This window comes from Novosphingobium sp. ES2-1, assembly GCF_015169775.1.
Classification (GTDB): domain Bacteria; phylum Pseudomonadota; class Alphaproteobacteria; order Sphingomonadales; family Sphingomonadaceae; genus Novosphingobium; species Novosphingobium subterraneum.
In genome coordinates this window covers 396,380-451,626 of the sequence record NZ_CP063445.1, presented here as the reverse complement: position 1 = coordinate 451,626, position 55,247 = coordinate 396,380, and the positions used below count along the sequence as shown (strand labels likewise).

The following is a 55,247-nucleotide window of genomic DNA, read 5'->3' as shown; positions in this document are numbered from 1 at the left end:
GCGACCAGTACCACGAGCCTGCTCGCGGACCGTTCCCTCCCAACGCCAGACAACACTGCCCCTTCGCCGGTCCGCCACGAAGCCCGCATTGAACGCGTCGATTTCGCCGCGCTGGTCGACAATCTGGCCCGCGCTCGCGAGGAAGCCTCACCGCGTGCCGTGACCGCGTCGATCAACCACGCCGAGTTCGGCCGGGTCACCCTGCGCTTCGACCAGGGCGAGGATCGCGGCATGTCGGTGGCGATGACCAGCGCCGATCCCGGCTTTGCGCGCGCGGTCAGCGCCACTGCCGAAGCAGCGCGCACCTCCGGCGAAAGCGCCGGCCAGAACCATCAGCCGCAAGCCGATCCGCGCACGCAGGGCGGCCAGGGCGAAAGCCAGCGCCAGCAGCCGCGCCAGGCCGAGCAGGCTCCGACCCGCCCATTCTCCGGCAATGGCACTTCGTCCCGCGAGGAAGAAGCGCCCCGCCGCCGCAGCGACGATCGCGGCATCTACGCCTGATCCTGATCCCCATTTCCTGAGAGAACCCCGATGAGCGACAAGAGCGACAAGGAAGACAAGCCCAAGAAGAAGAAGGGCGGTGGCATGATCATCAAGATCGTCGGCGCTGTCGCACTGCTGGGCGTCGGCGCGGGCGGCGTGTTCGGACTGGTTGCTGCCGGCATCATCGGCGGCGGCACGCATGAAGTCGTCAAGGTGGACAACAATCCCAAGCTGGTGCGCAAGGGAGAGGAAGACCCCTATGCGCCGGTCGCCAAGGAAGGTGAAGGCGAAGGCGGGGCAGGCGAAACCGATGGTGAAGGCGGCAGCGAATTCCGCACTGTCTATTACAACTTCGCCGAAGACTTCACCTCGAACCTCAAGAATACCGATGCGCTGCTGCAGGTGAACATCTCGGCCTCCACTCGCCGCGACTATCGCGTGGTGCTGTGGATGAAGAAGCACGAGCTGGCAATCCGCTCGGCGCTGCTCATCGCCATTGCCGATACGCCCGAGGAAGAGGTCATCAGCCCGGAAGGCAAGGCACGCCTGCAGAAGCGCCTGACTGCCGCGATCAACAAGGTCCTCACCGAGAACGAAGGCTTTGGCGGCGTCGACAACGTCTACTTCAAGACCTTCATCGTTCAGTAATTCTGGCATCGTCCAGCAAGCCGGAAAGCTCCAGCGCCCCATGAAACCAGAACGCGCCTTCATCGCCGAACGTGCCATTGCCCGGCACGATCCGGCCCTGCTGCGCCCCGGTCCCAGTGCCGCGGAACTGATCCCGGCGCTCACCCGGATGAGCGAACGCCTGGCCAAGGCGGTGCGCGGGGCGCTCGTCCCCCTTCTCGGCGGAGCCGAACCGCAGATCAATCCGATGAAGCCGATGGACACGGACTTTGCCGATTTCTGCTCGGAAATCCCGCGACTTGCCGCCAACAGCCTGATGCACATCGGCAGCGCCCCCTTCATGGTCACCGTCGAAGGCGAAAACGTGCTGCGCCTGGTCGACCGCGCTTTTGGCGGTCCCGGCGATACCCCTTCGTCGCTGCCGAAGGAATTCCCGCTTTCTGCCGAGCTGATGATCGGCCGGATCGAACAGCTCGTCGCCTCTGCGCTCACCGTCGCATTGGGCGGCAGTGGCGGTCCAATCCGTGCGGTGCGGCGCGATGCCAGCCTTGCCCAGCTTCAGGCGATGCCCGATGCGACCAGGGTTGCCGGACTGACGCTGAACGTCGTCGAGCAGGGACGGATGCCCTGGGCCATCTCGATTGCCTTCCCGCACGATACGCTTGGCCTGATGTTCGCCCACGGCGATGCCAAGCGCCCCACCAAGCCCCGGCGCGGTCCGGCGCAGCCGACCGACGCCCCCTTTGCCGACCTGCCGGTCGAGCTTGCGGCGGTGCTGGTCGACATGCGGCTCCCGCTCGCGGTCGTCTCGGGCCTGCGCATCGGACAGGTCCTGCCCGTGCCGATCGCACGCAACGTGCCGGTCAAGGTCGGCGACAAGACTTACGCCACCGGCACAATCGGCGCGCTCGAAGATCGCGTCGCCATCCAGCTCAACCAGCTTTCCTGATTACCCGAAGAGGCCCTGACCCCATGACCTTCCAGCCCCGCGGTTTCGATTTCCTCAAGGACGTGGACGTTCGCCTGACCGTCGAACTCGGTCGCACATCGATGAAGCTGAAGGACGTGCTCGGCCTCACCGAGGAGTCCGTGGTCATGCTCGACCGCCTGACCGACGAGCTGCTTGATGTCATGGTCAACGGCAAGCTCATCGCGCGCGGCGAAGTGGTTGCACAAGGCGACCGCTTCGGCCTCAGGATCGTCGAGCTTGCCGGCAGCGAGCCCGAGGAAACCCCTGCGGCCCCGGCGAAGAAAGCCGCCAAGGGGGATGTCGCCTGATGTTCTGGTACGTCCTCAAGCTCCTGGTGCTGCTGCCGCTGATCGGCGGCCTCGCCTGGGCCAGTCTCAAGTTCGCCAAGCGCATGGAAGGCCGCTTCATGGCGGGCAGCGCGCCCAAGTCGGTGCGCATCGTCGAGACGCAGATGCTCAGCCCCACCCTGCGGCTTGCCGTGATCGAGTTTCACGGCCGCGAGATTCTCGTTTCTGCCGGCAAGAACGGCCTCGTCCGCCTTGCCGAATCCCCGGCGCGGCCGAGGGTGGAAGCGGAGGACGCACAGTGAAGCGCCTTTTCGCGATCCTTGTCACGACGCTGACACTGCTGCCGCATTACGCGATGGCACAGGCTGCCGGCCCCGCCCCGGCCCAGCAACCGGCCGCAATCTCAGGCGCGCTTGACCGCGCCTTCGGGCAAATGGCAGGCGCACAGAGCGGCGGCTCGCTGTCGCTGTCGTTGCAGCTGCTGCTCATCATGGGCCTGCTGACGATCCTGCCGTCACTGATCCTGATGATGACCAGCTTCACCCGCGTGCTGGTTGTCCTGTCGATCCTGCGCCAGGCCATGGGCCTGCAGCAATCGCCGCCCAATCAGGTGCTGATCGGCCTGTCGCTGTTCCTCTCGCTGTTCATCATGGGCCCGACGCTCGACAAGGTGAACGCCAACGCCATCCAGCCCTATTCCGCCGGGCAAATCGGTGCCGAACAGGCCTTCGTTGCCGGCGGGCGCGAATTTCACGCCTTCATGATCCGCCAGACCCGCGAAACCGACCTGCGCATGTTCTCGGAAATGGCACGGGCGCCCAAGTTCGCGACTCCGGCCGACGTGCCCTATTCGATCCTGCTCCCGGCCTACGTGACGAGCGAACTCAAGACAGCCTTCCAGATCGGGTTCATGCTGTTCCTGCCCTTCCTTGTGATCGACCTCGTCGTCTCCTCGGTGCTGATGAGCCTGGGCATGATGATGATGAGCCCGACGATCGTCTCGCTCCCGTTCAAGCTGCTGCTGTTCGTCCTCGTCGATGGCTGGGCGCTGCTGATGGGCAGCCTTGCGGCCAGCTTCGGGTAAGGGCGATGGAAGACACTGCCTCCCTCCTCGCGCTGGCTGACCGGATGCTGTGGATCACCGCACTGGTGGCCGCGCCGATCCTCATTGCTTCGCTCGCCGTCGGCCTCGTCGTCGGCGTGATTCAGGCGGCAACTTCGGTCAACGAACAGACGCTGACATTTGTACCCAAGCTTGCCGTCACCGCACTCGTGCTTGTGCTGTTCGGTTCGGCCATGCTCGGCCTCATCGGGGATTTCACCAAGGAAATCTTTGACCAGATCGCCATGACCGGAAAAGGCTGATCCTGTGCTGCAGCTGAACTTCGGCTTTGGCGCGCTGGAGGCGGACTTCTGGCGCTGGCTGTTCGTGATGACACGCATTGCCGCCGCCATGTTTGCAGCGCCGCTGTTCGGAACCGGCACCGTGCCTTACCAGATCCGCATCGTCGCCTCGGGCGCGATCGCGATGCTGGTGTGCGGCTGGACCCCGGTTGAAGCGCCGACCGCGCTGCTTTCGATCAATGGCCTGGTCAGCGCGGCCAACGAAGTCCTGATCGGTCTTGCCATGGGTTTTGCCCTGCAGCTTTCCTTTGCCGCGCCGACTCTCGCCGCCGAAGTGATCGGCGGCGGCATGGGCATGTCCATTGCCACCACGGCCGACCCGGTCAGCGGCGCGCACTCCCCGGCGATGGGCCAGTACTTCGCCGTCGTTCTCACCGTGATCTTCCTCGGCACCGGCGCGCACCTCAACTGGATCGCACTGCTGGTCGACAGCTACCGCACCTTCCCACCCGGCACGTCGTGGCTGGCGGCCAACCGCATCGACCTGATCGGCCAGTTCGCCACGCAGATGTTCGTAACCGCGATCCTCATCGCCTTGCCCGTCACGTTGATCCTGCTGCTGGTTCAGGTGACCACCGGCATCATCAGCCGCTCGGCCCCTAGCCTGAACCTGTTCTCGCTCGGCCTGCCCGCAGGCGTGCTTGCCGGCCTTGCCGCCATGATCGCCGCCGCCCCGATGCTGACCGACGTTATGGTCGACATCTCCGCCACCGCCGTCGCCAATGCCGGCGCGCTGGTCCTGAAGTAGGAGGCGGGGATGGCCGAGCAGGAAGGCGAAAAGACCTTTGCCCCGACAGAGAAGCGCAAGAAGGACGCCGCCAGGAATGGCGATGTCTTGCGCTCGAAGGACCTGGCAACCGCCGTCGGCGTGCTGGTAGGCGCGGTTTGGTTGAAGTTCGCGGGGCCGTGGATGATGGACGCCCTGCAGGACACGCTGCGCGCCTCGTTTACGCTCGATCGCGCGGCTATCGAGGACTTCGCCCCGGCAAAGCTGCTGACGGGCGCAATGGTTGCCGTCCTGCCGCCGGTTTTCCTGCTCGGCCTGATGGTGCTGGCCGCTTCGGTCTTTTCACAGATCGGCCTGTCCGACGGGCGCTGGATCCCTGCCAATCTCGCGCCCAAGGCTTCGCGCATCAATCCGCTGTCGGGCCTGAAGCGCATGTTCGGCCCGCAAGGCTGGATCGAACTGGCCAAGGGCCTCGCCAAGCTCGTACTGCTTGGCTCGATTGCATACTTCTGGGCGTCAGGACGCATCGCGGCGATCGTCGGCCTCGGCCAAGGCAGCATCCACGGCCAGCTTGTCACCGCGTGGGATACGATCACCTCGCTTGCCTTCGCGCTTGCGTCCGGGCTGATCGTGATCGCCCTGATCGACTTCCCGATCCAATGGGTCCGCCGCTTCCTGCGTCTTCGCATGACACTGCAGGAAGTGAAGGACGAGCACAAGGAAGCCGAAGGCTCGCCCGAGAAGAAGGCCGCCATCCGCAACAAGCAGCGTCAGCTGGCGATGGGGGCGATGCAGCAGGCGATGCAGAAGGCGCAGTTCGTCATCACCAACCCGACGCACTTCTCGGTCGCCATGGTCTACGACCCTGAACTTGCCCCCGCGCCAGTCTTGCTGGCCAAGGGACGTGGCGAAAAGGCGCTGGCCATGCGCGAGCTGGCAGCAGAACTCGGCGTTCCGACGCTCGAACTGCCGCCGCTTGCCCGTTCCGTCTACTTCACCACGCGCGAAAACCAGATGATCCGCGAGGATCTTTATGCCGCCGTCGCGTCGGTCCTGGCCTTCGTGCTCTCGCTCAAGCGGGGCGATCAGGTGCAACTGCCCGCCATCGACTTGCCGATCCACATGCGGTTCGACGCAGATGGCCGCCCCGAAGCGGTGATCGACCTTAAGACCGCATCAAGGCAGCCGTCCTAACAACCATGGCAACGACCACATCCTCCACGGCATCCACGTCCGCCACGGCGCAGATCGTCTCGGCGCTGGGCGCGGGTAGTGGCATCAACACCGCACAGCTTGCCGAACAGCTGGCGGCTGCGCAGTTCGCAACACGGATCGATCAGCTCTCGGCAAAGACCGAGAAGCTCGAAGCCCAGATCTCCAGCGCGTCGAACCTCAAGTCCCTTATCAGCACGCTATCGTCATCGATCGGCACGCTGATCCGAACCGGCGATCTGGCGGTGAAGCCCTCGATCTCGAACAGCAGCGTGGCGACCGTGAGCAAGGGCACGTTGAGCGGCAGCGGCACCTACAGCCTGGAAGTGACTTCGCTTGCCAATGCGCAAAAGCTGGTGATGCCGGCCTACGCCTCGTCGACCTCGACGGTGGGCGAAGGCACGTTGACACTACGCTTCGGCACCGTTTCGGGCGGTGCATTCACTGCGGATGCCGCGCAGGACGCCGTTGACATCAACGTCCCGGCCGGAGCGACGCTTGCCGATGTAGCCACTGCCATCAACGCTTCGGGCGCGGGCGTATCGGCCTATGTCGCCAACGGTTCTGCCGGCGCGCAACTGGTGATCAAGGGCAAGGAAGGCGCGAACAGCGGCTTTATCATCGAAGCTACCCCTGCGGTCGGCGGCGAAACGCTTTCGGACCTTGCGTGGACACCTGCGACCAACACGACCCAGCTCAAATCGACCGCTACCGATGCTGCCTATTTGCTCGACGGTGTTGCCTATACGGGTACGAGCAACACGATCAATGACGCGCTCCCCGGCCTCAACCTCAAGCTCACGGCAACGAACGTCGGCAATCCGGCAACGATCAGCTTCAGCGATCCATCGTCGGGCATTGCCACGGCGATGAGCGACCTCAAAGATGCTCTCAATGAAGTTGCCTCGCAGCTCAACCAGGCCATGAACAAGGACACGGGCGAGCTGAACAACGACCCCGGTGCCCGCGCACTGCGCAACGCGCTGATGTCGCTCGCCGGTCAGAAGATCATGGTCAATGCCGCACCCGGTGCTCCGTCAACCCTGGCGGACCTGGGTCTCAAGACCGAGAGGGACGGCACTTTCAGCCTTGATGCGGATCGCCTGAACCAGACGCTCAAGAACTCGCCCCAGGAAGCCGGGGCGATGTGGACGACCGGCATTTTCGGCGTATTTGCAGCGATCGACAAGATCGCGCGCAATGCCAATTCAACGACTGGCATCTCGTTGGGCAGTTCCGTCACGCGCAACACAGCCCTGCAAAAAACGCTGGCAGACCGTTCCGCCACCCTTGCCGAAAAGCAGGAGACGTTGCGCCAGCAACTCGTGACCCGCTTTGCCGCCATGGACACGCGCGTCAGCGGTTCGCAATCCACCCTGTCCTTCCTGAAGGCCCAGATCGAAGCCTGGAACGCATCGAGCAACAACTGATATGCTGCACCATCGAAAAGACCCGACCGAAGCCTATCGCCGCGTTGATTTCGACGCCCGTGTTCGCGGAGCCGATTCACGCCAGCTGGTGGACTTGTGCCTCGAACAGGTCATCGGCTCGGTCGGTCGCGCCGTCCATGCGCAGGAGCGGGGCGACAATGCCGCCAAAAGTGCAGCGCTCACACGTGCAATCTCCGCTCTTACCGCGCTGCAGATGGGCGTGGACCTGGCCAATCCAACCGCCGGCGCGCTGGTCCAGCTGTATCAATCGGCCCGCAATGCGATCCTCGATTGCGTGACGCGGTTCGATGCGCGCACGCTGCAGGCCATCCGACAGGATTTCACCGAAATCCGCGAGGCCATGCTGCGCAGCATCCCGGCCTGATACCGGTTCTCGGCCGCTAGCCGTCAGGAAAAGGCCCGGAACCTTGTCGGTTCCGGGCCTTCCTCACCTGCGCGGACGGGGACGGACCGCGCAGGATCTCCAGGACATGGTTCCTACCCGATGTTGCAGGCTGCGATCAGCGCCTCGCCCAGACCATCGAGGTCAAGCTCGCTCTCGGCCGCGCCGGCATCGATGGCGGCAGCCGGCGCTTCGGCGACCAGCGCCGACTGACGCGCCTGGGCAAAGGTCTTGCATCCATTATCGCGCATCAGCTTCAGGCCCTTGGCGCCGTCGGCGCCCATGCCGGTCAGTATCGCGCCTGCCGCCGGGACTGAACCGCGCGCGATCGAACCGTAAAGCAGATTGGCCGAAGGCCGCATGCCATCCACCGGATCGCGATCAATCAGGCGCAACTTCGCCGGAGTGCCCGGCTCTATCACCACGTGACGTTCGGGGTCATATGCAATGTGGATGGTGCCCTGCGTCAGGGGCGTGGCGTCCTTGGCCGTCTTGACGTTGCACTTCAGCTCGCCGTCCATGCGCTTGATGAACGTCTCGACAATGCCTGGCTCGGCGTTGAGGGCAATCACCGTGGGAGGGCACTTTTCGGGAAAATAGGAAAGCAGCTGGGTCAGGGCGTCGATGCCGCCCATCGAAGCGGACAGCGCAAGAAGGTGTCCGTTCCATTCGAAGTGCGCTTCAGCCTGCTTGTGTTCGCGTGGCGCCTTGCGGTCCTTCACGTTGCTGTTTGCCGCCGCCAGCACGATCTTGCCGAGCTTGCCCACGGTCTTGCTGAACTGTTCGGGCGTTGCCTTGAGCGGCTTGGGAAAGCACTCGACCGCACCCAGTTCATATGCCTTCAGCGACGTCTCGGTTCCGGCTTGGGTCAAGCTGGAAAGCATGACCACCGGCAAGGGGTTGGAGCCCATGATCTCTTCCAGGAACTCGATGCCGCTCATGCCGGGCATCTCGACGTCGAGCGTCACCACGTTGGGTCGCAGTTCCTTGATCTGTTCACGCGCTTCGGCCGCATTTGCCGCCGCGCCGATCACGGTCACGTTCTTGGACTGATCGAGGATGTCGGAAAACAGAGCCCGCATTGCTGCGGAATCATCGACTACAAGAACACGGGCTTCGTGCATTTCAAGAGAAACCTTCCAAGGCGCTGTTTCGCCTCGGTTCGTTCTACGCGCGAAGCACCATCAATTCATGTTCCGGCCCTTACGTATCTCACCGTAGGCCCGGCGAAAGCCCGCCTTTTCCCCCGTGCTCTATTCCGGAAGACCAGTTGCCGCGTCGGGTCTCCCCGGTCGGCCCAACCGAGCCGGAGGAAGAGCATCTCCATGACATCGATCACCCTGCCAGAGCGCTGCGACCGCGCCGCTGCCGAAGCCTTGTTGCCCGAAATGCTGGCAGCGCTGGGATCCGGCCCGCTCGAGATCGATGCGCGCGAGTGCCGGCAGATCGGACAGGCCATGCTGCAACTGCTGGTGAGCGCCCGTCAGACGGGTGACGGCGCGGTGATTCTCCCTTCCGATGCCCTGAGCGAAGCCGCCGCGCTGACCGGGCTCGCTGACGAACTCTTCTCGGGAGTGCTGGCATGACCGCCGACGAAATCCAGGCGATCTTCTTTGCCGAATGCGAAGAATCGCTGGCCGCAGCCGAACAGGGTCTCGCCGCTTGCCGCGAAGGCACCCAGGACAGCGATACCGTCAACGCCGTGTTCCGCGGAGTCCATTCGATCAAGGGCGGCGCGGGGGCGTTCGGCTACGTCGCGCTGCAGGGCTTCACCCATACCTTCGAAACGCTGCTGTCCGATGTACGCGACGGCACCGTGCCGATTACCGGCCCGCTCACCGACCTTCTCCTGCGTGCGCTCGATACGCTGAGCGATCATGTGACTGCCGCGCGCGATGGTACCGAGCCCCCGAGGACGGCGCGCTCCAGGCTGAACTTACCGCAGCAATGGCTGCCAATGCCGGTGTCGCCCCTGCCGCAGCTCCGGCGCCAGCCCCGCAGCCCGAGCCGGCAGTCGCCGTCGAGCCGATTGCCGTCGAAGCATCAAGCGACGACGGCGACGATTTCGACTTCGATCTCGATGCCCTGCTTGACGACATTTCAGGCGAAATCACGCCAGAAGCCGGGCCTGCCCCTGATGTCGAAACGACGCAGGAACGGTGGCACATGCGCCTTCGCCCCCACAGCGGCGCGATGCGCAATGGCAGCGAGCCTCTGCTGATGCTGCGCGAAATGGCGGCTCTGGGCGGCCGGTGCGAAGTCTGCGACGTTTCCTCGGTCCCACCACTCGATTCCTTCGATCCCAGCCGCGGCTACCTCGGCTGGGCGTTCAGCTTTCCCTCAAACGTTGCCGAAGCCAGCATCCGCGACATCTTCGACTTCGTCGGCGATGATTGCTCGCTGGCGTTCGGAGCCGACGCGGAGATGCCGCCGGTGCAGATAGCCGAGTCTGCGCCGCCGTCACCTGCGGCACCGCAGACCCCGGCTCCCGTCGCCGTCGAGGCACCGGCGCCTGCCCCCGTTTCAAGCGCTCCCGCCGCTGCCGAGGATGCTACGCCATCGCGCGCCGCCGCCTCGACCAGTTCGGCACCGCCCGCGCCCCCCGCTCCGGGTCAGTCCATCCGCATCGAACTTGGCAAGCTCGACAAGCTTATCGATGCTGTCGGCGAGCTCGTGATCGCGCAAGCCATGATGGCGCAGCGCCTTGCCGGACAAGGCCTCGCCGTTGCCGAGGAGATGGCGATGATCGAGGGCCTGACCCGCGACATCCAGGAATCGGCCATGTCGATCCGTGCGCTGCCGATCGGCTCGGTCTTCAGCCGCGTGCCGCGCATCCTGCGTGAACTGTCGTCCACCACGGGCAAGCATGTCCGCCTGGAAGTATCGGGCGAAAGCACCGAACTCGACAAGACCGTGATCGAGCGTCTGGGCGAACCTTTGACCCACCTCATCCGCAACGCCGTGGACCATGGCATCGAACCGGCCGACGAGCGTATCGCTGCGGGGAAGGCGGCCGAGGGCACGCTGACCCTTTCGGCCGAGCATCGTTCCGGCCGGATTCTCATCCGCATTGGCGACGACGGCAAGGGCATCGATCGCGAGCGTGTCTTTGCCAAGGCCGTCGAAAAGGGCCTGATCGCTCCCGATGCAATCCTGTCCAAGGAAGAGATCGACCTGCTGATCTTCGCCCCTGGTTTCTCAACCGCACAGCAGGTCTCGAACATTTCGGGTCGCGGGGTCGGAATGGACGTGGTCCGCCAGAACGTCAAGGATCTGGGCGGGCGCATCACGATCGATTCCGAACCGGGCAAGGGCACGACATTTACCCTGACCCTGCCGCTCACCCTGGCCATCTCGGACGGCATGGTCGTCAACGTCGGCGACCAGACGCTGGTCGTGCCGCTCGCCAACGTTGTCGAAAGCCTCCGCCCGGAACCGCATGAAGTGCAAGGCCTTGGCGCCAGCCGCAGCATGATCAACGTGCGCGGCAGGTTCATTCCCGTCATCTCGCTGGCCCATTCGGTCGGCGCGGCGCAAGCCGTCAGCGACCCGCGCGAGGCCGTGCTGATCGTGGTCGAAACCGAAGGCGCAGGCCGAGCCGCGCTGATGGTCGATGCCATCTGCGACCAGCGCCAGGTCGTGATCAAGAGCCTAGACACCCATTACCGGTCTGTCGAGGGCGTCGCCGGGGCAACCATCCTGGGTGATGGCCGGGTTGCCCTTATCATTGACGTGGACGGGCTGGTCTCGCGCAGCCTTTCATCGGCCTCCTCCGCTGCCATGGCCGAAGCCGCATGAGCCTGATGGATGTTCTTGACGCGAGCATGCCGGGGGTCAGCCCTGGAGTGTTCGACGAGGCCGATTTCCGCGCTATCTCGGAGATCGCCCATGCGGAAGCCGGCATCGTGCTGCCGCCGGGCAAGGCCATGCTGGTCTATTCGCGCCTTGCGCCGCTCGTGCGCGATTCCGGATGCGTCACGTTCGGGGCCTATGTCTTGCGCATCCGCGAAAACCTTGCCGAACGGCAGAAGGCCATCTGTGCGCTGACCACGAACCACACCTTCTTCTATCGCGAGGCACATCACTTCGAGCATTTCGCCAGCGATGTCCGACCCGAATACGTCGATAGGCTCCAGCGCGGCGGCAAGGTCCGCCTGTGGTCAGCAGGCTGTTCGAGCGGTGAGGAGACCTGGTCGTTGCTGATGACGCTGCTGGGCGAAGACTCCGGGGCTGGCCACGCCATTGCTCGACGGGATCTGCGGCTGCTCGCCAGCGACATCGCCAGCCACGCGCTCGCCAAGGCCCGTGCCGCGACATACCGCGCCGAAGATCTCAAGCCCGTTCCCGAAGCCCTCCGCCGTGCCTGGACGCGCACAGCGGGCGATGAATGCACCATCGATCCGGCGGTGCAGCAGATCGCGCGCTTCCGGTCACTGAACCTGCTTGGTGACTGGCCGATGCAGGGGCAGTTCGACACCATCTTCTGCCGCAACGTGATGATCTATTTCGACGGCCCGACCAAGGAACGTCTGGTCGCCCGTTTCGCCGAAAAGCTCGCGCCCGGCGGCTGGCTGTACATCGGTCATTCCGAGCGGGTTACCGGCCCGGCTCTCGACCAACTCTCCACCATGGGACCAACCATCTACCGCAAGAGGGCTGCATGACAATTCGCGTCGTCATCGTCGAGGATTCGCCCACCATGCGCGCGATCCTGATGAACCGGCTCGGCAAGGAGCCCGATATCGAGGTCGTCGCCGCCGCTGCGAATGCCGCCGAAGGCCGGCAGATGATCCGTGAACTGGACCCGGACGTGGTCACGCTCGACATCGAGATGCCCGGCATGAACGGCCTCGATTTCCTCGCCAAGATCATGGAACTGCGCCCGACCCCGGTGATCATCGTGTCCGGCTCGACGCAGGAAGGCAACGAGATGACCGCCCGCGCGCTCGCGCTCGGCGCCGTCGATTGCTATGCCAAGTCGGGTGGCGGGCACGGGCTGGACGACGCAGGCCGGCTTGCCGGCATGATCCGTGAAGCCGCGAAAGTGCAATTCACCGCGCGCGCCCCGCAAACGCGCCGCGTCGCCAGCGAAGCGCGCGGATTGCTGGCGGATCGCCCTGCCCTGATCGCCATCGGTTCTTCGACCGGCGGCGTCGAAGCGCTGCAGACCGTGCTATCGGGTTTCCCGGCCGACTGCCCGCCCACGCTGATCGTCCAGCACATCAACGCGCGCTTTGCCCCCGCCGTCGCGCGCACGCTGGACCAGTCCTGTCCGCCGCGCATCGTCGTCGCTGAACCCGACATGCCGCTCAAGGATGGCCACGTCTATCTCGCCCCCGGCGATGATCGCCACCTCTCGCTCGGCCGCTCCTCCACCTTGCACTGCAAGCTGCGTGCCGGGGCCCCGGTCTCGGGCCACCTGCCGAGCGTCGACGTATTGTTCGAATCCGTGGCGAAGACTGTCGGCTCTCGGGCAGTGGGCATTCTGTTGACCGGCATGGGTGCCGACGGAGCGCAGGGCCTTCTCGCCATGGCGCAGAGCGGTGCGCGCACCATTGCCCAGGACGAGGCAACCTGCACCGTGTTCGGCATGCCCCGCGCTGCCATCCATCTCGGCGCTGCCCGGATTGTCGCCCCCCTCGGTGCAATCGCGCGCCACGCTTTCAGCAAGGCCGCCTGAAATGAGCTTCGAAACCCCCATTCCCGGCGCGCCGCCGCTCGAACGGGTAACGGTCATGCAGGGCCAGGCGCTGGCAAGCGGCAGCCCCTCTATCGAGTACTCGACCGTGCTGGGCTCTTGCGTGGCCACCTGCCTCTATGATCCGGAGGCGCGGATCGGCGGCATGAACCACTTCCTGCTGTCCGAGCCGCCCGCCAACGCTACCGGCACCAAGGTCGACGAGCACTACGGCGTCTACCTCATGGAGCTGCTGGTCAACGAGATGCTCGCCCGTGGCGCCCGCAAGGGCAACCTCAAGGCGCACCTCTATGGCGGCGCGAACGTCAATCGCAACATGATGCGCATCGGCTCTATGAACGCCGATTTCGCGCGCGAATTCCTCCGTCGTGAAGGCATTGCGCTCCTGCGTGAGGACCTGGGCGGCACCCAGGCGCGCCGCGTCGATTTCCGCCCGGCATCGGGCCAGGTCCGCCACCGCACTGTGGAAGACCGGTTCGCGCCACCCGTCCAGCCCACCCCGCGCCCGGCACTTGCTCGTGGCGATGTCGAACTGTTCTGATCTTCGAGAAGCGAGTCCCATCCATGAGCAACACTACCCGGATCCTTACCGTAGACGACAGCCCCTCCATGCGGGCGCTCCTCAACCATGCCCTGTCGGGGCACGGTTTCGACGTATCGCAGGCCGAGGACGGCATGGCCGCGCTCGACTGGCTGGCCATGAACGAGGTCGATGTGGTCATTACCGACATCAACATGCCGCGGCTTGACGGCTTCGGCCTCATCGAGCGCCTGCGCGAGGGCAGCCGCCACCGCGATCGCCCGATCCTCGTGCTGACGACCGAAAGCTCGGACGAGAAGAAGGCTCGCGCCCGCGCGGCCGGTGCGACTGGCTGGATCGTCAAGCCGTTCGACCCGGAAAAGCTCGTCGCCGCCGTCCGCCGCGTCTCCCACTGAACCCTGCTGGAAGGAACCAGACATGTTGCGTGAACTGATCACCTTCGAGGTTGAAGGCCAGGTCTTCGGCCTCGACATCATGGCCATCCGCGAAATCCGCGCCTGGTCGCCCACCACGCGCCTGCCGCGCGTGCCGCACTATGTCGCAGGCGTCGTGAACCTGCGCGGCACGGTCCTTCCGGTTGTGGACCTCGCCGCCCGGCTCGGCTGGCGCGCCACCGAAGCAACGCCCCGTCACGCGATCATCGTTACCCAGCAGGGCCCACAGATCTCAGGCTGGATCGTCGATTCGGTCAGCGACATTGTTACCATCGACAGCGAAGCGCTCCAGCCGCCGCCGCCGACCACGGCAGGCGATACGGTGGTGCCCTTCCTTGAAGGCCTTGCCGCGATCGAGGACCGCATGGTCATGGTCCTGAACCTCGCCGCCCTTTCCGATGGCGCCCAGATCGCCGAAGCAGCCTGACCCAAGGGAGGGCAAAGGCCCATGGCACAAGCCACCCATCGCCAGATTGCGGTCGTCCTTGATGAGCTGGCCGAAGAAGTCGAAGCACTTGGCTCCGCCCTGTGCGACGACATGAGCGTGGCCATCAACCACATGGACAAGCTCCAGGCGATCGACCTTATCGCGCAGAAGCAGCGCACGCTCGCTCGTCTCCTGCTGGCTGATCGCCCTGCTGACGCGATAGAACGCATCGCGATCGACGTCCTGCGTGACCGGATGCGCCTTTCGGGCTGATTCCAACCGACACATGCTTTGGTCGGCCCACGCATGTCGTTGGTCGAGCCTGTCGCGTCAGCCCTGCAGAGTTGCGCCATCGGCGGGGCATGAAGTTTCTATCGAAACAAATCCCGCTGCTGTGCGGTTGTGCCATGCTTGCCCTTGCCATGCCGGTGCGCGCCGCAGAGGAAGCCCCCGAAACTGCCCCACCCGCCGCCCAGACGACCGGCAGCCGCAGCACGTTCACGCCCAAGGACTTCGAACGCTTCGCCCCGCGCAATGCCCTGGACATGCTGCGCCAGGTTCCGGGCTTCACCATCCGCGAAGGCGAGGAAGCGCGAGGCCTCGGCCAGGCCAGCGGCAACGTGCTGGTCAACTCCAAGCGCCTGTCATCCAAGTCGGACGATATCTGGACCCAGCTTTCGCGCATCCCGGCCTCCACCGTCGAGCGTATCGAACTGGTCGATGGCGCCAAGCTCGACATCCCCGGCCTCACGGGACAGGTCGCCAATGTCGTTGCCCGCTCCTCCAGCTTTTCCGGCCAGTTCCGCTACAGCCCGGAATACCGCGCACACTATGCAGACCCGCGCTACACCAACGGCGAAGTGTCGGTATCGGGCCGCCAGGGGCCGGTCGAATACACAATCAGCCTCACCAACAACGCCAATCGCGGCGCAGCCGGTGGGCCGACGATCATCACCGACCGCAACGGCGCGGTGATCCAGACCCGCGAGGACGTCGTCAAGGCCAACCGCGATGATCCCAAGCTCGCTGTGCGCCTGACCATCGACGGCCCCGGCTCGTCCATCGCCAACCTCAACGGCTCGTTCCAGCGCGTGCCCCGCCGGTTCACCGAACACTCGGTACGCACCAATGTCGATGGCTCGACCGTGGTGCGCGACCTGATCGACAAATCCTCCGCCCGCAATTGGGAAATCGGCGGCGATTACGAGTTCGCGCTTGGGCCCGGCCGCCTCAAGCTGATCGGCCTCAACCGCGAGGAGCACGAGCCCTACAGCCAGCAGGTCGTGACCACGTTTGGTGACGGCTCGCCCGCTGTGGGTGACCGGTTCGCCCAGACCGGCGACAGCAGCGAGCGCATCGTTCGCAGCGAATATTCCTGGAAGATGCTGGGCGGAGACTGGCAACTCGCGGGAGAAGGCGCGTTCAATTCGCTGCGCAACGTCGCCAGCCTTGCCGAACTCGATGACACCGGCCAGTTCGTGGAGATCCCCTTCCCCGAAGGCACCGGCGGCGTGAAAGAAGACCGCTATGATGCCAGCCTCTCGTTCAGCCGCCCGCTTTCCAGCACCCTGACCTTGCAGCTGATCGCCGGCGCCGAGAAATCGACGCTGATGCAGACTGGCGCGACAGGCCCCGACGGCAACCTCAGCCGCTCGTTCTTCCGGCCCAAAGGCTCGCTCTCGCTGGGCTGGAAGGCTGCAACAAGCCTCGATGTCTCGTTCAAGATCAAGCGCTCGGTCGGCCAGCTTTCGTTCTACGACTTCCTTGCCCGCCGCTTCCTCGATGATGGCAATGCCAACAGCGGCAACGCCGATCTCGTGCCGCAGCAGGACTGGTCGGCCGAACTCGAACTCAATCGCACCTTCGGCAAGCTGGGCTCGACCAAGCTGCGCCTCGTCGGCCGCAATGTGCAGGATTACGTGACCGTGATCCCGATCGGCACGAACGGCGAATCCATCGGCAACGTCGGATCGGCGCAGGAACGGCAGATTGTCAGCAACACCACGCTGCAGTTCGATCCGCTTGGCTGGAAAGGCGCGCGGCTCGATTTCAACGTCGAGCTGACCTTCACAAAGCTGCGCGATCCGTTCGATCCCGCCAACCACATCCCCTATGGCGGCATCACCGACCGCTACTGGGAGCTGAACTTCCGCCAGGACTTCCAAGGTACGGACTGGGCGGCAGGCGCATCTTACGAATACAACCACCAGTCGCTCTACCACCGCCGCTTCGAGCGTGGTCGCGCCTATGAAGGACCAGTGTTTGCCGGGGTCTACCTCGAGCACAAGAACGTCATGGGCCTGACGGTGAAAGCGAGCGCCAACAACCTGCTCAACGGCCGCCAGCGCTGGGACCGCGAGGTCTTCGACGGCCCCCGCCCCAATTCGCCCATCGCCTTCGTCGAGACCCGCGATCGCCTGATCGGCCCGATCTTCACCCTGACGGTGAAGGGGAGCATCTGAGATTCCTGTTTATCTATAAGGCATTGACTGCCAACCTCAGACGATGACCGAGCAAGCCTCTCCCGCCAGCCGAATAGACGCCCGCATCGCCGAGCTTGGCGACTGGCGCGGCAAGATGCTCGCTCGAGTGCGGGAGCTTATCCATCGCGCCGACCCGGACGTGATCGAAAGCGTGAAGTGGGCAAAACCCACGAATCCCGCAGGCGTGCCGACTTGGGAGCATGGCGGCGTGATCTGCACCGGCGAGGTCTACAAGGCCTACGTGAAGCTGACTTTCGCCCACGGCGCGGCGCTGCCCGATCCTGATCGCCTGTTCAATGCCAGCCTGACCGGCGGCACGCGCCGTGCCATCGATCTGCGCGAGGGCGATGCGCTTGATGGCGAGGCCTTCGTTGCACTGATTCGTGCGGCGGTGGCGTTCAATCTGGCAAAGGAGCCGGCGCGCAAGCGCTAGGCGAGTTTCCAATAGGTCGCGTAGCGCTGGTGGGCGATCCTGAAGTACGGCAACAGCCGGATAGCCGAGCCATCCGCCGCCGGCAGTTCGAACTCCAGCGGTTTGGCCCTGCTGCGGATCGCTTTCGCCAGATCTTGAGCCTCGCCAGCCAGGTGCGGGACCTTCACCGGTGCATCGTTGTAGGCACCATAGAGCCGCTCGTTGACCACGATGTCGCTACCCTGCGGAACCGGGTCCAGCGCTCCGGCAAGCACCAGCGGCCCATGCTTGAACGCCACGATGTCGTCCGCTGCCGGCAGGGCCTGGGCGGTCGTTTCCATCTTCAGTTGCAAAGCAACCGTGTCACCGTTGCGCCATGTCCTGCGCACCGCGAGAAAACGCCCGGGTTCGTTTGACGTCTCGACTTCTGCCCCGTTGACCAGAACGCGGGCCGTCCGGCTCCAGCTGGGGTGACGCAGGTTCAGCGTCGCCTCGAACGGCCGGGCGCACTTCCACCGCAGCAAGGTCTCTGCCTTTTCCGGGAATGCGGTCTCCTGCGCGAGTTCCGCCCCCATGCCGCGCCAGCGCACAGCGGAAGGGATGAACAGATTGACCCAGAGCGCGTCCGCGTCGTGAAAATAGATGGAATCCCGATACTTTACGTGGTTCTCCATGCCTGTTCCGGTGCAGCACCAGAACGAATCCTCGGGCGTGTGGTACAACTTCATGTAGCCCGGCCTTGCGCCCTGGAAGTACGTCGCCATGCCGCTGTCAGGGTCCTGCGAGGCGAGGATGCCGTTGTACAGCGTCCCTTCGTAATAGTCGGCGTAATCCGCCTTGGGTTCAGCCATGAACAGGGCGCGCGTGAGCTTGAGCATGTTGTGCTGGCAGCAGGTCTCCGAACCCTTGGCGGAAAAGACGTGTGCCGCGCCATCTGCGATGGGAAAGAAATGTTCGTTGTCACCATGCCCCCCGGTGGCGAAGGCCCGCGGGCCGGTGACGGTCTGCCAGAAAAACTGCGCGGCGCGGTGATACTCCGGCGCGCCCGTCACTTCATGAACTCTCTGGAATCCCACTATCTTGGGCACTTGCGTATTGGCATGCAGCCCGTCGAGATGATCGCGGCGTTCTGCCAGCGGACGCAGGATGGCCTTGTGAGAGAAGCGCAGGGCAAGCGTCCGATACTCCGCCTTGCCGGTCATCGCGAAGAGATCGGCATAGATCTCGTTCATGCCGCCATGCTCGGTATCCAGCATCGCTTCGAACGCTTCGTCGGAAAGGTCCCGCGTCGCGATGACGCCCCAGTCCGCGAGCCGCATCAGCACGTCCCTCGCCCTGTCGCTGTCCGCCAGTTGCGCCGCGTCGCGCAGGCCGGCGTAGACCTTGTGCAGCGTGTACCACGGAACCCCGGTGATCTTCTCTCCGCGCAGATGGGCGACCACCAGCGCCGCACCTTTGGGAAAGGCGCAGACGAGGCCTGAACCCGAAGCCTTCTGGCACGCCGCAAGCTCGCTGGCGATGTATTCGATGCGGTTGCGATATTCGGCTTTGCCAGTGGCGCGCCAGGCAAGTGCGCAGGCGGAAAGGTAATGGCCGAGGGTGTGACCGTGGCAATTGATGTCCTCCCAGGTCTTCTCGGACTCCCATCCGCCATAGACCGGCGCGCGCGGCTCGAGCCCCGCATTCCTGCGGAAATTGTGCAGCATCCGGTCAGGCGACAGCCGCAGGAGGTAGGCCTCGGTCATGCGCTGGGCATGGAGAAACGGACTCTCGGCCAGCGTTATGTCAGACATGTCGAAAGGCTGGACCCGGTTCATGGCCTGTGCCCGCCCCGGTTTTGCAGCTGCCGCGAACGCGCTGACATTATGCGAGAACAGGCCAAGCACGCTTGCTCCCTGAAGAAACGAGCGCCGGGTCGCACCAAGGCCGAGGGGGATTACAGTCATGCCTGCCACTTGCAAGAGTTCGGAATTAGTCAGACTAACTGCCAAGAGCGGACTTGTCACTACTGTGGTCAAGCACGCAGCATGCCGCATGTCCTTGACCCTGCGTCGCTCCCCGCGCAAAGCTTCCACGCATGTGGCAGCTACATCAATTTCCCCTGTGTCCGTTCAGCCGCAAGGTGCGCCTTCTCCTCAGCGAGAAGGGCGTGGCCTATGATCTCGTGCGGGAGAACCCGTGGGAGCGGACCGAGGCGTTCGGGAAGCTGAGCCCCGCCTATCGCACTCCGGCAATCCAGAACCCTGAACGCGGCGTGGTTCTGGCCGACAGCCGCGCGATCTGCGAGTATTTCGAAGAGACCATCGACAAGACGCCGATGATCAACGGCACGGCGGTGAACCGCGCGGAGATCCGCCGTCTGGTGGCCCTGTTCGACGAGAATTTCTATGCCGACGTCACGTTGCCCCTGCTGGAAGAGCGGATGAAGAAGCGGCTGGTCTATCGCAGCCCGCCAGACAGCAAGCGGTTGCGCGATTCAATGCGGCTGGCCGATGAGCACTTGTATTATATCGATTATCTGATCGACAACCGGCCCTGGCTGGCAGGCTCGACGATGAGCCTGGCCGATCTTGCCGCCGCCGCGCAGATCTCGGTGGCCGACTATCTCGGCGGGATCGACTGGTCGGGGCACGAGCAGGCGCGCGGGTGGTATTCGGTGTTCAAGAGCCGCCCCAGCTTCCGCCCGCTCCTGGCCGAACGCATGGACGTGATCCAGCCACCGAGCCACTATGCCGACGTGAACGCCTGACGAAACCGGGGTTTTCCAACTCACCCCTGACTCACCCCCAACTCCCGGGGGCAAAGCGGCAACTCTCGCGAACTCCCCCGCAACTCCGGGGCGCAAGGTCACAACCCGTGGTAGTCCTTGTACCACTTCACGAAGTTGGGCACCCCGACCTCGATGCTCGTCGTCGGACGATAGCCAAGGTCGCCTGAAATCGCATCGATGTCGGCGAAGGACTGGCGGACGTCGCCGGGCTGCATCGGCATCAGATTCATCTCGGCCTTGCGCCCCAGCTGCTCCTCCAGAATCGCGATGACCTTCATCAGGTGCTCGGACTTGTGGTTGCCGATGTTGTAGAGGCGGTGGGGCTTCTCGCTGCCCCCGGCCTTGACCGAACCGTCGTCCGGCGGCGGGTTGTCGAGGCAGGCGATGACGCCGCTGACGATGTCGTCAACATAAGTGAAATCGCGGTACATGTCGCCGTGGTTGAAGACGTTGATCGGCTCGCCCGCCAGAATTGCCTTTGTAAACAGCCACATCATCATGTCGGGGCGGCCCCATGGGCCATAGACGGTGAAGAAGCGCAGGCCTGTCAGCGGCAGGCGGTAGAGATGGGCGTAGGTCTCGCTCATCAGTTCGTCCGCCTTCTTGGTGGCGGCGTAGAGCGAGAGCGGGTGATCAACGCGGTCGTCCACCGAGAAGGGAAGCTTTGTATTTCCACCATAAACCGAGGAGGAACTGGCATAGACCATGTGCTCCGCGCCGCGATGGCGGGCGACTTCGAGAAGGTTGAGGTGGCCGACGAGGTTGGACTGCACATAGGCGTGCGGATTCTCGATCGAATAGCGCACCCCGGCCTGCGCGCCGAGGTGGACGATGCGTTCGAACTGCTTGCCTTCCAGCGCGGCGACAAGGGCTGCGTAATCGGCGAAGTCATTGCGACAGAACGAGAAACGCGAACCGCCCTGCTCCACCAGCCGGGCGAGGCGCGCTTCCTTGAGGCTGACGTCGTAATAATCGTTGACGATGTCGACGCCGACGACCTCGTCTCCCCGCGCCAGCAGGCGGGTGATGAGCGAATAGCCGATGAAGCCGGCGGCTCCGGTAACGAGGACGCGCATTGAAGTTCCAGTATGTTGCGTTGCCGTCAGCCTAGAAGGCAGCGATCAGAGTTTCCAGTCGGCGCGGTCACCCAGCACGCCCTTGAGGTCCGCCAATGTGCCGCCCGGCGCCACCAGTGACGCGATGCGGTCTGCTCCTGCGGCAAGGTAGTACTTGTGCGGCACGGCGAGGAAGACGAGGTCGAAGGTCTGATCGAAGGCGTCGCCCGCCAGCTCTATGCCGTATTCGAGCATGGCCTCGGCGTTGTCGGCATGGGGATCATGGACGGCGACCTCGTGGCCGAGCGCTTCGAGTTCGGCGACGACATCAGCGACCTTGGAATTTCGCAGGTCCGGCACGTTTTCCTTGAACGTCAGGCCAAGGACGAGGACCGTGCCCGGCTTGCCGCCGCGCTGGGCATGGAGTTGCTGCGCGACCCATTGCGCCATGCCATCGTTCACCCCGCGCCCGGCGAGAATCACCTGGGGATCGTGGCCGAGGGCTTCGGCGCGGGCCGAGAGGTAATAGGGATCGACGCCAATGCAGTGCCCGCCGACGAGGCCGGGGGTGAAGGGCAGGAAGTTCCACTTGGTGCCGGCCGCTGCCAGCACATCCCAGACTGAGAGGTCCATCTTCGAGAAGATCTGGGTGATCTCGTTCATGAAGGCGATGTTGATATCGCGCTGGGCATTCTCGATCACCTTGGCGGCTTCGGCAGCCTTGATCGAGGCGGCGCGGAACACGCCGCCAGACGTGATCGCGCCATAGAGATCGGCCACGCGATCGAGCACTTCGGGCGTCTGGCCGGAGACGACCTTGGTGATGCGCTCGATGGTATGTTCGCGATCACCGGGGTTGATGCGTTCCGGGCTGTAGCCGAGGAAGAAGTCCTGACCGCACTTGAGGCCGGAAACTTCCTCGAGAATCGGACCGCAGATGTCCTCGGTGACACCCGGATAGACGGTGCTTTCGAACACGACGACAGGCGCGCGCCCTTCCTTGACGGCAGCGGGCAGCATCTTGCCGACCGTCCGCGAGGCGGATTCGACAAGGCGCAGGTCGGGTCGATTCTGGTTGTCGATGGGCGTTGGCACGGTGACGATGTAGAAGTCGCTCGGCGGGCAGACCCCGGCATCGCAGGTGAGGCCAAGGCTCGACATCGAAAGCAGCGCCGGCTCGATCTCGCGTGTGCGGTCATGCCCTTCGGACAATTCGGAAATGCGCTGGACGTCGATGTCGAAGCCGGTGACGAAGAACTTCTTGGCGAGCGCGACAGCCAGCGGCAGGCCGACGTAACCAAGGCCGAGCACGGTGACGCGGGTAGTCGCCGAAACCAGCGGATCGAGGCCCCGAGGGTGACCGGGAACTGGAGCAGGAGCAAGCGTCGGGAACTGGACTGTCACGGGACAGGCGGCCTTTCATGGTTGACGCTTGAAGCGCCGGATCGCCGCCTTGCTTAAATCGAGGCTCTTATTTCACGGTTAACACTCAGCCGATATTGGAAGCGCCATGACGGAAAAGGCCATCCTCCCAAAGACGATCCTCGTGGTGTTTGGCACCCGCCCCGAAGCGATCAAGATGTTTCCCGTGGTCCACGCGCTTGCGGCCGATCCGCGCACGCGCGTTGTGACCTGCGTATCGGCGCAGCATCGCGGAATGCTGGATCAGGTGCTGGAGATTGCCGGGATCGTGCCGGACTACGACCTCGATCTGATGAAGCCGGACCAGACGCTCGACGGGCTGACGGCTGCGCTGCTGACGGAACTGGCCAAGGTGATGGATCAGGTGAACCCCGACTGGGTGGTGGTTCAGGGCGACACCGCGACCGCGATGGCCGGCGCCTTGGCCGCCTATTATCGCAAGCTGCCGGTGGCCCATGTCGAGGCGGGGCTGCGCAGCCACAACATCTATCACCCCTGGCCCGAGGAGGTGAACCGCAAGATCATCGGCACGATTGCCAGGCTGCACTTTGCGCCGACCGATGTTTCGGCAGCGGCGCTGCTGGCGGAGAATGTCGATGCCAAGGGCGTACACGTGACCGGCAACACGGTGATCGATGCGCTCCAATGGGTTTCGGCAAAGATCGAGGCCGAACCGGCGCTTGCTTCCGGGCTTGCCGAAATCGAGGCGCGGTTTGCGGGAAAGCGCGTGATCGGCGTGACCAGCCATCGCCGCGAGAACTTTGGCGGGGGGCTGGAGAACATTGCCGAGGCCGTGCGGCAGATTGCTGCGCGCGAGGACGTGGCAGTGGTGTTTCCGGTCCACCCCAATCCCAATGTGCGCAAGGTGATGGACGCGGCGCTCAACGGTCTGCCCAACGTGGCAATGATCGAGCCGCTGGATTACCCGCACTTCGCCCGCCTTCTGTCCGTGGCCGAGATCATGCTGACCGATTCGGGTGGCGTGCAGGAAGAGGCCCCTGCGCTGGGCAAGCCGGTGCTGGTCATGCGCGAGACGACCGAGCGGCCCGAAGGCGTGACCGCCGGGACCGCGAAGCTGGTCGGCACCGACGTGGACACCATCGTTACCGAAATCTTCACCCTGCTCGACGATAAGGCTGCCTATTCGGCCATGGCGCGTGCGCACAACCCGTTCGGGGATGGGCAATCGGCGCGCCGTATCGTGGAGTTGCTGGCGAATGATGGGTGATGTGAAGCCGGACGTCTGTGTTGTCGGGCTCGGCTATATCGGACTTCCAACCGCTGCCATCATAGCCCGCGCAGGGTGCAAGGTGCTCGGCCTCGACGTGTCGGAGCACGTGGTCGACACGATCAATCGCGGCGAGATCCATATCGAGGAAGTCGACCTTGATGGACTCGTCCATGGCGTGGTGCAGCGCGGGCTGCTGCGCGCATCGACGCAGATCGCGCCGTCCGACGTCTTCGTGATCGCGGTGCCGACGCCGTTCGAGAAGGACGGACATCACACGCCGGACATTTCCTATGTGCTTGCGGCTGCGACGCAAGTTGCGGCGGTGCTCAAGGCAGGCGACACGGTGATTCTCGAATCGACCTCGCCTGTCGGCACGACTGAGCAGATGCGGGATCTGATGGCGGGGCTGCGGCCCGACCTCAAGTTCCCCGGAAAGACGAAGGAGACGCCCGACGTTTCCATCGCCTATTGCCCGGAGCGCGTGCTGCCGGGACGCATTCTCGAGGAACTGACCAACAACGACCGTTCGATCGGCGGCATCACCCCGCGTTGCGCGCGCAAGGCGCTGGCGTTCTACAAGCGCTTCGTGCGCGGGACCTGCGTGACGACCGATGCGCGCTCGGCCGAGATGACCAAGCTGGTCGAGAACGCCTATCGCGACGTGAACATCGCCTTTGCCAACGAGCTTTCGATGGTGGCGGACCGGATGGGGCTGGACGTGTGGGAAGTGATCCGGCTGGCCAACCGCCATCCGCGCGTGAACATCCTGCAGCCCGGCCCTGGCGTAGGCGGGCACTGCATTGCGGTGGACCCGTGGTTCATCGTGGCGGGCGCTCCTGATGAAACCCCATTGATCCGCACCGCGCGCAACGTGAACGATGGCAAGATGCACCATGTCGTCGCCAAGGCCTCGGCGCTGGTCGAGGCCCATCCGGGCGTGATGGTTGCCTGCCTGGGGCTGGCGTTCAAGGCCAACATCGACGATTTCCGCGAGAGCCCGGCGCGCTATGTGGCGGCGAGCCTGGCACGCAAGTTCGGCAGCCGGATCAACGTGGTGGAGCCCTATGCGGGCCAGTTGCCGCGCGAGTTCGAGGGAACGGGTGCGGTGCAGATCGACCTCGATACCGCGCTGGAGGAGTGCGGCGTGCTGATCGTGCTGGTGGACCACGATGTGTTCAAGGTGGTGCCGCTGGCCGAGCGTTCGGGCAAGGCCGTCTACGATACGCGCGGGATCTGGCCGGATCAGCCGGGGGTTGATGTGGCTGGTGCGGGGTTGCGGCTGGCGAGTTGAGGCCGTCCGCTAATCAGTAAAGAAACTCGTCACCCCGGACCTGATCCGGGGTCCCGCTTTTTTCAGTTTCAGCTCGGCCAAGAAGGCAGCGGGACCCCGGGTCAAGCCCGGGGTGACGGTGACGCTCGGTTATTGCCTGGAGACCGCGTTCGGCATCTGCTGGCTGGCGCAGTGGAAGCCGCCGCCGCCTGCGAGGACGGCATCGCCCATCAGGCCGATGGTGGCGCGGTCGGGGAAGAGTTCGGCGATAGCGGCGACGCCATCTTCATCGTGGGGCGAGCCGAAGATCGGCACAACCACGAGGTTCGTGGTGATGACGAAGTTCATGTAGCTGGCAGGCTGGATCATGTCGCCCCACTCGATGCGGCCCGGCGACGGAACTTCGACCACGTCCACGCTCGCGGCCTGGGCGCGGGCCTTGGCGTCGGCATAGATCGCCGCGTTTGGGTCGTTCGGGCCGGTAGCGCGGGGGAGCGCGAGGCGGTTCGGGCCGACGAAGCGGGCGAGATTGTCGACGTGGCCATCGGTGTGGTCGTTGATCAACCCGTCGCCCAGCCAGAGGACGCGGGTGTAGCCGAGATCGCGGTTGAGGCGCATCTCGAGGTCCGCGCGGGTCAGGTGCGGGTTGCGATTGGGGTTGAGGAGGCACTGTTCGGTCGTGGCGACGAGGCCTGTGCCATCGCCATCCAGCGCACCGCCTTCGAGAATCCAGTCAGCCTTCGAGGATTCGAGGCCGGCCGAAACGGCGAGATCCGCACCGATTTCCTGATCGCCCGGCATCAGATACTTCTCGCCCCAGCCGTTGAAGCCGAACAGGCGGGCGCTGCGATTGGCCGCTTCATCGAGCACGACGAGCGGGCCGGTATCGCGCAGCCAGACATCACCATAGGTGCGGCGTTCAAGCTTTACCGCCGCAGAGACCAGCGACTTTGCGCGCATTTCGTTGGCGGCATCGCGCACGACAAGGCGCACTTCCTGGCCGCTGTCGGCGACGGCGCTGGCGAAGGCAGCAATCTGCTCCTGCGCCTTGTCGATCACCCCCGACCATTCCTCGGCGAGGTGCGGGAAGCCGATCCACAGCCAGTCCTGAGGGTGCCATTCGGGGGGCATGGTGAAGTGGGCGGTCATGGCTGTCTGGTCCGGAATCCGAGGAATTGGCCCCGCGCCTTAGAGCAGAAGGCGGGCGTTTTCCATGGCGCTTGATCACGCGCGGCAAGCGGGGCATTCGGGACGGACGATGACCGATTTCCCAAGCGCCCTTGCCCGCGCGCGTGCGCACTCCCCGTTTCTGTCGATGGCGCTTGGCCGCTTGCCTGAGGTCGAGTCCTTGCTGGCGGCAGGGGATATCGAAGGGGCGCTGGCCCGGGCCAAGGCTGCCGGCTCTGGCATCGAGGATGCCGCCGTGGCGCTGCGGCGGGAGCGGATGGCGCTGGCGCTGGTGGTGGCGATCGGCGATCTGGCGGGGGCGTTTCCGCTGGGGCGCGTGGTGGCGGAGCTATCGGACTTTGCCGACCGGTCGCTCGACGCGGCGATTGCGGCGGCGATCCGGCGGCGCATGCCCGATGCGGACAGCACCGGATTTACCGCCATAGCGCTGGGCAAGCACGGGGCGCAGGAGCTGAACTATTCATCGGACATCGATCCGATCCTGCTTTACGATCCCGATGTCCTTCCACGGCGCGAGCGCGACGATCCTGCCGATGCGGCGCAGCGCGTGGCGCGGTCGCTGATGGAGATCATGTCCGCGGTGACGGGCGATGGCTATGTCTTCCGGGTGGACTTGCGATTGCGGCCCGCCTCGGAGGTCAGCCCCCTCGCCCTGCCGTTCGAAGCGGCGATCACGCATTACGAATCGAGCGCGCTGGCGTGGGAACGGGCGGCCTATATCCGGGCGCGGGCGGCTTCGGGCGATGTGGCGCGGGGACAGGCCTTCCTCGATACGATCCGGCCCTTCGTATGGCGGCGCAGCCTCGATTTCGGGGCGATTGCCGAGATCGGGCGGCTGACCACGCGGATCCGCGATCACTATTCGGCGGGGCAGGCGATCGGGCCGGGCTATGACCTGAAGCGCGGGCGCGGCGGGATTCGCGAGGTCGAGTTCTTCGCGCAGACGCACCAGCTGATCCATGGCGGGCGCAATCCCGCGCTGCGGCTCCGGGGTACGCGGGCGAGCCTTGATGCGCTCGCCGAAGCCGGGATCATCGGGGCCGAGGATGCCGCCGTGATGGGCGAGAGCTATGACCGGCTGCGGACGCTGGAGCACCGCTTGCAGATGGTGGCGGACCAGCAGACGCATTCGCTGCCGGGAGATGCGGCCGCGCTCGATCGCGTGGCGCGGCTGGACGGGCTGGCAGATGGCGCGGCGCTGGTGGCGGAACTGACGGCGATTTCGGACACGGTAGGGCGGCGGTTCGATGCGCTGATCGAGACGTATGCGCCGACGGGCGCGGTGCAAGTGGAGGTGCCGGATCAGTCCGACCCGGTAGTCGATCGCTTTGCCGAGCGGGTGCAGGCCTGGGAGGGCGGGCAGTACCGTTGCCTGCGCTCCGCCGAGGCGCGCGAGGCGTTTGCGCGGATCCGGCCGCAGCTGCTGCGTGCGCTGTGCGAGGCGCCAGACCCGGAGCGGGCACTGCTGCGGTGGGAACACCTGCTGGAGGGATTGCCGAGTGCGATCAACGTGTTCCGCCTGCTGGAGGCGCGGCCGGGATTGCTGGCCGTCGTCATGCGAGTGCTGGCCCACGCACCGACCCTGGCGGACGAGCTGGCGCGACGGTCGGACCTGCTCGACATCCTGATCGACCGGTCGGCGTTCGACCTGCCGGGCAGCGTTGCCGAGATTGCGGCCGAGCTTTCGCGCGGGGAAGCAGGGGACGATTACCAGCGGCTGCTCGATGCAGTGCGCCTGCGCGTGGGCGAGATGCGCTTTGCGCTGGGGGTGCAGCTGATCGAGGGGCAGCGCGATCCGCTTGAGGTGGCAGCGGCGCTGAGCCGGGTGGCCGAGGCTTCGATCGAGGTGCTGGGCCGTGCGGCGATCGAGGAGTTTCGTGTCAATCACGGTGTGGTGCCGGAGAGCGATCTGGCGATCCTCGGCCTCGGGCGGCTGGGCGGTGCGGCGCTGACGCATGCATCGGACCTTGATCTGGTGTTCCTGTTCAGCGGCGATCATGCGAGCGAATCCGACGGGCGAAGGCCGTTGGGGGCGACGCTGTACTACAACCGGCTGGCGCAGCGGGTGATCGCCGCGCTTTCGGTGCCGACGGCGGCGGGCGCGCTTTACGAGGTGGACACGCGGCTGCGGCCTTCGGGGGCGCAAGGGCCAATCTCCGTAAGCCTCGACAGCTTCGAGAAGTATCAGTGCGAGGATGCCTGGACGTGGGAGCACATGGCACTGTGCCGGGCGCGGGCGATGTTCGGGACCGACGCGGACCGGGCGGCGCTTTCGGCGATCATCGCGCGGGTGCTGGAGCGCCCGCGTAACCCGGAAAAGCTGCGCGCCGATGTGCTGGAAATGCGCAGGACCATGGCTGAGCACAAGCCGGCCAAGGGCCCTCTCGACGTGAAGCTGGCGCGGGGCGGGCTGGTGGACATCGAATTCATGGTCCATTTCCTGCAATTGCGCGACCATCTGGCGCAGACGCCGGATCTTGGCGCGGCGGTGCAGGCGCTCGAAGACCTTGGGCTGCTGCCCGCCGGCATGCGGCAGGCGCATGACCTGCTGGCGCGATTGCTGGTGGTGGTGCGGCTGGTTGCCCCTGATGGCATGTTCCCCCCAGAAGCGAGCCGGGGCATCGTCGCGCGGTCCTGCGGCCTGGAAAGCTGGGACGCGCTGCTGGATGCGGTGCTGGCAGCACGGCATTGCGTGGGCCGTGGCTGGGCGCAGGTGTTCGATATTCAACTGGAGATTGCATGATGAGCGAGCGGATCGGAACGGGCGAGGCATTCCCCGACATCGCGATGACCAAGCCCGATGGCGGCAGCGTGAAGGCTTCGGATTTCGCAGGGCGCAAGCTGGTCGTGTTCTTCTACCCCAAGGACGACACACCGGGCTGCACCACCGAGAACAAGGACTTTTCGGCGCTTCATGGCGAGTTCGAGGCCGCGGGCGTTGCCGTCCTCGGCGTCAGCAAGGACCCGCCGAAGAAGCATGCCAAGTTTGCCGAAAAGCACGCGCTTGTCGCGCCGCTCGCCAGCGATGCCGAGGAAGGCGGGGTTTCCGACGCGCTGGGGATCTGGACCGAGAAGTCGATGTACGGACGCACCTACATGGGCATGGAGCGCACGACCTATCTTGTCGGCACGGATGGCAAGATTGCGCAGGTGTGGAACAAGGTGAAGGTCAAGGGCCACGCCGAGGAAGTGCTGGCTGCAGCCAAGGCGCTCTGACCGGCAACACGAGCAATGAACGCACCTACCCTCGCCCGCGCCATCCGCGCGGTGATGCTGACGCCTGAGCCGCAGGACAAGGTCATGGCAGCGCGCGACGTGGTGCGCCGCTGGCGTGGCGGTGAGCTGGCGATGGTGTTCGACGTGGCGATGCCTGACTATCCGGCCCGGCCAGACAAGCCGGAGCTGCTGCCGCCCAGTGCCATGCCCAAGCGCGGACGCGGATCAGCGCACGGAAGGCTCGCCCTGCTTCATGCGCTGGCGCACATCGAATTCGTGGCGATCGACCTGGCGCTGGATGCGGCGGGACGATTCGGTGCGGAGATGGGGCGGCAGTTCGTCGACGACTGGCTGTCAGTCGCAGCGGACGAAGCGATGCATTTCGCGCTGATTTCCCGCCGCTTGCGCACGCTGGGCAGCTTCTATGGAGCGATGCCGGCGCATGACGGATTGTGGGATGCGGCGCGCGAGACCGCGCACGATGTGGCGGCTCGGCTGGCCGTGGTGCCGATGGTGCTGGAAGCACGTGCACTGGATGTGACGCCCGCTACCGTCGAGCGGTTTCTGGCAGGCGGTGACGATCGCTCTGCCCGCATCCTGCAAAGAATCGTTGACGATGAAATTCGCCATGTGCGGTTCGGCACAACACATTTCACCGCAGTCTGCCAAACGAGGGGCGAATCCCCCGCGGACCTTTGGAAAACCTTGCTCCAGCAGCACTTTCGCGGTGCCGTTAAGCCACCGTTCAACGACTCGGCGCGTCGATCAGCCGGTTTGTCGCGCGAAATGATGGCAGGGGTTGCCTGCCAGTAACCTGCCCCGCATACCCCAATTCACGAGATGGCGGGGGGTTCCGACCAACTCTGAAAAATCCCGGGCGACAGGCCGCACGTCTGTCTGTTGCCGCAAATCGGGTTCGCTCTGGGGGTTTCAGGGCTTGCTGCTTCACGGCCTAACGCCGGAAGCGGAGAGCCGAGAAAAAGGTCGTACGGGTCGTAATGTTGTTCAACACAAACACCTTCAAGACTGTATTCAGCGCCCTTACGGCAGTTGTTGCATTCTCTTCCGCGCCGGCATTCGCAAACAGCGCCGCTTCCGCAGACATCGCCGCCCCGCTTCGCGCTGCCGAAGCCGCCAAGGCAGGCGTCTCGGCCGATCGCGGTGACGAAGAATTCCGCCGCCTCTTCGCCAGCTGGCAGCAGCTCGACAACGGCATCCTGCCTTCCTCGAAGCCGACCACCATCCGCAAGGCATCGGTTTCGATCCCGTCGCTGGCGCCTGTGGCGATGACCCGCCTTTCGAGCGGCTATGGCATGCGCGAACATCCTGTGCTCGGCGGCCGCCGCGCCCACAAGGGCATCGATCTTTCCGCACCGACCGGCACCCCGATCCGCGCCAGCGCCGATGGCGTCGTGGAAAAGGCTGAATGGTTCGGCGGCTACGGCCTGTTCGTCGGTCTCGATCACGGCGGTGGCATGGAAACCCGTTATGGCCACATGTCGCGCGTGGCGGTTGCCGAAGGGCAGCAGGTCCGCAAGGGCGACATCATCGGCTACGTCGGTTCGACCGGCCGTTCGACCGGCCCTCACCTCCATTATGAAGTCCGCGTTTCGGGCGAAGCTGTGAACCCGCTGCCCTACATGCAGGGCAAGGGCGACGCGCTTTATGCCTCGAACGACAAGGCCGAAGGCCGCGGCGGTCCGGAAGAATAAGGAACAGGGTCGCCAAAGACCCGTTTCATCACGGAGCATCTTGGAGAGGATGCGGAAAAGGGCGCCGGTGACGGCGCCCTTTTCTGTTTGTGCCTCAGGCTTTGCGCAAACTTCGCCTGACGGCGAATGCCCACCCCCAGCCCCTCCCCGCCTGCGGGAGGGGGAGTTCAAGCACCTCTTCAGTCCGGCAGCAGCGTCGCCAAAGCTCTTGCGATGTTGCCGATGGTATAGGGCTTCTGCACCACCGGGCGGGCGCGGTGGACGTCCGGGAACTTTGCCTGCTCGCCATATCCGGTTGCGAACATGAAAGGCACTTCGCGTTCATGCAGGACATCGGCAATCGGGAAGCTGGTGCCGATGCCAAGATTGATGTCGAGCAAGGCGATGGTCGGCCGGGCTGCGTCGATCAGATCGAGGGCGGCGTCGACGGAGCCTGCGGTCACGACAGACTCGGCGCCAAGACGGGAGAGGATATCCTCGGCATCGAGCGCGATGATCAGGCTGTCCTCGACCAGCAGGACGCGCTGACCGGTGAGCAGGTTCTGCGGAGGTTCCTCGACGTGGCCGGACCCTGACTTGGGAAAATGGATCACGCGCGCTGCACCCGAGGCCTCGGCAACGTGGCGCTTGGGAATGCAGAAGTCGGCCTTGAACCCGCTTTCCTGAAAGCGCACCGCAGCCTCGCCGCCGAGATCGTAGGGCACAGAGCGCTGGATGATCGTGGTGCCGAAGCCCTGCCGCTGCGGTTCGCGCACGGGCGGACCGCCAACCTCGCGCCATGCGACCAGAAGGTCACCCTTGGCTGAGAAATTCCAGGCGATCGTGACATGACCATCGGGGACCGAGAGGCTGCCGTACTTGCTGGAATTGGTGACGAGTTCGTGAAGGACCAAGGCCATCGTCGAATAGGCGAGCGGATTGAGCATGACCTGCTCGCCCGAACTGCGGATGCGCCTGCTGTCCACCATGAACGTCGCCGCCTCGGCGTCGATGAGGGATTGCAGTGGCGCCGGGCCCCAGTGGTCCTCGGTGATCTGGTTGTGCGCCCTGGCGAGCGCATGGATGCGGCCGTCGATCAGCTTGACGAAGCCCGCCAGCGCCGGATCGCTCGCCTGCGACTGGCGGATGAGGCCACGGATCAGGCCGAGGATGTTGCGGACGCGGTGGTTTAGCTCGGCAATCAGCAGTTCCTGCCGGTCGCTTGCCTGCTGGCGTTCGGCGGTGGCCTCGTCCGACAGGCGCAAAACGACCTCGATCAGAGTGGCGCGCAGGGTTTCGGCTACGCGCAGTTCCGAGGAGGTGAATGGTCTGGACTTGCCCCGGACCAGTTCCTTCCATTCGGCAAAGCTCTCGCGCGGGGACAGTCGCGGGCCGTTGGGGCCGTACTCGACGGGCTTGTGCGGATCTCCTGCCCAGCGGACCGAGCGCACCATCTCCGACCGGAAAAGCACGACGTAATCGCGCGGAGAGCGTGAGATGGGGATGGCAAGCAGGCCCGCGACCTTGTCGGAAAAACGATAGGTATCCGGAATCAGCGAGCCGATATGATCTGTCGCGTAGACCTTGCCGGCGGCAGTGGTGTTCAGCGCGCGGACGATCCTGCGGAAGTCCTCGGTGGGCGGGCACTGGCCGGAGAAGGCATAACCGCCCGAGAGCCAGACGCCCACGCCGTCCGCCGCAATGGCGTGCGTGAGGATGTCGGCCAGCCAGTCGGGATCGCGCAGCAGCGTTTCATCTGAGGCGACAGCCCCGAGCAGCTGGTCGGAGATATCGCGGGCGCGGCGTTCGAACTCCATCGTATCCTGCCGCTCGCGGCTTTCGAGGCGCATGCAGAACATCTGGGCGAACAGCTCTGCCACCGCGCGGCGTTCGAAGTTGGGGTTGTTGGCCGAATAATGATGGCAGGCGAAAAGGCCCCACAACTTGCCATCGACGATGATGGAGATCGACATCGAGGCATCGACGCCCATGTTCTTGAGATACTCGATGTGGATCGGCGAAACCGAGCGCAACAGCGAGAGCGACATGTCGAGCGGGGCGCCGGTCTCGTCCAGCGCGGGAAGCACCGGCACGGGCGTGGCGTGGACGTCGCCGATCACGCGCAGGACGTTGCGCAAGTAGAGCTGGCGCGCCTGGGCCGGAATATCGCTGGCCGGGTAATGCAGGCCGAGGAACTGGCCGATGCCGGGGCGGCAGGCTTCGGCCACGACTTCGCCCGATCCGTCGGGAGCGAAGCGATAGACCATGACTCGGTCGAACTGGATCAGCGCGCGGATCTGGCGGGCGCCTTCGCGGTAGAACGCGGTCATGTTCTTGCACTGATCGAGCCGCGCAAACATAGAGCGGACCATGCCGGTGACGTCGCCGAGGCTGCCGCGCGAAGGTTCGGCCTCGATGACGATCTGGCCGCCGCTGTAGTGGACGGCGACGTCGAAGTTGCCCTTGCCCGCGACGAGGGGGACATCGAACATGCGTTCGACCGCGTCTTCGTTGCGGAGCATCGTGGTGCGGTTGCGCAGGTCATGCACGGCCTGCGGCAGGAAAACCTCGTCAAGCGAGCGCCCGTAGGTATCGGCAAGCTCCCAGCCGATGAATTCCGAAAGGTTTGCCGAGGCGCGGGCGATCAACCAGTCGGCGGTCAACGCGATGAGGAAGCCGCTGGGCTGAATGGTGCCGATGATATGGATCGGTTCGCGATCGCAGTTGGTCAGGTCGACCGCGCTGCCAGTGCCCAATGGGTCAGTGCTCAAGGGACGCGAACTCCGGCTTGCGCATGAGCGGCGGCTTCGAAAAGGGCGAACGCCGCGCGGGCAGAGGCAAGGGCTGCCGCCTGGCTTGCGGGAGAGGCGAGTTCGTGATCGATCAGCGCGACCAGCGAACGCCAGCGCGAGGAGTCCGCGTCCGACAGGAAGCGGCAGGGAAGATGCGCGGGCACGCGTCGAGCGAGCATCGCTCCGCCGAGGCGCGAGCCTTCGACGACATAGAGAGCCCCCAGCATCTGCGCCGTTGAGTCAAGCTGCGGCGCCTCCAGTGCCCTGAGAGTGCCGAGGCCGAGGTCCGCGAGGTCGGCAAGGATGCGGCTTGCCCGTTGCCGCTGCGGCCAGTCGCAGACGACCTCCTGCACGCCCGCAGCGGTCAGCGCGGCTTCGATCGGGAGCAAGGCCGACGCCTGGGCGAGAAGGAACGCGCGGTAATCGACAGGATCGCCAAGGTCGAACCGGGCAAAGGCGGCGTCGACGCGATCGTGATCCGGGCGGGTGCTTTCGCGAAGGAGCATGCGGGCCGACTGGCCGGAGAATTCAGGAATCGACAACGGCCACCGACCACAAGACTAGCGTTAACGACGATGAACGCATCGCGTGGCAAAAGTTTCCTGCGCCGACTTCAAATCCTGTGCAGATCGCCTGATTCCGGGGCTGAGCCGTGAGCAAGCCCCTGAAATCCCGCCACAAAGGGCATACGTCATTCGACGCGTATACCTGCGCAGCGGACTGTCCATAGTGCGACCCGAAGCGGGGCCTTTTTCCCGCCGCATGGCATGCAGATCGAGGGTCGGCAGATGGCAGGTGTTCAGGTTGGCAATCGGATCATCGGCGCAGACGCGCCAGTGACAGTCGGTTGGGAAAACGTGCCGAAGGTGGAAGGAGGTCCCTTCAAGCGGGCATTCTTTACCTGGTTCCAACCGGTCACCTTCTTCGGCTTCCTGCTTTTCTGGTACTATGCGCCGAACGAATGGGCCGTGGCATCGACCGGCATTGCCATCGGCATCGGCTTCAAGGTGCTGCTGCTCGCCCTGGAGTGGGTGAACCCGCGCTTCCGTTCATGGCAGCTGACGTGGAAGGAACTGGTGACCGACCTGTTCTATGTCGGCCTTGGCTACACCGTGCTGCGCATCGTTGACCAGTTCATCGGGTCTGATGCGATCATCGGCATGTTGCAGAGCAACTTCGACTTCGGGAAGGTGGCATGGTTCACCGGGCTGCCGCTGCTGCTGCAGGCGTTCCTGATCTCTTTCGTGTTCGACTTCGGCCAGTACTGGATGCATCGCGGCATGCACAACTGGCATCCGCTGTGGCTGACCCATGCGCCGCACCACTTCATCACCCAGCTCAACATCAACAAGGGCGCGGTGGGCAATCCGGTGGAGCTGTTCCTGATCGGCCTCGGCATCGGCGGCTTCTTCGACTTCCTGCCGCGCGCCTTCCTGATCGCGGGCACGTTCGGCCTGGCGGTGAGCACCTATCAGCACATCAACGTGCGCTTCAACACGCCGCGCTGGTGGCGCTTCCTGTTCAACACGACCGAGCATCACAGCGTGCACCACTCGCTCGATTATGAAGCCACGCGCAGCAACTATTCGGGCACGTGGATCATCATCGACCGGATGTTCGGCACCTGCGTCGACGGCGAGGCCGAAGTGCTGGGCATGGAAGGCGGCCGCCGCATGCATATCCGCGAGGTGATGCACTATCCGTTCAGCGAGGCGTGGAAGACGCTGCGGGCGAAGTTTGGTGCCAAATTCGGCAATCACATGGGTGGCGCGCATACGGCGGTTCCGGCGGAATGAGCGGTCTGGCTGCGACATCGCCCTGGACGCAACCGATGACGCCTGAAAAGCCGCGCTCGGCCAAGCGCCTGATCGATTGGATCTGGACGGTGCGAGATGAAGTGCCTGTACCCGATGGGCTGGGCGCGGATGAAGCACTGGCGCGGGTTTCGCCGGCGTTCGAAAGCGATGGCTACAGCGTTCAGCCGACGGGCGAAGGCCTTGCCTATGCCAACCCCTCCCCCGCCGCGCAGGACACGCTGGCCACGTTCGAAAAGGGTGCGCTGCGGGTGGAGGAAACGGCGACGGGGCGCGTGCTGCGCTATCGCCTGACCAGCCGCTTCATGCTGTTCTGCTTCCTGCTGCCGTTCGTGTTCATCGGCTTTGGCCAGCTGACGCTTGCGGTAGGCGCCTATCAGAAGGCGCAGGCCGAGGCGAAGGAGAAGGCCGCAGGGGCGAAGAAGGACGAGAAGAAGAAGGACGAACCGGTCCTGACCCTGCACCCGATCGACAAGTTCCTCGGCGCGCCTGCCCCGGAAAAGCCCAAGGACGGCGAAGGCGGCAGCCGCAAGCGCAAGCCTTCGGCAACGGCAGCCTATGTGTTCTCGGGGATCTTCGCGTTTTTGTACCTGGTTGGGCGGTTCCTGGAGCCGTGGCTGGTGCGGCGGATGTTCCGGCGGAGGCTGGCGGGGGAGGGTTAGGGGCGACTTCCGCTACCGGATAGCACCGCATCTAGGCTGGATGGCGCAACTGCGTGGTTTGCGGACATTATTCGTCCGCTGAACGCGCTCCATAGCAATAGCCCCCACGGCTCTCCCAAACACCTCCCGCGTCATAGCAAGAATCACTGTCAACGTAGCCGCGAACCCAGAAACCAAAGCAGGAACCGATGAGTCCACAAAGGAGTGCCAAGAGTATCGTTCTCCGCTTCATGAAGCCGTTGTGATCTAATGCGCTAATGACCGCAATGGCGTCGTGACCTGACCGGCAGCTTTTGGTCGCTAATGTCCGAAAGCAGCCAGTCGCCGCCAACCTCGACCAATGGCAGCTATCGGTTTTGCAGCCTTGCTGTACTATCGGCGGGAGTGGGGTGGTTTGGCGAATGGCGGCCTTAACGGTGGTCAGGCTTCTGCACGCACTGTAAAACCATGTCATGATGTATGTTTCTGCCGTAACTCCCTTCGCCCATAAATCTGAATCTGCTGATGTGACTGTCACAGATGGGCAGTATCACTGCCGCGCTTTCAGTTATCCATGTCACGCAGTCGAAGGCGAAGTTGTCACAGAGCCATTGCAACTCTTCGATGAGGCCATCTGCCTGATGTTCGAGGACGCGGAACCTCGGATAGAAAGCACCGGAGACGTAGGTTTTCGGCATTTCGGAGTTGCGAAAGTTTTGGATGTCGAAAACGACTTGTTGTCTGTTGGCGAGTTGATCTTCCAAGTCGGAGAATTACCGCGCGGGCTGGCTGTCGGCGACGCAGTGGAGTTCGAGTGCGTGCGTATCGACCTTCGCTAGGAGAGTGTTCGAAGGGCAGGCCTTCGAAATGTCCGCAATGGCGTGGCAAGCGGAATGACGGTTTTCGGTCCAGCAGCTCTCAATAGCCGCCGTTTGACTAAGCAAGCTGCGTCCTAACCCTTCACCCACCGCGCAGCGAAAAAGCCATCGATGCCGCCTTGTTCTCCCAGCATACCGGGATCGGAGCGGAAGTGGCCGTTGGCGGGGGTGAGGCCATCAGGCAGTCCGGCCTCGGTGACCGGCGCGGGGGTCAGCTTGTCGAAGGCCAGCGCCTGCAACTCGCCTTCCTCGCGTTCCAGCGAGCAGACCGCGTAGACCAGCGTGCCGCCGGGGGCGAGCCAGGTGGCGGCGCGGTCGAGCATGGCGGATTGCAGGGCGGTGAGTTCGGCGAGGTTGGCGTGGCGGTGGAGGACGTCGGGGTGGCGGCGGCAGGTGCCGGTGGCGCTGCAGGGGGCGTCGAGCAGGATGGCGTCGAACGGGTGTTCGGGCTGCCAGTTCAGGGCATCGGCAACGACGACTTGCGCCGTGAGGCCGCTGCGCTTGAGGTTTTCGGCGAGGCGTTCGGTGCGGCGTGCGGACTTGTCGAGCGCGGTGACCTGCCACCCGGCGGCGGCGAGTTGCAGGGTCTTGCCGCCCGGCGCGGCGCAGAGATCGAGGGCGCGACGGCCCTTCCCTTCGCCCAGCAGGCGCGCGGGCACGCTGGCGGCGAGGTCCTGCACCCACCACGCGCCTTCGCTGAAGCCGTCGAGCGCTTCTATGGCACCGGCGCGGGCGAGGCGGATGTGACCGGGGGCGAGCGACTGGCCGCCAAGGCGTTCGGCCCAGTGCGCGGTCTGCGCCGGATCGCGCAAGGTGAGGTCGAGCGGCGGCGGTTCGGCGAGGCCTTGGGCGATCGCGCCAATGCGTTCGGGCCATGTAAGCTGCCAGCGAACGGCGACAGCGGGGGGAAGCGTGGGTGCTTCTGGCAGCTTGGCGCCGCTCTTGGTGACGGCGGAGAACACGCCGTGCGCCAGTCGTCGCGGGCCGCCCATGAGCAGCGGCAACCCGGTGGCGACGATGGCGTGGCCGGGCAGGTTCAGGCGCAGCGCCTGCGCCAGCATCAGGCGCAGGACCGAGCGGGCCTTGGCATCCTCGGGCAGAGGCTGCTTGGTCGCGCCATCGATCAGCGCATCGAGATCGGCCATCCAGCGCAAAGATTCCTGCGCAATGGCAAGGGCAAGCGCGCGGTCATCAGCGCGTTCAATCGCGCGCAGGATCGGCGGCGCTGCCTGATCGAGCGGATCGCCCCGGTGCAGCACGGCATCAAGCATGCGCAGCGCGGCGCGGCGGGCGGGAACGCCGGGGACTTCATCGGCAGGAGTGGAGCGGGCCATCAGGGGAGCCTATCGGCGCTTGTGCCCCAATATGCAATTGCAGTTCGGCTTGGGAAGCTCCATCTGCGCAGGCATGGAAAAGCCCACTCCCCGTGCGACGAAGCGCCCCGCGGACTTCACTCCGCCCGCGCACTGGACCAATGACCCCGCCCCTGCCCCCAAGGCAATGGAGCGCGGTGATGATCCCGATGGCCTTGATCCCACACGCTTCGGCGACTGGGAAAAGAACGGGATCGCGATCGATTTCTGAAATTGCAGGCGTGTTTACCCCTGCTCGTCCCCCTTGCATTCGCCCTTGTGCTTTGAGGTGAGGGCCATCTGCATGACCATGGCCTTGCCGTTGGGGGCAGTGCCGTTCATGTCCATGGTCATGTCGTAAGTGTCGGGGCTGTAGGTTCCGGCGAGGGTCATCTTTGCCATGTTGCCGGCATCCTCGCCCGTGCCCTTGCAGGTCATGGTGGCGTCGATCTTGCCGTTCCCCATGGTGAAGGTGTCGTACTTGCAGTCTTCGCCCTGCTGGCCGAAGAACTTGCCATCGGGCTTTTCGGCCTCTTCCTTGGTCAGGCAGGAGGCGAAGGTCCTGGTCTCGCCGAGCGTCTTCTGCATCATGGCCTTGGCCTCGGGCGGCATATCTTCCACCTCGAACTTCTTGAACTGCATGGTCAATTCCCAGCGGCCGGGATTGAGCTTCATGCCCGCATCGGCCACGGACTTGGCCACCTCGGCAGTGCTGGCGTTCTTCTTGTCGACGGTGCCGGCATCGTTGCAGGCGGCAAGCAGGGCAAGCGGGATCAGGGCAATTGCAGCACGCATCGGGTCTCGTCCTCTCTCGTTCCGGCACGCAGGCTAACACTCCGCCGAAAAAGCGCCAGTGCGTCGCGTCACCCTGCCAGAGACTCTTCCGGGCACGGTTGTATGGGCGCGGTTTGTTCCCCATATTCGGGCGATGGCCGAACTCGTTATTCGCAGGGGACTCGAAGAGCCCGACACCTCGGGCACTTTTGTGCCGCACAAGCCGCAGCGCCCCGACAAGGTGGAAGGCGGCAAGCGATTCAAGGTAGTGTCCGACTACCAGCCTGCCGGCGACCAGCCCACCGCGATTGCAGACCTTGTCGCTGCCGCGCGCGATGGCGACCAGACGCAGGTGCTGCTTGGCGTCACCGGTTCGGGCAAGACCTTCACCATGGCCAAGGTCATCGAGGAACTGCAGCGCCCCGCCCTGATCCTGGCGCCCAACAAGATCCTCGCCGCGCAGCTCTATGGCGAGATGAAGAGCTTCTTCCCGGAAAACGCGGTCGAGTACTTCGTCTCGTACTACGACTATTACCAGCCCGAGGCCTACGTGCCCCGGTCGGACACCTATATCGAGAAGGAAAGCTCGACCAACGAGGCGATTGACCGGATGCGCCATTCGGCCACGCGGTCCTTGCTTGAACGCGATGACGTGATCATCGTGGCTTCGGTTTCGTGCATCTACGGCATCGGCTCGGTCGAGACATACTCGGCGATGATCTTCGACCTGAAGGTCGGGCAGACGGTCGACAGCGGCGAGATCATCCGCAAGCTGGTGGCACTGCAGTACAAGCGCAACGATGCCGGCTTTGCGCGCGGCAACTTCCGTGTGCGCGGCGACAATCTCGAGATCTTTCCCTCGCACTATGACGATACCGCGTGGCGGATCAGCTTCTTCGGCGACGAGGTGGAGGAGATCGTCGAGTTTGATCCGCTGACCGGGAAGAGCGGCGCGAAGCTGAACAACGTGCGCGTCTATGCGAACTCGCATTACGTGACGCCGGGGCCGACGATGCAGCAGGCGGCGCAGGCTATCCGCTTCGAACTGACCGAGCGACTCAAGGAGCTGGTCGAGGAAGGGAAGCTGCTCGAAGCGCAGCGGCTGGAACAGCGGACCAACTTCGATCTGGAAATGATCGCTGCCACCGGTTCGTGTGCAGGGATCGAGAACTACAGCCGCTTTCTGACAGGCCGCCTGCCAGGCGAGCCGCCGCCGACGCTGTTCGAATACTTGCCAGACAACTGCCTGCTGTTCCTCGATGAAAGCCACCAGACCGTGCCGCAGATCGGCGCGATGGCGCGGGGCGACCACCGCCGAAAGCTTACGCTGGCTGAGTATGGTTTCCGCCTGCCAAGCTGCATCGACAACCGTCCGTTGCGCTTCAACGAATGGGACGCGATGCGCCCGCAGACGATCGCGGTTTCGGCAACGCCTGCGCAGTGGGAGATGGAGCAGGCGGGCGGCGTGTTTGCCGAGCAGGTCATCCGGCCGACTGGCCTGATCGACCCGCCGGTGCTGATCCGCCCGGTCGAGGACCAGGTGCAGGACTGCATCAACGAGTGCAAGCTGACCGCCCAGCAAGGCTATCGCACGCTCGTCACCACCCTGACCAAGCGCATGGCCGAGGACCTGACCGAGTTCATGCACGAGGCAGGGCTGAAAGTCCGCTACATGCACTCCGACGTGGAGACGCTGGAGCGCATCGAGCTGATCCGCGACTTGCGGCTGGGCGTCTATGACGTGCTCGTGGGCATCAACCTGCTGCGCGAGGGCCTGGATATTCCCGAATGCGGCCTCGTCTGCATTCTCGATGCCGACAAGGAAGGCTTCCTGCGCAGCGAAACCTCTCTGATCCAGACCATCGGCCGCGCCGCGCGCAACGTGGATGGCCGGGTGATCCTGTATGCCGACCGCATGACCGGCAGCATGGAGCGCGCGATCGCCGAAACCGACCGCCGCCGCGCCAAGCAGCAGGCCTATAACGAAGAACACGGCATCACCCCGCAGACGATCAAGCGCAATATCCACGATATCGTTGCCGACACGGCAAGCCGCGATGGCGTGCTGGTCGACATTGACGCCGACGGCGCCAACAACCTCGTCGGCCACAACCTGCGTGGCTACATCGAGGAACTGGAGAAGAGGATGCGAGCCGCGGCGGCGGATCTGGAGTTCGAACTGGCCGGACGCCTGCGCGACGAGATCAGGCAGTTGGAGGCGTCAGAGCTTGGGTTGCCGGAGGGTGAGCGGAAAGCGCCGATTGTCGGGCGAAGCAATGAGGGCAAGCCGGGGACAAGGAAAACGCGGTACGGGAAGAGCCAGAAGACGAAGTGGGGGAAGTGAGGGAATTTTGTTGTGGGGCAGCGCTTCACAACGGACGGCGGTAACCTTTCCGATATTGATCGACCAAAGTGGTGCGGACCCAACTTGTTCCACCGTTGCAAAGCCGTAAGACCCGCAAGATTGGAGTCGGTGATGCACTCTGCGAGTTTGCCTCGATGTCGACCTATGAAGCCCTTTCCGTTGCGCTACAGGCGCTCCTCGTAAACATTAGCCTAATGGGCTTAGCGTTCGCCGCATTCGAAGCTGGGCGTCGCAAAAAGTGACTCAACTCGACAAACTCTTCGCCCACCTTCTCGCCAATCCGCGACAGTCCATCGCATTTCGCGATTTCGAGCGGTTGCTATCTGCCTTCGGGTTCACCCATGTGCGCACCAAGGGCAGCCATCTGGCATGGCATCATCCTGATGCGACACGCCCCCTTATCGTCCAGCCGCACGGGAAGGATGCGAAGCCCTACCAAGTGCAGCAGTTTCTTGATATGATCGAGGAATTGGGTTTGAAGCTGGACGAATGAACGCGCACCACTACCATATCAACGTGTTCTGGTCGGTCGACGACGATTGCTGGATCGCCGACGTTCCAGATTTGCGCCCTTGCTCTGCGCATGGAGAAACGCCAGCAGAAGCGCTGGCGGAGGCCGAAGTCGCTATCGAACTCTGGCTTGAGACCGCACGCGAGCACAACATGGCGATTCCCGAACCGCGATATCGCCCGGCAATTTACGCTGCTCGCTAACTTCGGCCAAAGTCTGTGCGAAACCTCAGCTCGATTCTTCTTGCCCTCGCCCTTGCTGCTTGCTCGAAATCGCCCGCGATGCCCGCGCGTGAGGGGGCGCCGGATGGTGCGGTGCGCATGGCCATGCCTGAGGGCGAGGCCTTGCCGGGGGTGCGTGATGGAGATGCGCAAGCGTCGTGGGCTGCGGGTTCGGATGGGCTTTCGGTGCGCTATGGGCATCCCGGGGAGACGCCGTTGGTATCAGTTTCCTGCCGCGAAGGCGTGCTGACCGTGACGCGCCATGCTGCCGCACCAGTGGGGGCGCAGGCGCTGTTCGCGCTGGTCGGGAGCGATGGGATCATGCGGCTGCCCGTGGATGCGACATCAGTGCCGGGGCAGCGCGGCTATATCTGGCAGGGGACGATCTCGGCCGACGACAGCCGGACCAAGGTGCTTGGCGGGTCCTACAACGGCACGCTGCCGGGGGCGGGGATGATCAAGGTTGCGGCCGGAGCGCCGGTGCGCGATCTTGTCATGAAGTGCCGCCGCTCTGCGCCGGTTGCCGCACCGGAGCCTGTCGCTCCGGCGCAGATCGCCGAATAGGTCAGACCTTGCCGAACTTGGCTTCGTAGGCGGCGGTATCGCCGCTGGCGAGAAGCTTGGCCTGCTCCACCCAGTTATCGCGCGTGGCGCGGCCGGCGAAAGTGCCAAGCTGGGCGTCGATCTTCGCGATGTCCTCATCTGTCCACGCTGCGATCTGGGCATAGCTGGTGACGCCAAGCGAGGCGAGGAGGGCCTTGAGCTTGGGGCCAACGCCCTTGATGCGGCCGAGGTCATCGCCGCCCTGCGGCGTAGGGGCAGGAGCAGAAACAGGCGCCGCCTCGACCACTTCCTCGGCAGCAGCAGCGGCGACGACTTCGCCGATCCCGGCCATGGTGCCAACGCCCGGAGGCGGCGTCACGAGGGCAGCAGCGCTTGGCGCATCGATCAGGGCCATGTTGCGGGCGGCCTTTTCGGCGCCATCCGAGAGGACGTCAGTGTATTCGCGCCGCTTCGGGGCTGGCCTGGCGCGACCCCACACCCACCACACCACGAACGCGACGAGAAGAACGATGCCCGCCAGCAGAATCTGGTTGGCTTCGAGCGATTGCAGCATCTGCATGACCCCTTACGCGAAAATCTCAGCGACGATCTCAGGCCGGTTGCTGCTTGCGGAACAGCACGCGGTCCTCGGGCCCGAACGCGCGGACCCACAACATGTAGCAGTAAATACCGAGAATTGCCGGAATTCCAACGGCCAGTTCGGCCCATTCGGGTGCCCAGGTCATTGCCACACCGACCGCAATGGCCGGAACGATCGCCCAGGCGAGGCCCCAGCGCCAGTTGCTGATCGAATGGCCGAGAATACGGGTCAGCACCCGCGACTTGACCGCCGAAGAGAGGCCAAGCGAGATCGCCAGAGCCAGCGAAGCGGCAGCGGCGACGTACATCGGCCCCGGCGTCACCTGCTCGGCGACGAGAATCAAGACGATGGTCAGCACCGCTTGCAGCGCAATCGTGGCCAAGCTGATCCACAGGTTGCGCATGCGCGCGAGGTAGACCAGCGCCGCTTCGCTCACCACGGCCTTGGACGCGACCACTTCTGCTACCAGCAGGAACACCAGCGCCGCCGTGCCAGAAACGAAGGCCGGACCGCCCAGCCCCATCAGCCCCTCGCCCGGAATGCCCAATGCCAGTGCGATGCCGATCTGCGCCGCGCCGATCCAGAAGCCGACCTGGCAGACCTGCTTGGCGATTGCCGCGTAGTCCTTGTCCTTGACACTGCGCGTGATGACCGGGCCGAGCACCGGTTCGAAGCTGGTCTTGAGCTTTTGCGGCAGCGAGGCGATCTGCTGCGCGAAGTAGTAGATGCCGACCGGCGCCTCGCCCACGAAAAAGCGCAGGATGAATACGTCGAGCTTGCGCGTGCCCCATTCCACGGCGTCCGCCCCGGCAAGCGGGATGTTGCGGCGAGCGATCTGCCACAGCGGGCCGGGACGCGGCTTCCACGCGCGCGGCAAGCCGTAAGTGCGCAGCAGGACGAAGACGGCAACGCCGGTCGCTGCCCAGACCGAGGCGAGATAGGCAAGGCTGAGGCCGGAACTCGGCCAGATGAAGTAGAACGCACCTGCCGCGATGGAGATCGTCCACGGCTCGACCACGGAACGGGCGCGAACCGTTGTCGCCACGTCGAAGCGGTAGGCAAGCGCCGCAAGCGCAAGATCGCCAAGCGCGAGGCCGGGAATCGAGAGTACCAGCAGACGGTCGGCCAACGTGAAGTTGCCGCTGGGGTACATCGATTGCGGGAACAGGTAGATAAGCGCTCCCATGCCGAGCGCCAGCGACATTGCCAGCAGCACCGCATCGCCCACCACGTTGGCGGGGTGCTCGTCATTCTCGGCAAGGCGCTGGGCGAGGCCGCGTTTCTGGCCCAATGTCGCCAGCATCCCGGCGAATTCGACCATCACCAGGGCCGAGGCGAAACGCCCCATGGCGGGCGCCCCGTAAAGGCGGCTCGCAATGAAGAGGAACGGGATGCGCGCGAGCAGACGCAGCAGGAAGCCAAGGAAATTCGTCCGCCCGCCCTTGGCCAGCGCGGCGATATCCTGTTGCGGGGCCCTGGCTTCAGACAAGGACTGTTTCCGCCTTGAGCGGGCGCGACAGCAATCCTGCGACCACGTCCCGCGCCGGGGCTGCACCCTCGAGGAGCGTCACCACCGCCTCGACGATGGGCATGGAGATGTCGCGGCTGCGGGCGATATCGGCGAGGACCGGCGCGGTAAAGGCACCCTCGGCCACCGAGTTCCTTGCGCCGAGCACATCGGTTGCGCTGGCTCCCTCGCCCAGCGCCTTGCCCAGCGAAAAGTTGCGGCTGGAAGTGGACGAGCAGGTCAGAACGAGGTCTCCCAGACCGGAAAGACCCGAAAGGGTTTCCGCCCGCGCACCCAAGGCGAGGCCAAAGCGCTGCATCTCGGCAAAGCCGCGGCTGATCAGCGCCGCACGGGCGTTCTGGCCGAGGCCGAGGCCATCGACCACGCCGCAGGCAATGGCGAGGACGTTCTTCACCGCGCCGCCGATTTCGGCGCCTGCCACGTCGTCGGAATAATACGGCCGGAAGGTCGGGCGGGCGATCACCGTCGAAAGCCGCTGCCATTGCGTTTCGCCGCCCTCACAGGCGAGCGTGACGGCAGTGGGCAGTCCTGCTGCCACCTCGTGCGCAAAGGTCGGGCCTGACAGGACAGCAATCTCGGCACCCGATGCCGCATCACGGGCAACCTCGGCCATGAGGCGGCCGGTGCCCGCTTCGATGCCCTTCGAGCAGAGCACGACGTCGCCGTCCTTTCTGCCCATCGCACCGAGCACACCGGCCAAGAACTGCGCTGGCGTAACCATCAGCAAAACCGGCAGTGCTGCCATCTCGCCAAGGTCGCTCGTCGCGCGGATCGCAGGCGCGAGCTGCGCCGAGGGCAGGAACAGGCTGTTCGTGCGCTTGGCATTGATCTCATCGACCAGTTCCGCCTCGCGCGCCCAAAGCAGGACTTCGCGGCCATCGCTTGCCAGCATCTGGGCGAGCGCGGTGCCCCATGCGCCTGCGCCTACGACACCTATACCAGCGGTCATGCCTTCACCCCTGCGCCGCGCACCGGGGCGGCATTGTCGTCGAGCGGCCAGCGCGGCCGCGCGGCCACGTCGAGCGGGTCGGTATATCCCAGAGCGAAGCGCTCAACGCCAGCCCAGCCGATCATGGCGGCATTGTCTGTACACAGTTTCGGTGGCGGGGCGACCAGCGGGAGGCCGTGTTCGGCGGCAAGCGCTTCGAGCGCGGCGCGCAGGGCGGCGTTGGCGGCGACTCCACCTGCCACGACCAGCGCGGTCATCCCCGATGAAGCAGCGCCAAGAGCGATCCGCGTCCGGTCCACCACGCAATCGAGCGCGGCCTCCTGGAACGAGGCGGCGATGTCGGCATCGGCGTGGATGCCGGCATCCTTGGCCCGCATCACTGCGCTCTTGAGCCCGGCGAACGAGAAGTGCGGCTCACCGCTGCCGACAAGGGGGCGCGGCAGGGGCACGGCCTTGGGGTTGCCCTCGCGCGCCAGCCGCTCGACCGCAGGGCCACCGGGATAGCCTAACCCGAGGATCTTGGCGGTCTTGTCGAAAGCTTCGCCCAGTGCATCGTCGATGGTGGTGGCAAGGCGGCGATACTGGCCAACGCCTGCCACTTCGAGGATCTGGCAGTGCCCGCCCGAAACCAGCAGCAGCAGATAAGGGTATTGCAGAGCGGGATCGGCAAGGCGCGGCGACAGCGCGTGGCCTTCGAGGTGATTCACTGCCACCAGCGGCTTGTCGGCCGCCATGGCCAAGGCCTTGGCAGTAACGAGGCCGACCATCACCCCGCCGATCAGGCCGGGGCCTGCGGTTGCCGCGATCGCATCGACATCGTTCAGCGTCATGCCCGCATCGGCGAGCACTGCCTCTACCATCGGCCCCAGCACTTCGACATGCGCGCGCGCCGCGATTTCGGGGACGACGCCGCCGTAAGGGCGGTGCGCTTCGTCTTGCGAAGCAATGCGTTGCGCGACGATGCGCGCGGCCAGCGTCGTGCCATTGCCGTCGATCACCGCGGCGGCGGTTTCATCGCAACTGGATTCTATGCCAAGGATCAGGGCCATCTGGCGCTTTCCTCTAATGATAATCCCCGTTACGGCAAGCAGTGCATGAACACATCATCTACGCCCTTGGCACCTGAACGCCCGCTGAGGCTCGGAACCCGCCGCTCCCCGCTTGCCATGGCGCAGGCCGAAGAGACCCGCGACAGGCTTTGCGCCGCCCACGGATGGGACGAAAGCATGGTGGAGATCGTCCCCGTCACCGCCAGTGGCGACAAGATCCTTGACCGCCCGCTCGCCGAGATCGGCGGCAAGGCGCTGTGGACCAAGGAGCTCGACGCCTGGCTGTTCGAAGGCGAGATCGACTTTGCCGTTCACTCGATGAAGGACGTCGAGACGACCCGGCCTGAACAATTCTGCATCGCCGCCGTTCTTCCCCGTGCCGACGTGCGCGACGTGCTGGTTGGTGCGGCCTCCATCCATGCCATTCCGCCCGGAGCGCGCGTCGGCACCAGCGCACCGCGCAGGGCCGCGCAGATGCTCCATGCCCGGCCGGACCTCAAGATCGTCGGCTTTCGCGGCAATGTCGCCACGCGCCTCGCCAAGCTGCAGGCTGACGAAGCGGACGTGACATTGCTTGCCGCCGCGGGCCTGCAGCGCCTGGGCGAGACGGGTGTCGGCACGCCGCTGTCGGAATTCGAATGGCTCCCGGCCCCGGCGCAGGGTGCGATCGGCATCGAATGCCTGTTGGCGAGCGATGACGTGCGCGGCTGGCTTTCGGCCATTGACGACCGACCGACGCACGAGGCGGTGCTGGCCGAACGCGCCTTGCTGGCGGCACTGGGCGGCAATTGCCACAGCCCGATTGCAGTGCTGACCACGCATCACGAGAGCTCGCTGACAGTGCGCGCAGCGATCTACAGCCCCGATGGTGCCGAGCGGATCGAAGCCAGCGAGACCTTCGCGCCTGCTGACAGCGAAGGCCCCCGCCGTCTCGCGCATCGTCTGCTGTCGCAAGCGCCGGAGTCGGTAACGGTACACTTTTCCGGCGAATGAGCAGCGCTGAACCGCTGCCGCTGGTGGTGATCCGACCCGAGCCGGGGAATTCGGCAACTTGCGCGGCAGCGCGCGAGATGGGGTTGGAACCTGTCAGCGCCCCCCTGTTCGAGATCGAGGCAGTCGACTGGGACGCGCCCGACGAGCATTTCGATGCGATCCTTGCCGGCAGCGCCAATGTGTTCCGGCATGGCGGGGCGGGTCTGGCGCACTTCTCCGATGTGCCGGTGATTGCGGTAGGCGAGACGACGGCAGCGGCGGCACGTTCTGCCGGGTTCGTGGTCTCCCGTGTTGGCGAAGGCGGATTGCAGCCAGTGGTGATGACCCTGCCGCCGGGGAATTACATCCGAATCGCCGGTGAAGATCGGGTGAAGCTGTCCCCGCCCGAGGACGTGCGAATCGTCACGGTTGTAACTTACGCGTCCCGGAAAAGGGCAGTTCCGGCAGCGCTCCAAACCGCCCTGAATCGCGGTGCGGTGGTGCTTCTGCACTCCGGCGAAGCGGCCCGCCATTTCGCGCAGGAATGCGAAAGACTTGGAATCTCCAAGAAAAGTCTCCATCTTGCCAGCTTGGCCCCACGCATAGCGGAACTCGCTGGCAATGGCTGGGGCACAGTCGCAGTGGCTGCCGGCAGGACCGACAAGGAGGTTCTGGAACTCGGCGCGCGGATGTGCCAGACAGTGTGACATCGGGGCGACAGGACAAGCGAAAACGCATGGAGGATCTGGTCTACAGCACGCGGGGGCAAAGCCCGCGAAGGAGCGGCATAGGCGGCCGTGGCATCGCCGCGCTGGTCGCCGGGTGCCTGCTGGCAGGCGCTGCGGGTGCCGCCTGGCTCGGCTGGCGCAATGGCCTGATCGATGTGCGGATGGACAGCTCCGGAATCCCGCAGCTGGTTACTTCGCCTGCCACCGAGCCTGCCCCCGGCCCGTCCGCCGCCCAGACTGCAGCAGCACAGGCCCAGATCGGCGCGCAAATTGACAGTACCGCCGCCAGGATCGCCATGCTCGAACAGCGGCTGGCGGAGCTTAACCAGCAGGCGATCGCCGCCTCGGGCAATGCCACCCACGCGGAATCGCTGTTGCTGGCTTTCGCTGCGCGTCGTGCACTGGAGCGCGGGCAGCCCTTGGGCTGGATCGAAGCGCAGTTGCGCGCTCGTTTCGGCACGACGCAGGGCGCGGCGGTGGACCGCGTGATTGCCGCAGGCGCCGCGCCAGTGACGCTCGCCCAGCTTGGCGAACAGTTCGAACTCCTCGCGCCCGAACTGGTCGGCGGCAAGGCGGATGAAGGCACGCTCGACTGGCTTGGCCGCCAGCTTTCGGACCTGTTCGTGATCCGCCACGACGGTTCCCCCTCGCCCGCGCCGGAAAGCCGCCTGCAACGCACCCGCGCCTTCCTCGCCGGCGGCAAGATCGAAGCCGCCGCCGCCGAAGTCGAAAAGATGCCCGGCCACGACGCCGCGCAAGACTGGCTGGTGCGTGCCCGTGATTACATGGCGACGCAGCGCGCGCTCGATCAGCTGGAAGCAGCAGCGCTGATGGGCGCGCAGCCGGTTGCCGCACCCGCGCCCACGGTTGCGCCTGACCCGACGGCGAGCGCTTCGCCTGCAGTGCCGCCGCTGCCTCCGGCGGGGTCCACGCCGCAGATTTGAGTGGTAGGTTAAGGGCGCTGATTGGCGCGGTCTTCTCTCCCGGGATTTGCGCCAAGCGTCGTCGTCGCTGAGACGACACAATTGGGGACATTGGCCTACAACCTACAACGGTGAACAGACTTAGAGGTTGCGATGTCGAAGTCAGCACAACAACGGTGGAGCGATCACCGAGATCGCATTCTCGAGGACATCGGCAGTCGTAAGATTGCCCGCGTGGAGATCCCAGGTTGGCAGCCGGTGAGCTTTGACGAGGGCATGCGCTGGCTCCAAGCAACGCACTATGAGGGCTTCAAGGCAGATCATAACTTGCTCGCCAACGGTGAAGCTTTGATTCTGCAATTACGTAGCTGGGAAGAATAGCGTCGGTTTGCGCTCCAAACCGCAGCATCAGATACCCAAAACCCGTCGTCCCGGACTTGATCCGGGACTTGGCTTTTCTTCTTCGGCGCTGGGCTGGAAAGAAAGGCCAAGCCCCGTGTCGAGCACGGGGCGACGGTTAGGTGGTCATCCGCGGCGCAACGCCGCCAACATCACGCCGCCCGCAGCAGCTTGGGCAGATCGCCGCTCATGCCGCGCGCTTCGTCCATGAACCAGCGCTTCAGCGGCGCCGCGCGCTGCACGCCGGCCATGCCGAGGCGGCGAACTGCCGAAGGGAGCTTGCCGGGGATGCCGAACAGGCGGGTCAGCACATCCGTTGCCGTGGCCACCATGAAGGTATCGGCCGCGCGCCAGCGTTCGTAGCGGGCGAGGAGTTGCGCGTCGCCTACGTCGAGACCCAGGCGCACGCCGTCCGACAGCACCTCGACCAGTGCCGCGACATCGCGCAGGCCGACGTTGAGGCCCTGCCCCGCGATCGGGTGCATGCCGTGCGCGGCATCGCCGACCAGCGCCAGCCGGTCCTCCACGATGCGCGCGGTGTGGTGGAAATTGAGTGGATAGGACGAGCGCGGGCTGGCCAATTCGATCTTGCCGAAGATGCCGTGCATGCGGCTGGCGACTTCATTCAGGAACATCGCCTCTGGCATGGCCAGCACGGCGGCGGCGTCCTTCTCGGCCACGGTCCAGACCAGCGCCGAGCGGTGCTTGCCATTTTCATCAAGCAGCGGCAGCAGCGCGAAGGGGCCCGCCGGGTAGAACACTTCCCACGCGACGTTGCCGTGCGGCTTCTCGTGCGTCAGCCCAGCGATGATCGCGCGATGGCCGTAGTCCCACTTGGCGGGCGTGAACCCGGCCTCGTCGCGCGTCGGGCTCTTGCGCCCTTCGGCTGCGACCATGAGCCGCCCCTTGAGCAGGCGGCCATCGGAGAGAGTGACCAAAACGCCGTGTTCGCCGCGTTCGCGGGCCACGACGTGGCTGTTGGGGTGGAAGGTGATCGCCTCTTCGCGCGCGGCCACGCCGTACATCGCAATGCGCAGATCGCGGTTGGCGTACATGCGGCCGAGGGAGCCGTCGCCCTCGCCGGGCTTGAAGTCGATCCGGCCCGGCTTCATCCCGTCGGTCACCGCGATGGATTCAATCGGGCAGCCCTTGGGCGCCAGTTCCTCGGCCATGCCGAGGTTGGTGTAGAGGTTCCAGCTGGCAGTCGAGATTGCCGAGGCGCGGCCGTCAAAGCCTTCGGCGGTCTGCGCCGCAGGGTCGGAATTGTCGACCACGTGGGAGGTGATTCCCGCCTTGGCGAGGCCGATGGCGAGCGTCATGCCCACCAGACCACCACCCAGAATAACGACGTCTGCCTGCGACTCGTTCACTTGACCACTCCACATGTATTGCCGACGCCACCATCGAGATCGAGGCAGCGTCCGTCAAATGCACCTTGGGGGATCTTGAGGCCGATCAGTGCCGCAAGTGAGGGGGCGATGTCCACCGTTTCCACGCCGCTCGGCTGTTCGAAACCGGTCATCCCCTTGCGCCAGAACAGGATCGGCACGCGGCGGTCGTAGTCCCATGGGCTGCCGTGGGTGGCGACGTAGCCCTTGCGCGCCTGCGGAATGGCGACCACGCCGCGCTTGAGCATCACCACGAAGTCCCCCGAATGCAGCGGATTGTACGAGGCGCGCGCGCGTTCGGCCAGGGTCCAGGTTTCGGGCGAGCCCTGCGGCATCGGTGTCGCGGCGATTTCCGCGGCCGAGAGCACCTTCTCGACGAAGGGGCTGGTCATCAGGATCGCGCTGGCGTCGTCGATGATCTTGCCCTTGAGGCCGATATCGAGGTCCTTGCGCAGCCAGTAGTCGCCCGCGGGGCCATCCGACAGGATCAGGCCCTTGGGCTCGAGGCCATAGCGCTTGCCGAGGGTAGCCGACAGCGCCTCGGCCGAAACTTCCGGGCCGACGCGAGAGGTCTTTTCAAGGCCCTGCTCGTGAAGGCGTTCGGGAATGTCGAACCCGCCGTGATCGGCAGTCAGCACCACGGCATAATCGATCCCGCGCTTGTCGAGGCTGGCGAAGAAATCGCCGAGCGCCAGGTCAAGCTGGGTCAACTGGATGCACATCTCCGCGCCCTCGGTGCCGGTGGCGTGGCCGACATAGTCGGTGGCCGAGAGGCTGACGGCGAGGAGATCGGGCACGGTGTTACGGCCCAGCTTCTGTTCGTCCACCAGCTTGACCGCGAGGTCCAGCGTGGCGCGGTCGAGCCGGGGCGACACGCGGAACTGCTCGGGCTCGCCCGCCTTCAGCGCGAAGTGGCCATTGCCGACAGAGACGTCACCGGCCTGCACGGCGCGATCGGCGCGACGGCAATAGGCCGGCAGCGGAAACTCACCCGCGCCCTTGGCCAGCAGACGATCAATCTCGGCGTTCTGCGCGATCGCCGTCGGGCCCAGCTGACGCCCGGCAAGCGTGACGAACTGCTTGCCCTTCCACCAGTAGACCTGGTCGATATCGTGCCCGCCCATCATCAGCGCGCCGCGATCCTTGCCCGAGACAGCAATGTTGCGGGCCGCGGGGTTGGCCTTCTTCATCCACTCGCCCAGCGTCGGCACCAGCAGATGCACGGGCGAGGCGACGTAGTCCCGCGATCCCGCCGTGCGCTTCGATACGTCCTCGGCGCAATAGACGACCTTGGGGCCCGTGGTGACGGTCTGGTCGATCCACGAGTTGGCGATGATGCCGGTGTGGGCCGGGCGGTTGCCGGTCAGGATCGTCGAGTGGCCGGGGCAGGTCTCGGTTGCGGCGTGGCTCTGGTAGCCCGCCGGGAATACCGCGCCTTGAGTCAGCCGCACGAAGCCACCGGTAAAGTGCTGGCGATACTGCGCGAAGATGTCGGCGGAGAACTGGTCGATGGAAATCGCGACAAGCAGCTTGGGCGCGCCTGCCGGGACCTGCTGGCTGACCGCGGGCGATACCTCCTGCGCTGCAAGGGGAAGGATCGGGGCAGCGCATGCCAGCAGAACTGCGGCGTAACGGATAAGGGCTTTCACGCGAAACATACTCCTGTGGGCACGTACACTGGACTCGAAGGAAGGCCAGCCGTAGGACGCCCAAGAGCGCTACGCATGGCCCGCCAAGCGCTCCCGTTCAAGGGGCCAGATGGAACCGGTAACGCCGTGATGCCGATACGCGAACTGGCCGGGATCAAGACCTTGCGCACAATAGCGATGTTTGTGACAGCGCTATTGCTGATGGTCTTCGCGCCCGCGCAAGCAGCACCCAACCACATGCGCGCCAGCCTGATTGCCGAAGGTCCGGCGCAGCCCGGCGGCACGGTCACCCTTGCCCTGCTGATGCAGCCCGAAAAGGGGTGGCACGGCTATTGGTCGAACCCGGGTGATGCCGGCTATGGACTGACGCTCGACTGGACCCTGCCCAAGGGCGCAAGCACCGGAGCGATGGAATTTCCGGTGCCGCAGACCCTGGTCATCCAGGGACTGATGAACCACGTGTACGAGCACGACTATGCCGTGCTGGTGCCGCTCAAACTGCCCGCCGATGCAAAGCCGGGCACGATCCTGCCGATCTCGGTCAAGGCGCAATGGCTGGTCTGCACCAATGAGATCTGCGTGCCCGAACGCGCCGAGTTGCAGGGCACAGTTACCGTCGGAAGTGGCCCGGGGGACAAGCGCTTCGAGGGCTGGCGCGCAGCGATGCCTGCCCCGCTCGACCGTCCGGGCACGTTCACGCTGACCGGCAAGGTCCTGCGCCTTGCCTTGCCCTTTCCCGCCTCGGCGCCGCTCGATGCACCCCATCTTTTCCTGAAGACCGAGCGCGTCATCGACTATGCCGCCGCCCAGCGCTTTTTCCGCAACGGCGATACGCTGGTGGTGGAAGTTCCGCTGGCCAAGTCACCCGCTCCGTCCGAAAGGATCGAAGGTGTGCTGGCGATGGGCAAGGATGCAGGCGGCATCGCCTTCGCTTCGGTCCCGGGAGCCGTGCCAACGGGGGGTGATGAAGTCGGCGGCGAAGGGGCCTTCACCGCATCGACGCTGGCGTTCGCCTTGTTCGGCGCATTCCTGGGCGGCCTGATCCTCAACGTCATGCCCTGCGTGTTTCCGATCCTCAGCCTCAAGGCCCTCGCCCTCGCCCGAGGCAATTCGCAGAATGCACGGAGCGAAGGCCTGGCCTACACGGCAGGCGTAGTGCTGGCCTGCCTGATGCTCGGCGGTGCGATGCTGGCCCTGCGCGCGGGTGGCGAAGAGGTCGGCTGGGCGTTTCAGCTGCAGGAGCCGGGCGTGGTCGCGGTGCTGCTGCTGCTGGCCGTGGCGATCACTGCCAACTTTGCTGGCCTCTATGAACTCCCCGGCCTTTCGGTCGAACGCGGTGCAGGCCATTCGGGAGCATTCGGCACCGGCCTGCTTGCCGCATTCGTTGCCACGCCCTGCACCGGACCGTTCATGGCCGCAGCCATGGGTGCCGCCCTGGTCCTGCCGGCATGGGCAGCGCTCGGCGTATTTGCGGCGCTTGGCCTTGGTCTTGCGCTGCCGTTCCTGCTGCTGGGCTTCGTCCCTGCCCTGCGCCGCCTCCTGCCCAAGCCTGGCAAGTGGATGGAGCGCTTCCGCCGCATCATGGCCCTGCCTATGGGACTGACGGCGCTCGGCCTGGGTTGGCTCACCTGGCGGATCGGGGGCGCGCAATACGCGGCCGTCGCCGTGGCAATCGCGGTGATCCTTCTGGCAGCGCTGGCCGCCATCGGGATCACGCAGCGCAAGAGCAGGCCAATTGGCGCGCTGGCCGCAGTTTGTGCGCTGATCATGATCGGCGGAGTGGTGGGGC

General features: G+C 65.0%; 55 protein-coding genes and 1 pseudogene (2 of these 56 running past the window's edge). 41 read left to right on the top strand and 15 right to left on the bottom strand.

The features are described 5' to 3' along the window. The 11 genes in view from IM701_RS02115 to fliS are tightly spaced (at most 53 nt apart) and all read left to right on the top strand, a layout consistent with a single transcriptional unit that may run on beyond the window. On the top strand, positions 1-501 hold the 3' portion of the coding sequence (locus tag IM701_RS02115; protein WP_193827645.1) for a phosphotransferase. The gene continues 747 nt to the left of window position 1, outside the view; only the last 501 of its 1,248 coding nucleotides appear in the window; its start codon lies beyond the left edge, outside the window; the stop codon is at positions 499-501. A 30-nt stretch (positions 502-531) separates the two neighbouring features. Then, on the top strand, positions 532-1,131 hold the full coding sequence (locus IM701_RS02110) for a flagellar basal body-associated FliL family protein (protein WP_039336187.1): 600 nt from the start codon (positions 532-534) through the stop codon (positions 1,129-1,131). Between the two features lie 40 nt (positions 1,132-1,171). Beyond that, complete coding sequence (locus tag IM701_RS02105; RefSeq protein WP_062345857.1) at positions 1,172-2,059, top strand: FliM/FliN family flagellar motor switch protein; 888 nt, start codon at positions 1,172-1,174, stop codon at positions 2,057-2,059. Positions 2,060-2,082: 23 nt separating this feature from the next. Beyond that, positions 2,083-2,388: a flagellar motor switch protein FliN gene (gene fliN / locus IM701_RS02100; protein ID WP_193827644.1), complete on the top strand. Its 306-nt coding sequence runs from the start codon at positions 2,083-2,085 to the stop codon at positions 2,386-2,388. Continuing rightward, positions 2,388-2,669 (top strand): flagellar biosynthetic protein FliO, encoded by a 282-nt coding sequence (locus IM701_RS02095; RefSeq protein ID WP_193827643.1) that lies wholly within the window; start codon positions 2,388-2,390, stop codon positions 2,667-2,669. Before fliN ends, IM701_RS02095 begins: the two co-directional genes overlap by 1 nt. 53 nt (positions 2,670-2,722) lie before the next feature. Continuing rightward, positions 2,723-3,451, top strand: coding sequence for a flagellar type III secretion system pore protein FliP (gene fliP / locus IM701_RS02090; protein ID WP_052242576.1), 729 nt, complete (start codon positions 2,723-2,725; stop codon positions 3,449-3,451). A gap of 5 nt (positions 3,452-3,456) precedes the next feature. Further along, the gene (locus IM701_RS02085) at positions 3,457-3,732 is read left to right on the top strand and encodes a flagellar biosynthetic protein FliQ (protein WP_193827642.1); all 276 of its coding nucleotides are present in this window, start codon (positions 3,457-3,459) and stop codon (positions 3,730-3,732) included. Positions 3,733-3,736: 4 nt separating this feature from the next. Then, positions 3,737-4,519 carry a flagellar biosynthetic protein FliR gene (fliR, locus tag IM701_RS02080; RefSeq protein ID WP_193827641.1) on the top strand — a complete coding sequence of 261 codons (783 nt, stop codon included), beginning with the start codon at positions 3,737-3,739 and terminating at the stop codon, positions 4,517-4,519. Between the two features lie 9 nt (positions 4,520-4,528). After that, positions 4,529-5,692 (top strand): flagellar biosynthesis protein FlhB, encoded by a 1,164-nt coding sequence (locus IM701_RS02075; protein ID WP_193827640.1) that lies wholly within the window; start codon positions 4,529-4,531, stop codon positions 5,690-5,692. Positions 5,693-5,697: 5 nt separating this feature from the next. Then, entirely contained in the window at positions 5,698-7,140 is a 1,443-nt protein-coding gene (gene fliD / locus IM701_RS02070) for a flagellar filament capping protein FliD (protein ID WP_193827639.1), read from the top strand. 1 nt (position 7,141) lies between these two features. Further along, entirely contained in the window at positions 7,142-7,525 is a 384-nt protein-coding gene (gene fliS, locus IM701_RS02065; protein ID WP_062345866.1) for a flagellar export chaperone FliS, read from the top strand. A 113-nt stretch (positions 7,526-7,638) separates the two neighbouring features. Here fliS and IM701_RS02060 read toward each other — a convergent pair whose 3' ends face one another. Next, the gene (locus IM701_RS02060) at positions 7,639-8,667 is read right to left on the bottom strand and encodes a chemotaxis protein CheB (RefSeq protein WP_193827638.1); all 1,029 of its coding nucleotides are present in this window, start codon (positions 8,665-8,667) and stop codon (positions 7,639-7,641) included. A gap of 201 nt (positions 8,668-8,868) precedes the next feature. Between IM701_RS02060 and IM701_RS02055 the strand changes: the two genes are divergently transcribed. From IM701_RS02055 to IM701_RS02010, 10 genes and pseudogenes are all read left to right on the top strand, one after another. Further along, positions 8,869-9,129 carry an STAS domain-containing protein gene (locus IM701_RS02055; RefSeq protein ID WP_052242570.1) on the top strand — a complete coding sequence of 87 codons (261 nt, stop codon included), beginning with the start codon at positions 8,869-8,871 and terminating at the stop codon, positions 9,127-9,129. Then, a pseudogene (locus IM701_RS02050) lies at positions 9,126-11,341 on the top strand (chemotaxis protein CheA). Before IM701_RS02055 ends, IM701_RS02050 begins: the two are co-directional and overlap by 4 nt. After that, positions 11,338-12,207 carry a protein-glutamate O-methyltransferase CheR gene (locus tag IM701_RS02045; RefSeq protein ID WP_039336206.1) on the top strand — a complete coding sequence of 290 codons (870 nt, stop codon included), beginning with the start codon at positions 11,338-11,340 and terminating at the stop codon, positions 12,205-12,207. Before IM701_RS02050 ends, IM701_RS02045 begins: the two are co-directional and overlap by 4 nt. Next, entirely contained in the window at positions 12,204-13,223 is a 1,020-nt protein-coding gene (locus IM701_RS02040) for a chemotaxis response regulator protein-glutamate methylesterase (protein WP_193827637.1), read from the top strand. The genes IM701_RS02045 and IM701_RS02040 overlap by 4 nt, the downstream gene beginning before the upstream one ends. 1 nt (position 13,224) lies before the next feature. Then, positions 13,225-13,782, top strand: coding sequence for a chemotaxis protein CheD (locus IM701_RS02035; RefSeq protein WP_052242571.1), 558 nt, complete (start codon positions 13,225-13,227; stop codon positions 13,780-13,782). A gap of 23 nt (positions 13,783-13,805) precedes the next feature. Continuing rightward, a complete protein-coding gene (locus IM701_RS02030) occupies positions 13,806-14,177 on the top strand; it encodes a response regulator (RefSeq protein WP_082013426.1) in 372 nt (123 codons plus the stop codon). Positions 14,178-14,199: 22 nt separating this feature from the next. After that, positions 14,200-14,643, top strand: coding sequence for a chemotaxis protein CheW (locus IM701_RS02025; RefSeq protein ID WP_062345872.1), 444 nt, complete (start codon positions 14,200-14,202; stop codon positions 14,641-14,643). Positions 14,644-14,664: 21 nt separating this feature from the next. Beyond that, positions 14,665-14,916: a hypothetical protein gene (locus IM701_RS02020; protein ID WP_039336211.1), complete on the top strand. Its 252-nt coding sequence runs from the start codon at positions 14,665-14,667 to the stop codon at positions 14,914-14,916. Positions 14,917-15,005: 89 nt separating this feature from the next. Beyond that, positions 15,006-17,105: a TonB-dependent receptor plug domain-containing protein gene (locus IM701_RS02015; RefSeq protein WP_193827636.1), complete on the top strand. Its 2,100-nt coding sequence runs from the start codon at positions 15,006-15,008 to the stop codon at positions 17,103-17,105. 43 nt (positions 17,106-17,148) lie between these two features. Further along, a complete protein-coding gene (locus IM701_RS02010) occupies positions 17,149-17,559 on the top strand; it encodes a DUF1801 domain-containing protein (protein WP_193827635.1) in 411 nt (136 codons plus the stop codon). On the opposite strand, the gene IM701_RS02005 is transcribed toward IM701_RS02010, so the two are convergent. Further along, entirely contained in the window at positions 17,556-19,484 is a 1,929-nt protein-coding gene (locus tag IM701_RS02005; RefSeq protein WP_193827634.1) for a beta-L-arabinofuranosidase domain-containing protein, read from the bottom strand. The genes IM701_RS02010 and IM701_RS02005 overlap by 4 nt on opposite strands. A 131-nt stretch (positions 19,485-19,615) precedes the next feature. On the opposite strand from IM701_RS02005, the gene IM701_RS02000 reads away from it, so the two are divergent. Further along, entirely contained in the window at positions 19,616-20,287 is a 672-nt protein-coding gene (locus IM701_RS02000) for a glutathione S-transferase family protein (protein ID WP_193827633.1), read from the top strand. A 98-nt stretch (positions 20,288-20,385) separates the two neighbouring features. On the opposite strand, the gene IM701_RS01995 is transcribed toward IM701_RS02000, so the two are convergent. Both IM701_RS01995 and IM701_RS01990 read right to left on the bottom strand, forming a co-directional pair. Then, a complete protein-coding gene (locus IM701_RS01995; protein ID WP_193827632.1) occupies positions 20,386-21,384 on the bottom strand; it encodes a GDP-mannose 4,6-dehydratase in 999 nt (332 codons plus the stop codon). 45 nt (positions 21,385-21,429) lie between these two features. Next, positions 21,430-22,767 carry a nucleotide sugar dehydrogenase gene (locus IM701_RS01990; RefSeq protein ID WP_230487764.1) on the bottom strand — a complete coding sequence of 446 codons (1,338 nt, stop codon included), beginning with the start codon at positions 22,765-22,767 and terminating at the stop codon, positions 21,430-21,432. 106 nt (positions 22,768-22,873) lie between these two features. On the opposite strand from IM701_RS01990, the gene wecB reads away from it, so the two are divergent. Next, complete coding sequence (gene wecB, locus IM701_RS01985; RefSeq protein ID WP_193827631.1) at positions 22,874-24,013, top strand: non-hydrolyzing UDP-N-acetylglucosamine 2-epimerase; 1,140 nt, start codon at positions 22,874-22,876, stop codon at positions 24,011-24,013. Continuing rightward, a complete protein-coding gene (gene wecC, locus IM701_RS01980) occupies positions 24,003-25,307 on the top strand; it encodes a UDP-N-acetyl-D-mannosamine dehydrogenase (RefSeq protein WP_193827630.1) in 1,305 nt (434 codons plus the stop codon). Before wecB ends, wecC begins: the two co-directional genes overlap by 11 nt. A gap of 129 nt (positions 25,308-25,436) precedes the next feature. Here the strand turns inward: wecC and IM701_RS01975 are convergent, their stop codons facing one another. Continuing rightward, complete coding sequence (locus IM701_RS01975; RefSeq protein WP_193827629.1) at positions 25,437-26,435, bottom strand: agmatine deiminase family protein; 999 nt, start codon at positions 26,433-26,435, stop codon at positions 25,437-25,439. 64 nt (positions 26,436-26,499) lie between these two features. Here IM701_RS01975 and IM701_RS01970 point away from each other — a divergent pair, with 64 nt between their 5' ends. The 4 genes from IM701_RS01970 (at position 26,500) to IM701_RS01955 (ending at position 31,402) form a co-directional block, all read left to right on the top strand. Continuing rightward, a complete protein-coding gene (locus tag IM701_RS01970; RefSeq protein ID WP_230487763.1) occupies positions 26,500-29,217 on the top strand; it encodes a bifunctional [glutamine synthetase] adenylyltransferase/[glutamine synthetase]-adenylyl-L-tyrosine phosphorylase in 2,718 nt (905 codons plus the stop codon). Further along, on the top strand, positions 29,217-29,690 hold the full coding sequence (locus tag IM701_RS01965) for a peroxiredoxin (protein ID WP_039336323.1): 474 nt from the start codon (positions 29,217-29,219) through the stop codon (positions 29,688-29,690). The genes IM701_RS01970 and IM701_RS01965 overlap by 1 nt, the downstream gene beginning before the upstream one ends. Before the next feature lie 15 nt (positions 29,691-29,705). Then, a complete protein-coding gene (locus IM701_RS01960; RefSeq protein ID WP_193827628.1) occupies positions 29,706-30,503 on the top strand; it encodes a ferritin-like domain-containing protein in 798 nt (265 codons plus the stop codon). A 185-nt stretch (positions 30,504-30,688) separates the two neighbouring features. Next, positions 30,689-31,402 carry a M23 family metallopeptidase gene (locus IM701_RS01955; protein ID WP_039336239.1) on the top strand — a complete coding sequence of 238 codons (714 nt, stop codon included), beginning with the start codon at positions 30,689-30,691 and terminating at the stop codon, positions 31,400-31,402. Positions 31,403-31,581: 179 nt separating this feature from the next. Here the strand turns inward: IM701_RS01955 and IM701_RS01950 are convergent, their stop codons facing one another. After that, positions 31,582-34,152: an HWE histidine kinase domain-containing protein gene (locus tag IM701_RS01950; protein WP_230487762.1), complete on the bottom strand. Its 2,571-nt coding sequence runs from the start codon at positions 34,150-34,152 to the stop codon at positions 31,582-31,584. Next, positions 34,149-34,679, bottom strand: coding sequence for a biliverdin-producing heme oxygenase (locus IM701_RS01945; RefSeq protein WP_193827627.1), 531 nt, complete (start codon positions 34,677-34,679; stop codon positions 34,149-34,151). The genes IM701_RS01950 and IM701_RS01945 overlap by 4 nt, the downstream gene beginning before the upstream one ends. A gap of 282 nt (positions 34,680-34,961) precedes the next feature. Between IM701_RS01945 and IM701_RS01940 the strand changes: the two genes are divergently transcribed. The 3 genes from IM701_RS01940 to IM701_RS01930 all read left to right on the top strand — a co-directional run bounded on the left by IM701_RS01940 (position 34,962) and on the right by IM701_RS01930 (position 37,467). Further along, entirely contained in the window at positions 34,962-35,969 is a 1,008-nt protein-coding gene (locus IM701_RS01940) for a sterol desaturase family protein (protein WP_193827626.1), read from the top strand. Between the two features lie 35 nt (positions 35,970-36,004). Then, positions 36,005-36,649 (top strand): hypothetical protein, encoded by a 645-nt coding sequence (locus tag IM701_RS01935; protein WP_039336328.1) that lies wholly within the window; start codon positions 36,005-36,007, stop codon positions 36,647-36,649. Positions 36,650-37,101: 452 nt separating this feature from the next. Next, the gene (locus tag IM701_RS01930; protein WP_193827625.1) at positions 37,102-37,467 is read left to right on the top strand and encodes a hypothetical protein; all 366 of its coding nucleotides are present in this window, start codon (positions 37,102-37,104) and stop codon (positions 37,465-37,467) included. 113 nt (positions 37,468-37,580) lie between these two features. Here the strand turns inward: IM701_RS01930 and IM701_RS01925 are convergent, their stop codons facing one another. Continuing rightward, positions 37,581-38,840 (bottom strand): RsmB/NOP family class I SAM-dependent RNA methyltransferase, encoded by a 1,260-nt coding sequence (locus tag IM701_RS01925; protein ID WP_193827624.1) that lies wholly within the window; start codon positions 38,838-38,840, stop codon positions 37,581-37,583. A 73-nt stretch (positions 38,841-38,913) separates the two neighbouring features. Between IM701_RS01925 and IM701_RS01920 the strand changes: the two genes are divergently transcribed. Then, positions 38,914-39,090, top strand: a complete 177-nt coding sequence (locus IM701_RS01920; protein WP_082013427.1) for a DUF1674 domain-containing protein — start codon at positions 38,914-38,916, stop codon at positions 39,088-39,090. 14 nt (positions 39,091-39,104) lie between these two features. On the opposite strand, the gene IM701_RS01915 is transcribed toward IM701_RS01920, so the two are convergent. Continuing rightward, positions 39,105-39,653 carry a DUF3617 domain-containing protein gene (locus IM701_RS01915; RefSeq protein ID WP_193827623.1) on the bottom strand — a complete coding sequence of 183 codons (549 nt, stop codon included), beginning with the start codon at positions 39,651-39,653 and terminating at the stop codon, positions 39,105-39,107. 133 nt (positions 39,654-39,786) lie between these two features. Here IM701_RS01915 and uvrB point away from each other — a divergent pair, with 133 nt between their 5' ends. The 4 genes from uvrB to IM701_RS01895 all read left to right on the top strand — a co-directional run bounded on the left by uvrB (position 39,787) and on the right by IM701_RS01895 (position 43,293). After that, positions 39,787-41,976, top strand: coding sequence for an excinuclease ABC subunit UvrB (uvrB, locus tag IM701_RS01910; RefSeq protein WP_193827622.1), 2,190 nt, complete (start codon positions 39,787-39,789; stop codon positions 41,974-41,976). Between the two features lie 259 nt (positions 41,977-42,235). Beyond that, positions 42,236-42,490, top strand: a complete 255-nt coding sequence (locus IM701_RS01905) for a type II toxin-antitoxin system HicA family toxin (protein ID WP_193827621.1) — start codon at positions 42,236-42,238, stop codon at positions 42,488-42,490. After that, positions 42,487-42,711 carry a type II toxin-antitoxin system HicB family antitoxin gene (locus IM701_RS01900; RefSeq protein ID WP_193827620.1) on the top strand — a complete coding sequence of 75 codons (225 nt, stop codon included), beginning with the start codon at positions 42,487-42,489 and terminating at the stop codon, positions 42,709-42,711. The genes IM701_RS01905 and IM701_RS01900 overlap by 4 nt, the downstream gene beginning before the upstream one ends. 78 nt (positions 42,712-42,789) lie before the next feature. After that, on the top strand, positions 42,790-43,293 hold the full coding sequence (locus IM701_RS01895) for a hypothetical protein (RefSeq protein ID WP_193827619.1): 504 nt from the start codon (positions 42,790-42,792) through the stop codon (positions 43,291-43,293). 1 nt (position 43,294) lies between these two features. Here the strand turns inward: IM701_RS01895 and IM701_RS01890 are convergent, their stop codons facing one another. The 4 genes from IM701_RS01890 to tsaD are packed head-to-tail and all read right to left on the bottom strand — an operon-like array spanning position 43,295 to position 47,399. Further along, positions 43,295-43,846: a hypothetical protein gene (locus IM701_RS01890; RefSeq protein WP_193827618.1), complete on the bottom strand. Its 552-nt coding sequence runs from the start codon at positions 43,844-43,846 to the stop codon at positions 43,295-43,297. 37 nt (positions 43,847-43,883) lie between these two features. Further along, a complete protein-coding gene (locus IM701_RS01885; protein WP_062344830.1) occupies positions 43,884-45,362 on the bottom strand; it encodes a lipopolysaccharide biosynthesis protein in 1,479 nt (492 codons plus the stop codon). Continuing rightward, the gene (locus tag IM701_RS01880) at positions 45,355-46,350 is read right to left on the bottom strand and encodes an NAD(P)H-dependent glycerol-3-phosphate dehydrogenase (protein ID WP_193827617.1); all 996 of its coding nucleotides are present in this window, start codon (positions 46,348-46,350) and stop codon (positions 45,355-45,357) included. Before IM701_RS01880 ends, IM701_RS01885 begins: the two co-directional genes overlap by 8 nt. Beyond that, positions 46,347-47,399: a tRNA (adenosine(37)-N6)-threonylcarbamoyltransferase complex transferase subunit TsaD gene (gene tsaD, locus IM701_RS01875; RefSeq protein WP_193827616.1), complete on the bottom strand. Its 1,053-nt coding sequence runs from the start codon at positions 47,397-47,399 to the stop codon at positions 46,347-46,349. The genes IM701_RS01880 and tsaD overlap by 4 nt, the downstream gene beginning before the upstream one ends. A gap of 117 nt (positions 47,400-47,516) precedes the next feature. On the opposite strand from tsaD, the gene hemC reads away from it, so the two are divergent. The 4 genes from hemC (at position 47,517) to IM701_RS01855 (ending at position 50,403) form a co-directional block, all read left to right on the top strand. Further along, the gene (hemC, locus tag IM701_RS01870) at positions 47,517-48,392 is read left to right on the top strand and encodes a hydroxymethylbilane synthase (protein WP_230487873.1); all 876 of its coding nucleotides are present in this window, start codon (positions 47,517-47,519) and stop codon (positions 48,390-48,392) included. Next, positions 48,389-49,078: a uroporphyrinogen-III synthase gene (locus tag IM701_RS01865; protein WP_193827614.1), complete on the top strand. Its 690-nt coding sequence runs from the start codon at positions 48,389-48,391 to the stop codon at positions 49,076-49,078. The genes hemC and IM701_RS01865 overlap by 4 nt, the downstream gene beginning before the upstream one ends. Before the next feature lie 29 nt (positions 49,079-49,107). Next, on the top strand, positions 49,108-50,043 hold the full coding sequence (locus IM701_RS01860) for a hypothetical protein (protein ID WP_193827613.1): 936 nt from the start codon (positions 49,108-49,110) through the stop codon (positions 50,041-50,043). Between the two features lie 132 nt (positions 50,044-50,175). Next, positions 50,176-50,403: a hypothetical protein gene (locus IM701_RS01855; protein ID WP_193827612.1), complete on the top strand. Its 228-nt coding sequence runs from the start codon at positions 50,176-50,178 to the stop codon at positions 50,401-50,403. A 170-nt stretch (positions 50,404-50,573) separates the two neighbouring features. Here the strand turns inward: IM701_RS01855 and IM701_RS01850 are convergent, their stop codons facing one another. After that, complete coding sequence (locus tag IM701_RS01850; RefSeq protein ID WP_193827611.1) at positions 50,574-51,806, bottom strand: UbiH/UbiF/VisC/COQ6 family ubiquinone biosynthesis hydroxylase; 1,233 nt, start codon at positions 51,804-51,806, stop codon at positions 50,574-50,576. Continuing rightward, positions 51,788-53,467 carry an alkaline phosphatase family protein gene (locus IM701_RS01845; protein ID WP_193827610.1) on the bottom strand — a complete coding sequence of 560 codons (1,680 nt, stop codon included), beginning with the start codon at positions 53,465-53,467 and terminating at the stop codon, positions 51,788-51,790. The genes IM701_RS01850 and IM701_RS01845 overlap by 19 nt, the downstream gene beginning before the upstream one ends. 120 nt (positions 53,468-53,587) lie before the next feature. On the opposite strand from IM701_RS01845, the gene IM701_RS01840 reads away from it, so the two are divergent. Then, positions 53,588-55,247: the 5' portion of a protein-disulfide reductase DsbD gene (locus tag IM701_RS01840; RefSeq protein WP_193828310.1), read on the top strand. Its footprint extends 377 nt past the window's final position; only the first 1,660 of its 2,037 coding nucleotides appear in the window; its start codon is at positions 53,588-53,590; the stop codon falls past the right edge of the window.

What these genes read in the sequence shown, in the direction of transcription:
- IM701_RS02110 (WP_039336187.1), top strand. Translation starts at nt 532, where the DNA reads ATGAGCGACAAGAGCGACAAGGAAGACAAGCCCAAGAAGAAGAAGGGC.
- IM701_RS02105 (WP_062345857.1), top strand. Translation starts at nt 1,172, where the DNA reads ATGAAACCAGAACGCGCCTTCATCGCCGAACGTGCCATTGCCCGGCAC.
- fliN (WP_193827644.1), top strand. Translation starts at nt 2,083, where the DNA reads ATGACCTTCCAGCCCCGCGGTTTCGATTTCCTCAAGGACGTGGACGTT.
- IM701_RS02095 (WP_193827643.1), top strand. Translation starts at nt 2,388, where the DNA reads ATGTTCTGGTACGTCCTCAAGCTCCTGGTGCTGCTGCCGCTGATCGGC.
- fliP (WP_052242576.1), top strand. Translation starts at nt 2,723, where the DNA reads ATGGCACAGGCTGCCGGCCCCGCCCCGGCCCAGCAACCGGCCGCAATC.
- IM701_RS02085 (WP_193827642.1), top strand. Translation starts at nt 3,457, where the DNA reads ATGGAAGACACTGCCTCCCTCCTCGCGCTGGCTGACCGGATGCTGTGG.
- IM701_RS02075 (WP_193827640.1), top strand. Translation starts at nt 4,529, where the DNA reads ATGGCCGAGCAGGAAGGCGAAAAGACCTTTGCCCCGACAGAGAAGCGC.
- fliD (WP_193827639.1), top strand. Translation starts at nt 5,698, where the DNA reads ATGGCAACGACCACATCCTCCACGGCATCCACGTCCGCCACGGCGCAG.
- fliS (WP_062345866.1), top strand. Translation starts at nt 7,142, where the DNA reads ATGCTGCACCATCGAAAAGACCCGACCGAAGCCTATCGCCGCGTTGAT.
- IM701_RS02060 (WP_193827638.1), bottom strand. Translation starts at nt 8,667, where the DNA reads ATGCACGAAGCCCGTGTTCTTGTAGTCGATGATTCCGCAGCAATGCGG.
- IM701_RS02055 (WP_052242570.1), top strand. Translation starts at nt 8,869, where the DNA reads ATGACATCGATCACCCTGCCAGAGCGCTGCGACCGCGCCGCTGCCGAA.
- IM701_RS02045 (WP_039336206.1), top strand. Translation starts at nt 11,338, where the DNA reads ATGAGCCTGATGGATGTTCTTGACGCGAGCATGCCGGGGGTCAGCCCT.
- IM701_RS02040 (WP_193827637.1), top strand. Translation starts at nt 12,204, where the DNA reads ATGACAATTCGCGTCGTCATCGTCGAGGATTCGCCCACCATGCGCGCG.
- IM701_RS02035 (WP_052242571.1), top strand. Translation starts at nt 13,225, where the DNA reads ATGAGCTTCGAAACCCCCATTCCCGGCGCGCCGCCGCTCGAACGGGTA.
- IM701_RS02030 (WP_082013426.1), top strand. Translation starts at nt 13,806, where the DNA reads ATGAGCAACACTACCCGGATCCTTACCGTAGACGACAGCCCCTCCATG.
- IM701_RS02025 (WP_062345872.1), top strand. Translation starts at nt 14,200, where the DNA reads ATGTTGCGTGAACTGATCACCTTCGAGGTTGAAGGCCAGGTCTTCGGC.
- IM701_RS02020 (WP_039336211.1), top strand. Translation starts at nt 14,665, where the DNA reads ATGGCACAAGCCACCCATCGCCAGATTGCGGTCGTCCTTGATGAGCTG.
- IM701_RS02015 (WP_193827636.1), top strand. Translation starts at nt 15,006, where the DNA reads ATGAAGTTTCTATCGAAACAAATCCCGCTGCTGTGCGGTTGTGCCATG.
- IM701_RS02010 (WP_193827635.1), top strand. Translation starts at nt 17,149, where the DNA reads ATGACCGAGCAAGCCTCTCCCGCCAGCCGAATAGACGCCCGCATCGCC.
- IM701_RS02005 (WP_193827634.1), bottom strand. Translation starts at nt 19,484, where the DNA reads ATGACTGTAATCCCCCTCGGCCTTGGTGCGACCCGGCGCTCGTTTCTT.
- IM701_RS02000 (WP_193827633.1), top strand. Translation starts at nt 19,616, where the DNA reads ATGTGGCAGCTACATCAATTTCCCCTGTGTCCGTTCAGCCGCAAGGTG.
- IM701_RS01995 (WP_193827632.1), bottom strand. Translation starts at nt 21,384, where the DNA reads ATGCGCGTCCTCGTTACCGGAGCCGCCGGCTTCATCGGCTATTCGCTC.
- wecB (WP_193827631.1), top strand. Translation starts at nt 22,874, where the DNA reads ATGACGGAAAAGGCCATCCTCCCAAAGACGATCCTCGTGGTGTTTGGC.
- wecC (WP_193827630.1), top strand. Translation starts at nt 24,003, where the DNA reads ATGATGGGTGATGTGAAGCCGGACGTCTGTGTTGTCGGGCTCGGCTAT.
- IM701_RS01975 (WP_193827629.1), bottom strand. Translation starts at nt 26,435, where the DNA reads ATGACCGCCCACTTCACCATGCCCCCCGAATGGCACCCTCAGGACTGG.
- IM701_RS01970 (WP_230487763.1), top strand. Translation starts at nt 26,500, where the DNA reads ATGGCGCTTGATCACGCGCGGCAAGCGGGGCATTCGGGACGGACGATG.
- IM701_RS01965 (WP_039336323.1), top strand. Translation starts at nt 29,217, where the DNA reads ATGAGCGAGCGGATCGGAACGGGCGAGGCATTCCCCGACATCGCGATG.
- IM701_RS01960 (WP_193827628.1), top strand. Translation starts at nt 29,706, where the DNA reads ATGAACGCACCTACCCTCGCCCGCGCCATCCGCGCGGTGATGCTGACG.
- IM701_RS01955 (WP_039336239.1), top strand. Translation starts at nt 30,689, where the DNA reads ATGTTGTTCAACACAAACACCTTCAAGACTGTATTCAGCGCCCTTACG.
- IM701_RS01945 (WP_193827627.1), bottom strand. Translation starts at nt 34,679, where the DNA reads ATGCTCCTTCGCGAAAGCACCCGCCCGGATCACGATCGCGTCGACGCC.
- IM701_RS01940 (WP_193827626.1), top strand. Translation starts at nt 34,962, where the DNA reads ATGGCAGGTGTTCAGGTTGGCAATCGGATCATCGGCGCAGACGCGCCA.
- IM701_RS01935 (WP_039336328.1), top strand. Translation starts at nt 36,005, where the DNA reads ATGACGCCTGAAAAGCCGCGCTCGGCCAAGCGCCTGATCGATTGGATC.
- IM701_RS01930 (WP_193827625.1), top strand. Translation starts at nt 37,102, where the DNA reads ATGATGTATGTTTCTGCCGTAACTCCCTTCGCCCATAAATCTGAATCT.
- IM701_RS01925 (WP_193827624.1), bottom strand. Translation starts at nt 38,840, where the DNA reads ATGGCCCGCTCCACTCCTGCCGATGAAGTCCCCGGCGTTCCCGCCCGC.
- IM701_RS01920 (WP_082013427.1), top strand. Translation starts at nt 38,914, where the DNA reads ATGGAAAAGCCCACTCCCCGTGCGACGAAGCGCCCCGCGGACTTCACT.
- IM701_RS01915 (WP_193827623.1), bottom strand. Translation starts at nt 39,653, where the DNA reads ATGCGTGCTGCAATTGCCCTGATCCCGCTTGCCCTGCTTGCCGCCTGC.
- uvrB (WP_193827622.1), top strand. Translation starts at nt 39,787, where the DNA reads ATGGCCGAACTCGTTATTCGCAGGGGACTCGAAGAGCCCGACACCTCG.
- IM701_RS01900 (WP_193827620.1), top strand. Translation starts at nt 42,487, where the DNA reads ATGAACGCGCACCACTACCATATCAACGTGTTCTGGTCGGTCGACGAC.
- IM701_RS01895 (WP_193827619.1), top strand. Translation starts at nt 42,790, where the DNA reads ATGCCCGCGCGTGAGGGGGCGCCGGATGGTGCGGTGCGCATGGCCATG.
- IM701_RS01890 (WP_193827618.1), bottom strand. Translation starts at nt 43,846, where the DNA reads ATGCTGCAATCGCTCGAAGCCAACCAGATTCTGCTGGCGGGCATCGTT.
- IM701_RS01880 (WP_193827617.1), bottom strand. Translation starts at nt 46,350, where the DNA reads ATGACCGCTGGTATAGGTGTCGTAGGCGCAGGCGCATGGGGCACCGCG.
- tsaD (WP_193827616.1), bottom strand. Translation starts at nt 47,399, where the DNA reads ATGGCCCTGATCCTTGGCATAGAATCCAGTTGCGATGAAACCGCCGCC.
- hemC (WP_230487873.1), top strand. Translation starts at nt 47,517, where the DNA reads ATGGCGCAGGCCGAAGAGACCCGCGACAGGCTTTGCGCCGCCCACGGA.
- IM701_RS01865 (WP_193827614.1), top strand. Translation starts at nt 48,389, where the DNA reads ATGAGCAGCGCTGAACCGCTGCCGCTGGTGGTGATCCGACCCGAGCCG.
- IM701_RS01860 (WP_193827613.1), top strand. Translation starts at nt 49,108, where the DNA reads ATGGAGGATCTGGTCTACAGCACGCGGGGGCAAAGCCCGCGAAGGAGC.
- IM701_RS01855 (WP_193827612.1), top strand. Translation starts at nt 50,176, where the DNA reads ATGTCGAAGTCAGCACAACAACGGTGGAGCGATCACCGAGATCGCATT.
- IM701_RS01850 (WP_193827611.1), bottom strand. Translation starts at nt 51,806, where the DNA reads ATGTGGAGTGGTCAAGTGAACGAGTCGCAGGCAGACGTCGTTATTCTG.
- IM701_RS01845 (WP_193827610.1), bottom strand. Translation starts at nt 53,467, where the DNA reads ATGTTTCGCGTGAAAGCCCTTATCCGTTACGCCGCAGTTCTGCTGGCA.